Below are 53,295 nucleotides of genomic sequence, written 5' to 3'. Positions count from 1 at the left end.
CGCCGCCCCCCGCTCCCCCGGGGGGGGCGCCCCCCCCCCGGGGGGGGGGGGCCCGGTGGGCCCCCACGCCTTGCCCTGCATTCACAATTTGCTACACCGGCCCCGCTAGGCTGGATTTCCACCGAACGCGGCCGGGTGACAAACACGGCAACTTTCGGCACTGTCGTGGTGTCTGAACACCCTGCAGTCTCCCCCTTGGCAAGGCGCCTTCGAGCACGTTCATGAAATTCAAAGCCCCCGCATTCCTGATGGCCCTGGCGCTGGTCGCGCCGTTGGCGCTGGCGGCCAAGGCCGACTCGCCGGCGCTGCCGGCGGCCGCGACCGCCGACCAGGTCACCACCTCCAAGCTGGTCTACGGCCTGCTGTCCGACAGCCGCTACGCCTACCGGCCGCGCGCGCTTGACGAGGCCACCTCCAAGGACGTGTTCAAGCGTTACCTGGAAACCCTCGACGGCGGCAAGCAGTACTTCACCCAGGCCGACGTGACCCGTTTCGCGCCGTTCCAGGCCGGCATCGCCAACGCCATCCGCGGCGGCGAGCTGGAGCCTGCCTTTGAAGTGTTCGCCGTCTACAAGCAGCGCGTCGGCGAGCGCGTCGGTTATGCGCGCAAGCTGCTGAAGCAGGAACCGGACTTCACCACCGACGAGCGCTTCGAGTACGACCGCAAGGACGTGCCGTGGGCGGCCAGCAACGCCGAGCTCGATGAGCTGTGGCGCAAGTCGGTGAAGAACGACTGGCTGCGCCTGAAGCTGGCCGGCAAGAAGTCCGACGACATCCGCAAGACCCTGGACAAGCGTTACGCCACGCTGGAAAAGACCGTCAACGAGCTGAAGGGCGAGGACGTCTTCCAGTTCTTCATGAACGCCTACACCAGCGCCGTCGACCCGCACACCGACTACTTCACCCCGCGCACCGCCGAGAACTTCAACCAGGCGATGTCGCTGTCGCTGGAAGGCATCGGCGCGCAGCTGCAGCGCCAGGACGACATGGTGGTGATCCGCGAGATCATCGCCGGTGGTCCGGCCGCCGTGGACGGCACCCTGAAGCCGGGCGACCGCATCGTCGGCGTCGGCCAGGGCAAGTCCGGGCCGGTGGACGATGTGATCGGCTGGCGCATCGATGACGTGGTGGCCAAGATCCGTGGCGCCAAGGACACCCAGGTCCGCCTGGAGTTCATCTCCGCCGAGGACGGTGTGGACGGCAAGCACCACACCCTGCTGCTGACCCGTCAGAAGGTGCGCCTGGCCGAACAGGCCGCCAAGGGCGAGACCATGACCATCCCGGGCAAGGATGGCCAGCCTGAGCGCAAGGTGGGCGTGATCAAGCTGCCGACCTTCTACCAGGATTTCGAAGGCCGTCGCCGCAACGCCGCCGATTACGCCTCGGCCACCCGCGACGTCGCCAAGCTGCTGGCCGGCTTCAAGACCGACAAGCTGGACGGCGTGGTGCTGGACCTGCGCAACAACGGCGGTGGTTCGCTGGATGAAGCCATCGAACTGACCGGCCTGTTCATCGAACAGGGCCCGGTGGTGCAGGTGCGCGAATCCGGTGGCCGCGTCACCGTCAACAGCGACCGCAACCAGGGTGTTGCGTGGGACGGCCCGCTGGCCGTGCTGATCAACCGTGGCTCGGCCTCGGCGTCGGAGATCTTCGCCGGTGCCATCCAGGATTACGGCCGTGGCCTGGTCATCGGTGAAACCAGCTTCGGCAAGGGCACCGTGCAGAACATCGTCGACCTGGACCGCTGGCCGAGTGGCGAGACCCAGCGCTTCGGCCAGGTGAAGCTGACCATCGCCCAGTTCTTCCGCATCAGCGGCAGCAGCACCCAGCACAAGGGCGTGGTGCCGGACCTGGCCTTCCCGGCCAGCGTCGATGCGACCGAATTCGGCGAAAGCACCTACGACAACGCGCTGCCGTGGACCCGCATCGCCGCGGTGCCGCACACCCAGTACGGCAACTTCGCGCCGCTGCTGCCGAAGCTGGAAACGCGCCACGAAGCCCGTATCGCCACCGACAAGGAATTCCAGTGGTGGAACGAGGACGTGCAGCAGTTCCGCACCGAAGCGGCCAAGAAGTATGTCTCGCTCAATGAAGCCACCCGCCTGGCCGAGCGTGAGCGCCAGGACAAGCAGCGCAAGGACCGCCAGGTCATCCGCAAGGAACTGGGCCTGGCCCTGGACCCGCTGGCCGATGACAGCAGCGATGACGGCCTGACCGGCAACGAGCGCGACATCGTCAAGGATGCCGCCCGCGAGAAGGCCGCCGAGAAGCGTCCGGACCCGCTGCTGCGTGAATCGGCCTCGATCCTGTCGGATGCGGTGAACCTGCTGGAAACCGACCGCCCGCTGTCGGCCCAGGTGCTGCCGCAGTCCACCGGCGCCGGCCGCTGGGCGGACTGATCCGCACGTGACGTGAAGTACCCCACGGGGCCGGCACTGCCGGCCCCGTTTGTTTTTCCGGTAGCGCCGGGCCATGCCCGGTGGGCGTCGATGAACCGGGAGCAACGGGGTCGGGGGCTTCGACCCGGCGCACACGGCCCCGGGTCTACCCTTGGGGCTTCCGTTCTCGCAGGAGTACCCATGCGGGCCTCCCGTATTCCGCTGTCCCTGCTGGCCGTGGCCAGCACCCTGGTCCTGGCCGGTTGCGGTGGCCGTGCCGCCGACAACAGCCTGCTGCGCGAATCCTTCGACTCGGGCGACACCTTCTCGCGCACCGTCGATGGCCGCCCGGCCGAGGCCTGTGAAGCGGCGCGTCGCACCCTGCTCAGCCAGGGCTACGCGATCGCGCGTGCCGACGATGGGCAGGTGGAAGGCAACAAGAACTTCCAGGTGCGCGAGGACGACCATGAGCAGCTGGTGCTGCGCATTTCCTGCGCACCCCGCGGCAGCGAGCAGGCGCTGGTGTTCGTCAGCGCCGTACAGGACCGCTATGCGCTGAAGAAGAGTCCTACCTCGGCCAGCGTCGGCGTGGGTGCGCTGGGCTCGGTGTCGCTGCCGTTCGGCAGCAACGATGATTCGCTGGTGAAGGTCGCCAGCAGCACGATCACCGATTCCGATTTCTACCGCCGCTTCTTCGACCGCCTGCACCAGTACCTGCCAGCGGCCGCAGCGGCGACGCCGGCGCCGACGCCCGCCCCGCAACCGGCGGCGGTGCAGGAGCCGGCCCCAGCAGCTGTACCTGCGCCCGCGGCACCGGCCACCCCCAAGCCCGACGAGCCCGTCCCGCAACCTGCAGCCGAACAGGGCTGACGATGAAGGGCAGGGCGCTGGGGTTGGCCCTGCTGCTGGGCTGGCCCGTCGTTGGCAGCGCCGCCACCGGCGCGTGCGCGCAGGGCCTGCTGCAGCGGCTGGGCTGGCGCTTCGAAACTGCCACGATCGAGGCGCCGAGCATCCACGGCGGGCCGGTCTGCACGCGCGCGTCGCTGCAGGCCGCGCAGCAGGCCGGCGACCTGCAGGTGCGCTGGCCGGCGTCGATGACCGACGACGCGCGGCAGGCCCTGTTGCAGCGTCTGCTCGACGACCCTGCCACGGTCTGCGCCTACACCTTCGAGCTGGGCGCAGCGGCGCAACGCGCGGCGCAGGCGCTGCAGGACAACCCCGGATTCCGCTTCAGCGGCCTGCAGCTGGGCTGGATAGGCTTCGGCGCACGCGGCGCACCTGCGCAGGGCTGGCAGAACACCCGCAGCTTCGGACGTGGCTACACGCCGCTGGCCGGCAACAGCCGCGCGCTTGACGCGTTCTACACCGGCAGCGTGCGTGCCGAATGTGGCGTGGGCCGCCAGGTCGCGCAGCTGGCCACCCAGCGCGAGCTGTACGGCGATGCCGCCTTCGATGCCGAATTCGCGCCCGCCGAGCTGTCGATCGGCACTTTGCTGGGGCTGCACGACACCGACAGCATCCTGCTCGGCGCGCAAGCCGGTGAGTTCTTCGCTGATGGCAAGGCGGTGCGCACCGCGGCGATGGGCCGCACTGCCTTCCTCGGCGTGCCGGGTTTCATCGAACACGTGGGCGACGTCGCCACGCTGGACGACCTGAGCAACCAGGCCGAGAATTTCATCGTCGTCGACGTGGGTGCAGACGCGGCGCAGGCGCTGGCCACGCACGGCGGGTTGGGCTGGTACGACCAGCGCAACGCCGAGATCTGGACGCTGGCGCAGGGCATTCCGCGGCTTGGCCGCCGTTACTTCGAACGCCTGTTGTACGAACGCGACCCCGGCCTGCGCGCGCAGCTGCAGCCGCGTTTCCAGGCCACGCTGGCGCGCATGGACCAGCTGCTGGACGATCCGTTCTACCAGCAGTTCGTGATCTATGTGCACCCACGCGGTATACGTCCCATCGGTTACCACATCATCCGCCTGCTCGACCGCAACCCACGCACGTCGTTTTCCATCGACCTGGCGTTGCACAATCTGCATACCACGCTCTTTCGGCGTTGGCGCGAGGCGCAGCTGCGCCACTGCGCGGCGACCGGCCGGCCAGGCAGCCTGACCCTAGACCCCAACTGAAGGTGAAACAATGGATATTGCAATGATCGGCCTCGGCCGCATGGGCGCCAACATGGCCCAACGCCTGCACCGCGGTGGCCACCGCGTGGTTGGCTACGACCCGGGCGAAGCTGCCCGCCAGCGCGCCGCCGAAGCCGGCCTGGAGGTTGTCGATTCGCTGGCCGCAGCGGTTGCCGCGCTGCCGGTGCCGCGCGTGGTGTGGTTGATGGTGCCGGCCGGCGAGACCGTCGACCAGACTCTGGGCCAGCTGACCCCGCACCTGGCCGAAGGCGATATCGTCATCGACGGCGGCAACTCCAACTACCAGGACTCGATCCGCCGCGCCAAGGCGCTGGCCGAGGACGACCTGGGTTATGTCGACTGCGGCACCAGCGGTGGCGTCTGGGGCCTGCAGGAAGGCTACAGCCTGATGGTCGGTGGCGACGCCGCGGTGGTTGACCAGGTCGCGCCGCTGCTGCGCACCCTGGCCCCGGCCGAAGACCGCGGCTGGGGCCGTGTCGGGCCGTCCGGCGCCGGCCACTTCACGAAGATGGTCCACAACGGCATCGAGTACGGAATGATGCAGGCCTATGCCGAAGGCTTCGCGCTGATGGAGCGCAAGCAGGAAATGGAACTGGACCTGGCCCAGGTGGCCGAAGTCTGGCGCCACGGCAGCGTGGTGCGTTCGTGGCTGCTGGACCTGAGCACCGAAGCACTCAAGCGCAATCCGTCGCTGGATGGCATCGCCCCGTACGTCGAGGATTCCGGCGAAGGCCGCTGGACTGTTGCCGAAGCGATTGCCCTGGACGTGCCCGCACCGGTGATCACCCTGTCGCTGCTGGAACGCCTACGCTCGCGCGAATCCAATTCGTTCACCGACCGCCTGCTCTCGGCGATGCGCAACGAATTCGGCGGCCACGCCATCAAGAAGTCGTAAGCCTCAAAACGGGGTCGGATCCCTTTCCGCAGGAAAGGGCTCTGACCCCAGAAGCCGCAGAAGCCTGATCCGATCGTTTCCACGTCATCCACGCATGGCGTGGATCCAGCCGGTGCACGACCGGGTCAGAGCCCTTCGGCGTTGCCGAAGGGATCCGACCCCGTGCCGACCAACGGTCGGCACCCACCAACAGCACCCACCAACAGCACCTACCAACAGCACCCAACATCAGCATCCACCAACAGCAGCAGGTTCCAACAGCCGCAGGAAACTGTCGAAGGCGGGGTGGGTCCGGTTGAGGGGGTGTGAGCGGCATGGATGCCGCGACCAAGCCCCCATGGACGGGTTCACGGCGTCCCCCTCAACCGGACCCACCCCGCCATCCCACGGAAAGCCAGCTTTTGACGTTGACGTTGACGTTGACGTTGCTTCGGCAGGTGCAGGGCGCAGCCCTGCCAATCACCCCAACACCACCCGCCGTCCCTCGCGCGCACTCACCCTCCCCGCCTCCAGCAACCGCATCAGCTGCAGCGCCTGCTCCGCACTCACCGTCGGCTCGCCCTCGCCACGCATCGCCGCCGCGAACTGCGCATACAGCCGACGGTAGTCGCCCGGCTGGTTGTCCACCGTCGTGCGCTGCACGTTGTCCTCCGCATCACAGCGCAGCAGCTCGCCATGCCGCGGGTCGATGCCCCAGCCGGGCGCGCCCGGTGCCACGCCACGGCGCAGCTGCGCTTCCTGCACGTCCAGGCCGTGCTTGACCCAGCTGCCGTCGCGGCCATGCACCGCGAAATGCGGCGTCGGCGCCGCCACCAGCGAACCGGCATGCACGATCGCGCGATGCCGTGGGTAATGCAGCACCGCATGGAAATAGTCGACGCCGCTGCCGCCTTCGCGCTGCACCGCCAGATCGGCGTCGATCGCCTGCGGCCATCCGAACAGCATCAGCATCTGGTCCAGCAGGTGCGGGCCAAGGTCGTACCACAGTCCGCTGCCAGGTCCTTCCTGTTCGCGCCAGCGATCGCGCACCTGCGGCCGGTAGCGGTCGAAATGCGCATGGCATTCGGCCACCTCGCCCAGCGTGCCCTCGGCCAGCAGCGCCTGCAGGGTGAGGAAATCTGCATCGAAGCGCCGGTTCTGGAACACCGTGGCGATGCGCCCGGCATCGCGCGCGGCGGCCAGCACCGTTTCCGCTTCGGCCACGTCCAGCGCGAACGGCTTGTCGACCAGCACGTGCTTGCCGGCGGCCAATGCGGCAATTGCCAGCGGCGCGTGCTGCTCGTTCGGCGTGGCGATCACCACCGCGTCCACGGCGGGGTCATCAAACACCTCCTGCGCGGTGGCGCGCACGTGCACATCGCTGAAGCTGCGCAGCAGCGTGTCGCGCTGCGAACTGACGATGCTGTGCAGGGCCAGCCCGGGCGTGTGCTGGATGAGCGGGGCGTGGAAGACACGGCCGGCCAGGCCGTAGCCGATCAGGGCCAGTTGCAGGTCGGGGCGCATGGACGGCTCCGCAGGGTGGGGGAGACAAAGCGTAGAACGTGGTTACGGGCGAGGCAAAACTGAACGGTTACCGTTGCCTTTCGCGGATTCACGGCAGCGTGACCCCGGCCCGACGCGTGCAACACAGGCACCTGTCCAGACTGGCAGCACATCCAGAAGGAGCACCGCACGATGAGCAACCTGACCCGTACCCTGATTGCTTCGTCCCTCACCCTGGGCCTGGCCCTGTCTTCTTCGGCCGTCATGGCCAAGGACCCGCCGAAGACCGACCATGCTGCGATGACCCACGCCGATCGCCACGACTCCAACGAGCCGGTGACCGACAGCTGGATCACCACCAAGGTGAAGGCCGACCTGCTGGCCAGCAGCAATGTCCCGGGCACCGAAGTGAAGGTGGAAACGGTCAACGGTGTGGTCAGCCTCAGCGGCACCGTTGCCACCCAGGCCGAGAAGGACAAGGCCGTCGCCACCGCCAAGGGCATCAAGGGCGTGACCCGCGTCGATTCGGCCGCGCTGAAGGTCAACGCCGCCGCCAAGCGCTGATCCCGGCGCTCGCTTGAAGTGGACAGGGGCGTCCCGCGAGGGGCGCCCTTGTCGTGCTGCCTCTGCCCGATTCTCCCGGAGTGAACGGCTGCGCTATATTGGCGGCATCGCTTCGTTGACGATGGATCATGGCGCTGGTGTTCAGTGATGACATCTGGGACCGTTGGCGGCTGCCTGCCCTGGCACTCGCTGCTGCTGCGATCATCATCGTCCCCTGGCTGACCCTGCGTCAGCTGCAGCAGGACAACGAACAGGCGATGGCCTGGGTCAGCCACACGCAGGCGGTCGGCGTGGCGCTGCAGCAGCTGCAGGCCGACGTGCGCGACGTCGAGTCGGCGGCGCTGACCCTGTCCAAGGGCGTGGATGCCCCCGGCCTGCGCGAGCGCATGGCCAAGGCCAATGACATCCCCGGGCGGCTGACCGAGCTGGCCCGGATGACCCGCGACAACCCCGACCAGCTGATCCGCATCGGCCGCATCGAGTCGATGCTGGAAGGGCGCATGGCGCTGGCCCGCCAGCTGGCGCGCTCGGAACCCAACACCGACCAGCGCGAGCTGGTGCAGGACCTGAGCACGCGCTACCCGATCCGTGGCCTGGTGGAAGAACTGCAGGCCAGCGAACAGAAGCTGCTGGCGGCGCGTGCCGAACAGGCGGCGCGCCAGCGCAGGCAGACCGAGCTGGTGTCGTGGAGCTCGCTGGTGGTGCAGCTGTGCCTGCTGGGCCTGGTGCTGTGGCTGCTGCAGCGGCAGATCGGCCGCCGCCTGCAGGCCGAGCGGCAGTCGCTGCGCGCGGCCGCGCGTGCCGCCTCGGTGCTGCAGACCGTGCGCGAGCCCATCGTGCTGCTCGACCGCGACCTGCGCGTGCAGCTGCACAACCCGGCGTTCGCCGAACTGTACGGGCTGCAGGACGAACGTGCCGACGGCACGCTGCTGGCCGATGTCGGCGAAGGCGCGTGGCAGGATCCGGTGGTGCGCCAGCGCCTGTCCGACGTGCTGCTGCGTGGGCGCGAACTGTGGGACTTCGAACACGAACAGCGCACCGACGGCACGGTGCGCTACATGCTCATCAACGCGCGGCGCATGCCGCTGCCCGACACCGATGATGAGGTGGTGTTGATGACGGTGAGCGACGTGACCGTGCAGCGCGCCGTGCAGTGGCGCGTGGAAGAACTGAACCGCCAGCTGGAAGGCAAGGTGGCCCAGGTCTCGGAGGTCAACCGCGAGCTGGAGGCCTTCAGCTATTCGGTATCGCACGACCTGCGCGCGCCGCTGCGCCACGTCGCCGGTTTCTCCGACAAGCTGTCGCGGCACCTGGGCGAGGGCGCCGACGAGAAGAGCCATCACTACCTGGATGTGATCTCCGGTTCGGCGCGGCGCATGGCGGCGCTGATCGACGACCTGCTGGTCTATTCGCGGCTGGGCCGCGCGGCGATGCGCCAGCAGGCGGTGGACATGCAGACGCTGGTGGCCGACACGCGGGCGATGCTCGATGCCAACCTGAAGACCGATGCCGAAAGCAGCGGTGTGGCCCACCACGTGGAGTGGAACATCGCGCCGCTGCCGATCGTGGTGGCCGACGAGAACATGATGCGCCAGGTGTGGCTGAACCTGCTTGGCAACGCGGTGAAGTACTCGGGCAACCGTGAACCGGCGCAGATCCGCGTGGACTACCAGCAGCAGGCCGATGGCGGCCATCAGTTCACGGTCAGCGACAACGGTGCAGGCTTTGACATGGCCTACGCCGGCAAGCTGTTCGGCGTGTTCCAGCGCCTGCACAAGGCCAGTGACTACCCCGGCACCGGCATCGGTCTGGCCAGCGTCCGCCGCGTGCTGACCCGCCATGGCGGCCGCATCTGGGCCGAAGCCGCGCCCGACGCCGGCGCCACCTTCCATTTTTATCTGCCTCCGGCACTGGATGCAGTCAACCAAGGGTCTTCCGCATGACGACGCTGCGCACCATCCTCCTGGCCGAAGACAGCCCGGCCGACGCTGAAATGGCCATCGATGCGCTGCAGGAAGCCCGCCTGGCCAACCCCATCGTGCACGTCGAGGACGGCGTGGAAGTGATGGACTACCTGCTGCGCCGTGGTGCCTGGGCTGGCCGCGAAGAGGGCCTGCCGGCGGTGCTGCTGCTGGACATCAAGATGCCGCGCATGGATGGCCTGGAAGTGCTGCGGCAGATCCGCGAGCACGAGGAACTGAAGCGGCTGCCGGTGGTCATCCTGTCGTCCTCGCGCGAGGAAAGCGACCTGGCGCGCAGCTGGGACATGGGCGTGAACGCCTACGTGGTGAAGCCGGTGGACGTGGATCAGTTCTTCGGCGCGGTGCAGACCCTGGGCAAGTTCTGGGCGCTGATCAACCAGGCACCGGACGTCGAGTAAGGCCATGCCTTTGACCGGTCCGGCCCTCGGGGCGCTGCGCATCCTGCTGGTGGAAGATTCACCGGAAGATGCCGAGCTGATGTCCGAACAGATGCTCGACGCGGGCCTGGACGCCCGTTTCGAGCGCGTGGAGAGCGGTCCCGAGCTGCGCCAGGCGCTGGCCAGCTTCGCGCCGGACATCGTGCTCTCGGACCTGAGCATGCCGGGTTTCTCCGGTGACGAAGCGCTGCGCATCGTGCGCGAGGCCGCACCGGATGTGCCCTTCATCTTCGTCTCCGGCACGATGGGCGAGGAGAACGCGGTGGAGGCCCTGCAGAAGGGCGCCAACGACTACATCATCAAGCACCACCCGGCGCGCCTGCCGTCGGCGGTGGCGCGCGCGGTGCGTGATGCGCGCAGCGCGGTGGAGCGCCTGCGCGTGGAAACCGAGCTGATGCGCGCGCAGCGGCTGGAGAGCCTCTCGCTGCTTGCCGCCGGCCTCAGCCACGACCTGCGCAACATCCTGCAGCCGCTGCTGATCATGCCGGACCTGCTGAAGGCGCGTACCGAAGACCCGCAGCTGCATCACCTGGCCGATGTCATCGCCGAGTGCGGCCGCCGGGGCCACGAGATGGCCGAATCGATGCTGTCCTTCGTGCGTGGCTCGCGCAATCCCAGCGAGCGCATCTTCATCGATGATCTGTTCCAGGCCGTGGCGCTGCTGTTGCGCAGCAACGTGCCCGAGGCGGTGAACCTCGAACTGGAGGTGCAGGACGAAGGGCTGGTGGTCGACGCCAACTACACCGAACTGCAGCAGGTGCTGCTGAACCTGGCGCTCAACGCGATCCAGGCGATGCCGCAGGGCGGGCGCCTGAGCCTGACCGCCGAACATGCCGGCGAACGCGAGGGCGTGGACTGGCTGCGCATCGTGGTCGACGACGAAGGCATCGGCATGGATGCCGACACGCTGTCGCACCTGTTCAATCCGTTCTTCACCACCAAGGCCGACGGCACCGGGCTGGGCCTGATTTCCTGCAAGCGCATCGTCGAAGGTGCCGGTGGCAGCATCCATGTCAGCAGCCAGCTGGGGCAGGGCACGCGGTTCGAACTGCGGCTGCCGATGCATGAGCTGGCCGAGGGCGGTGAGCCGGTCGAACAGCTGGTGGCGCTGGGCAGTGGCCAGTCGATCCTGGTGGTCGATGGCGAAGCCACGCGCCTGTCGCTGCTGGGCAATGCGCTGTCGAGCCAGGGCTACCAGCTGCAGCTGGCTTCCGACGGCCCGGCCGCGCTCCGCTGGATGCAGCAGGAAGCCATGCCGGCGCTGGTCATTGCCGATGCCGGCTCGCGGCTGCTGCCGGCCAGCCAGCTGCTGGGCGAGATGGCCACGCTGGGCTACGCCGGCCCGGCGCTGGTACTGGAAGAGGCCGCGGTGGAGCTGGACACCAGCGCCTTCCCGGCGGGCATCGACGTGCATGTGCTGCGCAAGCCGCTGCAGATGCAGCAGGTGTTCCGCGCGGTGGCCGAAGCACTGAGTTGACACCGCGTCGCCGGGCATGGCCCGGCGCTACCGTCACCGTAATCCGGTAGCGCCGGGCCATGCCCGGCGTGGGTTATTGGTCGACGCCGGGCGCTTCCCACGGGAACCGCGGCAGGCTTGCCACTGCCTGCTCCAGCCGCCGTGACCAGTTGTTGTGGATGTCGGCATACAGCGGCGAATCGGCGGTGAAGCGCAGCTGCTGGCCCACCTGCAGTTCGCCCTTGCGCAGCATCACCATGTCGATCGGCAGGCCCACCGACAGGTTGGAACGGATGGTCGAGTCCAGCGACAGCAGCGCCGTGCGCGCGGCGTCTTCCAGCCGCGTGGCCGGGCCGAGGATGCGGTCGAGGATCGGCTTGCCGTACTTCGATTCACCGATCTGCAGGTACGGCGTCTCCGGTGAGGCGGCAATGGCATTCCCCAGCGGGTAGACCATGTACAGGCCCGGCTGCTCGCCGGCGATCTGCCCGCCGAAGATCAGCGTGGCCTGCGTGTTGACGCCGTCGTGGCCGTGTTCGGTGTGCTGGCACTTCACCTGGCTGTCCACCAGCAGCGCGCCCACGTAGGCGGCGGCCTCGAACAGGTGGGTCATCTGCCGCAGGTTGGGCGTGCGCGCTTCGGCGGCATCACGCTGCAGGCGCGAGACCAGCAGCTGGGTGGTGGCCAGGTTGCCGGCGGCCATCAGGACGAAGGTCGCCTCCCCGGGATACTCGAACACGTGCAGCTTGCGGTGCACGCGGACATCGTCCAGCGCGGCATTGGTCCGGGTGTCGGCGGCGAAGACCAGGCCTTCGTCCACCTCGATTCCAACGCAATAGGTCATGTGGGTGTCCTATCATGTGCGTCCCGGATTGTAGGCAGGCCGCCGTGACGATGGCATGCCCACCCCACCCCCTGAACGCCGTCACCGGAACCGCATGACCACCGTGCTCCTGAGCCTGGGCAGCAACGTCCAGCCGCGCCGCTACCTCCACGCCGCGGTGACGGCCCTGCGCGAGCGTTTCGGCGCGCTGCGGGTATCACCGGCCTACCGCACGGCCGCGGTCGGCTTCGATGGCCCGGCCTTCCTCAACAACGGTGTGGCGATCGAGACCGATCTGCCGCTGCAGGAACTGGACGACTGGCTGCATGCGCTGGAAGACGCGCATGGCCGCGACCGCAGCGGGCCGCGCTTTTCCGACCGTACGCTGGACATCGACGTGGTGTTCTACGGCGACCTGGTGGTGGAAGGGCCCGGCCACCTGCGCATCCCACGCCCGGAGCTGAAGCATGCCTTCGTGCTGAAGCCGCTGGCGGACATCGCCCCGGACTTCATCGATCCGGTAAGTGGCCAGGATCTGGCCACGCTGTGGCGTGCGCACAAGCAGCATGGCGAAGCGTTCGAGGTCGTGGACCTGGAATGATCGGGGGTGCGTTGGGGTCAGATCCCTTTTCCCGCAGGGAAAAGGGATCTGACCCCGTCGTACGTCGCGCCCGGCGTCAACTGACCGTACGCCCACCATCCACGCGCAGGGTGTGGCCGGTGACGAAGCTGGCCTCGGCCACCAGCCAGTACACCGCTTCGGCGATCTCCTCGACGGTGCCGATGCGGGCCAGCGGCGTGCGCGCCAGCAGCGCGTCGCGGGCGAAATCATCCTTGCCCTGTTCCGGCCACAGGATCGCGCCCGGCGCCACGGCATTCACCCGCACCTTCGGCGCCAGTTCCAGTGCCAGCGAACGGGTGGCCATTTCCAGCGCGGCCTTGGCCATGGTGTAGGCGACGTGGTCGCGCATCGGGTCGGTGCCGTGCAGGTCGGTCAGGTTGACGATGCAGCCCTGCTGGCGGCGCAGGTAGGGTGCGGCCGCCTGTGACAGCAGCAGCGGCGCGCGGGCGTTGACCGCATACAGCTCGTCCATGGCCGCGGCGGTGACCTGGCCGAACGGGGTGGGGAAGAAGTTGGAGGCGTTGTTGACCAGCGCGTCCAGGCGGCCGAAGTGGGCCACGGCCTGTTCGACCAGGTCGGGCAGAGCATCGGCGTCGCGCAGGTCGGCCTGCAGGGCCAGCACGCTGCCCGGGCGGACGTTCTCCAGGTCGAACGCGGCCTGCTGCAGCTCGGCGCTGGATGTATGGGCGTGCAGCACCACCGACCAGCCACAGGCGTGGAACTGGCGGGCGATGGCCGCACCGATCCGGCGCGCGCTGCCGGTGATCAGGGCCACGGGGGCGGTGTCGCTCATGAGGGTCCTCCAAGGCTCGGCTATCCTGTGCACCATTGTCACCGCATTCGAAGACACCATGCAGCCCACCTTCCCCCTGCCTGAAGCCGACGCCCTGGCCCACAGCGACCAGCTGGCGGCCGCCCTGCGTGCCGAAATCCTTGCGCAGGGCGGGGCGATCCCGTTCTCGCGCTTCATGGAGCTGTGCCTGTACGCTCCCGGCTGGGGCTATTACAGCGCCGGCGCCAGCAAGTTCGGCGGCAGCGGCGATTTCACCACCGCGCCCGAGCTCGGCAGCCTGTTCGCCGGCAGCGTGGCCAACGCGCTGGCCCCGGTGTTCGCCCAGCTGGACGCGCACGCACGCATGCTGGAGCTGGGCGGCGGCACCGGCGCCTTTGCCGAGGCCGTGCTGCTGCGTCTGGCCGAACTGGAGGCGCTGCCGGCGCGCTACGCCATCCTCGAGCCCAGCGCGGACCTGCGCCAGCGCCAGCAGCAGCGCCTGCAGCAGAACCTGCCGGCCGAGCTGGCCAGCCGCGTGGAATGGGTCGACCGCCCGTTCGATGACGACTGGGACGGCGTGGTATTCGCCAACGAGGTGATTGACGCGCTGCCGACCCCGCGCTTCCTGATCAAGGACGGCGAGGTCTACGAGGAAACGGTCGAGCTGGATGGCGAGGGCAACTTCATGCGCGGCGCGCAGCCGGCCGACGTGCTGCTCAACGGCGCGGTGCGCCACCTCGAGCGCTACCTGAAAAAACCCTTCGCCGATGGCTACCGCTCTGAAGTGCTGCCGCAGCTGCCGTACTGGCTGCAGGCGGTGGCCGGTGGCCTGCAGCGTGGCGCGATGCTGTTCGTCGATTACGGCTACAACCGTGGCGAGTTCTACCAGCACGACCGCGACGACGGCACCGTGCGCGCGTTCTACCGCCACCACGTGCACAACGAGGTGTACCGCTGGCCGGGCCTGCAGGACATCACCGCGTCGGTGGATTTCACCGCCATGGCCGAGGCCGGCCTGCACGGTGGCTTCGAGCTGGCGGGTTACTGCAGCCAGTCCAGCTTCCTGCTCGGCAACGGCCTGGACCAGGTGCTGGTGCTGGCCGAAGAGCGTACCGATGAAGTGGGCCGCATCCAGCTGCGCGACCAGGTGAAGAAGCTGACCCTGCCGACCGAGATGGGTGAACGCTTCCAGGTGATCGGCCTGCAGCGCGAGGTGGATTTCGAACCGGCCTTCGAGCTGGGTGACCTGAGCTGGCGCCTGTGAGTGCTGCGTTGCCGGTGATCAAGCCGCTGCGTCGGCCGCGGCTGTGGACTGCGCTGTGGCTGCTGGCGGTACTGGTGGTGATCGTGGTCTGCCTGATTCCGCCGCCGCCGATCGACCTGCCGGAGAACGGCGACAAGGTCGAGCACTTCCTGGCCTATTTCATCCTGTCCGGCAGCGCGGTGCAGCTGTTCCGCCGCGGCAGCCCGCTCCTGTGGGCGGGCGTGGGCCTGGTGCTGATGGGCGTGGGCATCGAGTTCGCGCAGGGCGCGCTGACCAGCAACCGCAGTGCCGATCCGATGGATGCGCTGGCCAATACGGTCGGCGTGCTGTCGGGCCTGGCGACCGCCTTGACCCCGCTGCGCGACATCCTGCTGCGCTGGCGCGGTTGAGTTAACCGCGCTCGGGGTCAGAGCCCTTTCCTGCGGAAAGGGATCCGACCCCGGGCCATGCCCCGCATCACTTCTGCAGCGTCACCTCATCCAGCACCCACATCGCCGGGCGCGTATCGCCGGTGAAGTTGATGCACAGATCGTCCGTGCCCGACACGCCCTTCGGCAGCGCCGCGCGCAGGGTGACGAAGCCATCGGCATCGGTGCTGGCCGGCAGCGGCACCTGGGCCACGACCTTGCCGGTGCAGTCGCCACGACGGATCAGCATTTCGCCGTTGCGGCCCTTGGCCTTCTCGAACTTGCGCGCCGGCTCGTCGTGGGCCAGCTGGAAGTAGTACGGAATGCGCCCGGCACGAACCTGCACGCTGCCGATGCCATCGAGCTGCGCGGCCGGCCAGCGCCAGCACGGCTGGAAGATGTCCACGGTGAACACCGTGCGCGCACCTTCGCGCGGGCCGTCATCTTCCAGGCGCAGCACCAGGCCCTTCTCGCCCACGCAGCTGCGCAGTTCCTCGCTGTGGCGGCTGAGCAGCGACTGTGCGGTGTAGGACGCCACGGTCGGTGCGGCCGCCAGCGGCTGGCCCTGGAAGAACGCAGCGGCCTGCACGGTGGCCGGCAGCGGCTGGGTCAGCGGCTGCTGGTACAGCGGCGAGCTGGTGGTCACCGGCGTGCCATCGGTGCTGTAGCGCACTTCATAGCCCAGCGGATTGGCCAGCGACACCGTCACCGTGTTGGCGGCGCGGTCGTCGGTATGGCCCACGCCCACTTCGAACGGGGTCTGCGCATAGGCAAGGCCCCAGGCGCGGTAGCGCTGCAGCTGGGCCGGCAGGCGGGCGAGGAAATCGCGGAAGTCGCGATGTTCCGGCGCGCTCCAGCCAGTCTCGGCCACCGCCGCCAGGCGCGGGAACAGGTTGTGCTGCAGGCGTGCGTAGGTGCGGGTGTGCTCGGTGAACATGTTCGCCTGCAGGCCGAGGATGTGCCCGCGCTTGTCGGCGGCCAGCTCGGCCGGCACCGGCTCGAAGTTGTACAGCTTGGCCAGGTTGACCTGGGCCGGGCGGCCCGGCGGCTCGTTCGGCGAGCCGGTCTGCAGGTAGTCCAGGTACAGGTGGCTGACCGGCGACATCACCACGTCATGGCCACTGCTGGCCGCGGCCAGGCCGCCTTCGGTGCCGCGCCACGACATCACCGTGGCCTGCGGCGGCAGGCCGCCTTCGAGGATCTCGTCCCAGCCGATCAGGCGGCGGTCGTGCTCTTCCAGGAAGGTTTCCAGGCGCTTGATGATGTGGCTCTGCATGGCCATCTCATCCTTGATGCCCAGCTCGCGCATGCGCTTCTGCACCTGCTTCGAGGCGATCCACTGGTCCTTGACCGCTTCGTCGCCCCCCACGTGCACGTACTTCGCCGGGAACAGCTGGATCACTTCCTCCAGCACGTTCTCCAGGAAGGTGACCGTGCCGTCCTCGACGTTGAACAGGTTGGGGAACACGCCCCATTCGCTGATCGGCTTCAGCGGCGTGCTGATCGAGCCCAGTTCCGGGTAGGCGGCGATCGCGGCCGTGGCGTGGCCGGGCACGTCGATTTCCGGGATCACCTGGATGTGCAGCTTGGCTGCATAGGCGATCACTTCGCGGATCTGGTCCTGCGTGTAGAAACCGCAGTACGGGTATTCCTGCTTCGTCACCGGATCGATGCCGCCATCGCCGGCCGGCAGGCGGCAGCTGCCGACCTCGGTCAGCTTCGGGTAGCGCTTGATCTCCATGCGCCAGCCCTGGTCATCGGTCAGGTGCCAATGGAAGGTGTTGAGCTTGTGCGCGGACATCGCATCGAGCACGCGCTTGATCTCGTCCAGGCTCTGGAAGTGGCGCGCCGAGTCGAGCATGAAGCCGCGCCAGCTGAAACGCGGTGCGTCCTGGATCTGCACGGCCGGCAGCGCGCCCTGGCTGCCGCCGGTGGCCAGCTGGACCAGCGTGGTGGCGCCGTAGAACAGGCCCGTCTCGTTGCCGGCCTGCACCAGCACGCCCTGCGCGGTGCTCTCCAGCGTGTAGCCCTCGCCGGTATCGCGGAAGGTGGGGATGATCTGGAAGCGGATGCCGCCGGCCTTGGCCGCGGCCTTGCCGGTGGCCAGCGCCAGGCGCGGGCCGCCACTGCGGGCGAGCAGATCGGCGAACTGGCCGGCCACGCGCTGCTCGGCTTCGCTGTCGGCGCGCAGCGTCGTGCCTGCGGCCACGGTGATGCCGGCGCCAGTGCCGCGCTGCACCTTGGCCGGTGCGGGGATCAGCATCAGGCTGCCGGCGCGCAGCTGCGGGCCGGGGCCGGTATCCAGTGCCGGGGCATCGGCGGCGCGGGCGGCGGCGGGAAGCATCGCCAGGCCCAGCAGCATGCTGGCAAGGGGGAAGGGTCGCATCGTCTCACTCCTGTGGTGGGCGGCTCGCTGTGCCGCGCGTGGCCGCCGCGCAGGCGGCGATTCCGGTCTCCCATCGTACGACGGGCCCGGAAATCCGGGCCCGTCGCGATGTGCAGCTGGGTGCAGTCTTAGAACTTGAAGTGCAGGGTGGCCATGTAGCGGCGGCCGCTCTTGTACTTGCCAGCCAGGTGTTCCTTGTCGCCCAGGTACTGGAAGTAGGTCTCGTCCAGCAGGTTCTGCGCGTCCACCGTCAACGACCAGTTGTCGTTGAAGGTGTAGCCGAAGCTGGCACCCAGTTCCGCGTAGTCGTCCACGCTGGACGGGGCGGCACCGGCCACGTAGCCGCCGGCCAGGTAGCTGTCACGCCAGTTGTAGGTCAGGCGCGCATTGATCGGGCCCTTCTCGTAGTACGGGCTGAAGGCGATGGCATTGCGCGACTGGTACGGCAGCGGATCGCCGGTGTTGTTCTCACCGTTGGCGTAGGTGTAGTTGGCGGTCAGGCCGAAGCCGCTTTCGCCGAAGGGCTGCTGGAAGCTGATGTTGAAGCCCTTGACGTGGCCGCTGCCGGCGTTGCGCGGGCGCTGGATGCTGTAATCGCAGTAGCCGTCGGCGGTGCAGCCGTTGGTACCGACGAGGTTCGCCCAGGTGGCCGGCGAGGTATCGCGGATCGAGTTGTACTGGCGCTCGATGGTGGCCGAGGTATCGATGTAGTTGTCGATCTTCTTGTAGAACACCGACCAGGCCACCACGGCCTGCGGCGCGTAGTAGTACTCGGCCGAGGCGTTGAAGTTCCACGACTCATACGGCGACAGATCGGCGTTGCCGCCCGAACCGGTCAGGGTGGTGTCGTTGAGGAAGGTGTTGTTGACCATCTGGTTGTACGGCGCCCAGGCGATCACCTTGGCCGCAGCAAAGCGGAACACCCAGTCGTTGTCGGTGTCCCATGCGACGTTCAACGACGGCAGCACGAAGTCTTCCTTCTTGGTGCGGGTCTGCCACTTGCTGTCCAGGTCGGTCAGGGTCGGCGTGCCGCCGTAGACGAAGCCGCTGCCTTCGGTCTTGGAATCGACGTAGCGCACACCCAGGTTGCCGCGCAGCGGGCCGTTGGAGAAGTTCAACTGCGCGTAGGCCGCGTTGTTGGTCTGGGTCAGCGCCCAGCTGTTGTTGAGGTAGCTGGCCGGATCGGGGTTGCTGTAGTCGATCGGGCTGTTGCGCACCCAGTTCAGCACGTTGTTGCGGCCGGCCTGCACGTGGCGGCCCTGGTCGTTGGTGAAGCCCTGGATGTCGGTCAGGCCGATGGTGCCGACGTCGGCCAGGGTGCCCGGGGTGACGCCGCCGTACACGTTGAGGGTGAAGGCTTCATCGTGCTTGCCGTGGCGCACGCCGAACTGCAGCTGGTTGAAGATGCTGTCGAACTGGACGTTGAAGTCGAGCTGGGCGTAGGTGTCCTTGCTCTCGGTGGAGAACACGCCGTTGTTGCCGAACCAGCCGCCGGCCGAACCCCAGTTGGCCGGGTCGCGGGCGCCTGCCGGGTCATCGAAGGTGATGCCCTTGTCCATGTTCCAGCTGTAGCCGCCGTTGTAGAACGGCTCGATGAAGTACTGGGCCAGGTTCTTGTTGTCGGACTTGCTCTGGCCGGCCTGGCCGGTCACGCCCCAGCTTTCGCCCTTCCAGGCGCCGCGCAGGTCCACGCCCTTGGTGACCACTTCGGACAGGCGCACGTTGTTGTCATAGATCAGCGTGCCGCTGTTGGCGATGGCGCTGGCATTGGAGTGGCCGCTGGTGGCCACGCCGTTGCGCACGTCGCCGAGCTGGTTGACGGCGTTGACGGTGCCCGGGTTCCAGGTCAGGAAGGAATAGAGCGACTGGTTGTAGTTGTCGAACTTTTCCTTGATGTACATGCCGCTCAGGTTGAACTCGAGCTCATCGGTCGGCTTGAACTGCAGGTTGACCACGGCGCTGTCGCGCTTGCGTTCCTGCTGGAACCAGGCCGCGTTGAACGAGTTCGGCACGTCCACGTCGGCAGCCACGCCGGTGGCATTGGGGAAGGTGCTGGCCTTGGTGTAGCCGAACACTTCCTTGCCCTGGCGGTCGACGGCTTCTTCGTAGTGCTGGGCCGAGACGGCCACGCCGAAGGTCTCGTCGTTGTTCTTCCAGCTGTACAGCACGGCCGCGTTCGGCTTGCCTTCGCTGGCCTGCTGGCTGTAGCTGTAGCCCACCGAGGCGGCCACTTCGTTCTGCTTCAGGTCCAGCGGCTGGCGGGTGTGCATCAGCACGGTGCCGCCGAGGCTGCCTTCGGTCAGTCGCGCTTCGGACGACTTGATGATCTCCGCGCGGCCCAGGATCTGCGGGGCCAGCAGCGTGTAGTCGAAGCCGCGGTTGGGCTGTTCGCCGTACAGCCAGATGGCCTGCGCCACCGGGTGGTTGTCCAGGAAGGACAGGTTGAGGCTGGGGTCGGTGCCGTCGATGCTGACGCGCTCGCCCTGGCCGAAGCGGCGGTCCAGGGTCACGCCCGGGATCTGCGACAGCGCTTCAGCAACGTTGGTGCTGGGGAACTTGCCGATGTCCTCGGCGGTGATCGCTTCGGACACACCGACGTTGTTGCGCTTGGTGTCGAGCGATTTTTCCAGGCTGGCGCGGATGCCCACCACCTGCACGGTGTCCAGGTCCTGCGGAGTGGCCTGCTGGGCGTGCGCCGAGAAGGCGAGGCAGCCGACGATGGCTGCCGAAAGCAGAGTCTTGCGGGTGTTCATGATGTCTCTCCTCATCACTGATGTGCGTTGTCGGCGGCGAACGAATGGCAGGTCATGCCTGGCGCCAGCAGGGGCTGCCGGGCGCGATGGTGCGATTCCAGTGCGTCGTGCGTACTGCGGTGCTGCGTACTGCTTGCTGCGTACTGCGGTTCAGGCGTTGGCGTGGAGCAGGAACCAGCTGGCGGCGCCGATGACGCCCAGCTGCCCGTGCTCGACCACCTTCACCGGGATGCGTGCCAGCGCTTCGCCCATCGGCCCCTTCTGCAGGTAGCGTTCGACGAAGGTGCTGGCATGCAGGTATTCGCGGATCTGCGGCAGGATGCCGCCGGCCAGGTAGACACCACCCTGCGCGCCGTAGAACAGCGCCATGTCGCCGATGGTGCTGCCGAGCAGGCCGCAGAACACATCCAGCGCCTGGCGGGCGAGGGCATCGGTACCGGCCATGGCTGCGGCGGTCACCGCATCCGGGCTGGCCAGCACCGGGGTCTGCCCCTGCAGGGCGCAGATGGCGTGGTACAGGTTCATCAGGCCGGGACCGGACAGCGCATGTTCGATCGACACGTGCGCGCGGTCGCGCTGCATGTGGCGGACGATGGCCATTTCCAGTTCGGTGCTTGCGGCCAGCGTCGGCTGGCCGGCTTCGGTGGGCAGGACCACCGGGCCGTGCGGAGTGGGGATCCACAGCGCGGCGCCCAGGCCGGTACCGGGGCCGACCACCAGGGTCGGGCCGCGCGGCGCGGTCTCGGGGCCGCACAGGTGCAGCACGCCGCTTGCGTCAACCTGCGCCGCGGCATAGGCCACCGCTTCGAAGTCGTTGACGATGTGCACGTGCTGCAGGCCGACCTCGGCTTCCACCTGGCGGGCCGACAGCGGCCACGGCAGGTTGGCGGTGATCACCGTGCCGTCCTCGCGGGCGAAGCCGGCGGTGGCGACCACGCACTGGCTGGGCCGCGCGCTGTCACCGAGGAAGTCGGTGAGGATCGCACTCAGGCCGGCATAGTCCGCATTGCGGTACTTGCGATATTCCAGCAGCTGCACCGGATGGGCCTCGTCGCCGCTGGCCTGTGCCCTTGCCACGCGCACATGGGTACCGCCGACGTCGGCGGCCAGGAACGAGGGCGCGACGCGGGACAGGACATGGGCCGGGGCGGGATGGCTGGCGGTCACGCGGGCTCCTGCTGCAGGTGGGAAGCGGACCCACGAAAGGCCCGTCGATGGGGCGGAGTCTGTAACTGCGTTGACAACGATGTCAACGAGTTCGTGACACTTTCGTTGCTGCGCCGCAACGAATGAGAGACACCGTAAACGTTTACATCGTCTTGACCCGGCATTAACCCGCAAGCCTTTGCGCCATGAGCCTCTAGGGGCAGAGCGCATTCAGCGCGGAGCGCGGTGGTGCTGTTGCGCAGTGCAGCACGGCCGCATCGGGCCTGTGCAATCAAGTTGACAAACGGCGGTGCTCCACCGAAAGAATGTGACAACGTTGTTCCCAGCCACTCTCCGACACCGCCTTCTGCGGTCGTCGCCGCAGGAGCCCACCTGATGTCCGCCGTCACTGCTGCAAGCGCGCGTCCAAACGTTGCCGCCTCCATCGCCATCGTCGGCGTGCTGTTCTTCCTGATCGGCTTCTTCACCTGGCTCAACGGGCCGTTGATCACCTTCGTCAAGCTGGCATTCGAGCTCAGCGAAGTCGGCGCCTTCCTGGTGCTGATGGTGTTCTACCTGTCCTACTTCTTCCTCGCCCTGCCGTCGTCGTGGATCCTGCGCCGCACCGGCATGAAGAAGGGCCTCAGCCTGAGCCTGCTGGTGATGGCCGGGGGCGCGGCACTGTTCGGCGAGTTCGCCACGCAGCGCTGGTATCCGGGCGCGCTCGGCGGCCTGTTCGTGATCGGCAGCGGCCTGGCCCTGCTGCAGACCGCGATCAACCCCTACATCTCCATCCTCGGCCCGATCGAAACGGCCGCGCGCCGCATCGCGCTGATGGGCATCTGCAACAAGATCGCCGGCATGCTGGCACCGGTGCTGATCGGCACGGTGGTGCTGCACGGCATCGGCGACCTGTCGGCCAGCGTGGCCGCTGCTGATGAAGCAACCAAGGCGCAGCTGCTCAACGAATTCGCCGCCAAGATCCACGCGCCGTACCTGGCCATGGCCGGTGTGCTGGTGGTGCTGGCGGTGGCGGTGCTGTTCTCGCCGCTGCCGGAAATCAAGCCGTCCGAAGCCAACGCCACGCCGACGGCAGCGGGTGCTGCCGAACGCCGCAGCATCTTCCAGTTCCCGCACCTGTGGCTGGGTGTGCTGTGCCTGTTCGTCTATGTGGGCGTGGAAGTGATGGCCGGTGATGCCATCGGCACCTACGGCCACGGCTTCGACCTGCCGCTGGACCAGACCAAGATGTTCACCTCGCTGACCCTGTTCGCCATGCTCATCGGCTACGTGGTCGGCCTGGCGTTGATTCCGAAGGTGGTTTCGCAGTCGCGCTACCTCACCGTCTCGGCGGTGCTGGGCGTGCTGTTCTGCCTGGGCGCGTGGGCCACCCACGGCTATGTCTCGGTGGCGTTCGTGGCGCTGCTGGGCTTCGCCAACGCGATGATGTGGCCGGCCATCTTCCCGCTGGCCATCCGCGGCCTGGGTCGGTTCACCGAAACCGGCTCGGCCCTGCTGGTGATGGGCATCGCCGGCGGCGCGATCATTCCGCAGCTGTTCGCCGTGCTCAAGCAGCACATCGACTTCCAGCTGGTGTTCGTCCTGCTGATGGTGCCGTGCTACCTCTACATCCTGTTCTACTCGGTGATCGGCCATCGCGCCGGCCTGCCGCAGGACAAGGCCTGATCGGCGATGATGGACGGCAGCCAACCCCAGGAAAAGCCGATGCGCAGAGCGACCATCAAGGACGTTGCCGAAAAGGCCAAGGTCTCGCTGAAGACGGTATCGCGGGTCATCAACAACGAGCCGTCGGTGATGCAGGCCACCCGTGCGCGGGTGCTGCGTGCCATCGCCGAGCTCGACTACGAACCCGATCCGTCGGCGCGCAACCTGCGCAGCGGCACCACGTTCGTGATCGGGCTGGTGTACGACAACCCCAACCCGTACCACATCATCGGCGTGCAGAACGGCGTGCTCGCCGCCTGCCGCGAAACCGGCTTCGGCCTGCAGATCCATCCCTGCGACTCGAGCTCGCCGATGCTGGCCGATGAACTGGCCGACTGGGTGCAGCGTTCGCGCCTGGCCGGGCTGGTGCTGACCGCGCCGATGTCCGAACGCCGCGACCTGATCCAGACGCTGACCGCGCGCGGCATCAAGCTGGTGCGCATCATTGCTGCCACCGAGGATCCGGCCGACGGTGCCTGCGTGTTCGTCGATGACCGCGAGGCCGCCTACGAAGTCACCGAGCACCTGATCCAGCTCGGCCACCAGCGCATCGGTTTCCTCTGGGGTGGTTCCTCGCACCGTTCCTCGGGCGAGCGCTACGCCGGTTACGAGGCCGCGCTGAAGGACTACGGCATGACCGTGGACAAGCATCTGGTGGTGCAGGGCGACTACACCTTCGACGATGGCTTCCGCGGCGCGCGTCGCCTGCTGGCACTGCGCGAACCGCCCACCGCCATCTTCGGCTCCAACGACGAAATCGCCGCCGGCGTGCTGGCGGCCGCGAAGTCGGCCGGCATGAACGTGCCCTACGACCTCTCCATCGCCGGCTTCGAGGACAGCCCGTTCTCGCGCCAGTCGTGGCCGCCGCTGACCACCGCCAAGCAGGCCACCGAGGACATCGCCCGCCACGCCGCGCGCCTGCTGATCGCGCAGCTGCGCAGCGATGCCTATGACGATGCACCAGCCGCCCTGCAGAACCAGGGCTTCGTGCCGCAGCTGGTGGTGCGCGGCTCCACCGCACCGATGCGCCCGGCCGGCGTGCGCCCCCTTCCTTCCGAACCCGCCTGAGTCCGCCATGTCGCCGTCCGACCCCACCGCCACCCTGATGTTCGCCGAGGCTGCTGAAGCGGCCGACGTGGTTGCCCGCCAGTTCGCCCGCAACCACGCCACCATGGAAACGCTGGCCGCCAGCCTGCGTGCGGCACCGCCGCCGTTCGTGGTGACCTGCGCACGCGGCAGCTCCGATCACGCCGCCACCTACGGCAAGTACCTGCTGGAAACCCAGCTGGGCCTGGTGGTCGCCTCGGCCTCGCCGTCGGTGGGCTCGGTATACGCCGCGCCGCTGCAGCTGCGTGGTGCGTTGTTCATCGTCATCTCGCAGTCGGGCAAGAGCCCGGACCTGCTGCGCAATGCCGAGGCCGCCAAGGCCGCCGGTGCGCGCGTGGTCGCCCTGGTCAACGTCGAGGATTCGCCGCTGGCGCAGCTGGCCGACACGGTCATCCCGCTGCATGCCGGTGCTGAAAAGAGCGTGGCCGCGACCAAGAGCTACCTGGCCTCGCTGGCCGCGCTGCTGCAGCTGGCCGCCTACTGGAAGCAGGACAGCAGCCTGCGCAATGCGCTGGACCTGCTGCCCGATGCGCTGCGTGCGGCGTGGCAGTGCGACTGGAGTGCGGTCTCCGACGGCCTGGTCGATGCCAGCAACCTGTTCGTGCTCGGCCGTGGCCTCGGTCTTGGCGCCGCGCAGGAGGCCGCGCTGAAGTTCAAGGAAACCTGCAGTCTGCATGCCGAAGCCTACAGCTCGGCCGAGGTCAAGCACGGCCCGATGGCGCTGGTCGGCCGCGGCTTCCCGGTGCTGGCCTTTGCCCAGCCCGATGAAACCGGCGCCGGCACCCGTGCGGTGGTCGAGGAATTCAGTGCGCGCGGCGCCCAGGTGTGGATGGCCGGCGCCGGTGGCAACCTGCCGGTGGCGGTCGCGCCGCACCCGCTGTGCGCACCGCTGCTGACCGTGCAGAGCTTCTACCGCGCGATCAACGCGTTGGCGATCCGCCGTGGCTTCAATCCCGACCTGCCGCCGCACCTGAACAAGGTCACGGAGACGGTCTGATGGCCACGGTCCTGCGCAACGCCCGCATCCTCACCGGCGATGATTTCCGCGACGACCTGGCGGTGGTGATCGAAGACGGCCGCATCATCGCGCTGCTGCCCGACGCCGCGCCGCAGCTGGGCCAGGCCGACGAACAGGTGGACCTGGGCGGCGGCTGGCTGCTGCCGGGCTTCATCGACGTGCAGGTCAACGGCGGTGGCGGTGCGCTGTTCAACAACACGCCGGATGTCGCCTCGCTGCGCACCATCGCGCAGGCCCACCGGCGCTTCGGCACCACTGCGATGTTGCCGACCCTGATCAGCGACGACGTGGACGTGATGCGCGAGGCGATCGGTGCGATGCGCGAGGCGATCGCGCAGCAGGTGCCAGGCATCATCGGCATCCACCTGGAAGGCCCGTACATCGCGCCGGCGCGCAAGGGCACCCACGATGCCAGCAAGTTCCGCGTGCCCGATGCCGAGGAAATCGCGCTGGCCGCGTCGCTGGACAACGGCGTGACCCTGCTGACCCTGGCGCCGGAGCGCGTGCCGCTGGAGACGATCCGCGCGCTGGTAGAGCGCGGCGTGATCGTGGCGGCCGGGCATACCGCCGGCACCTACGAAGAAATCCGCGACGGCCTGGATGCCGGCGTGCGCGGCTTCACCCATCTGTACAACGCGATGTCACCGCTGCAGGGGCGTGAGCCTGGTGCCGTGGGTGCAGCGCTGGAAGACCGCGACAGCTGGATCGGCATCATCGTCGATGGCGTGCACGTGCACCCGGCCAGCCTGCGCGTGGCGCTGGCCGCCAAGCCGCGCGGCCGCCTGCTGCTGGTGACCGATGCGATGCCACCGGTCGGTGCGGACGATCCCAGCTACGTGCTGTACGGCGAGACCATCACCGCCGTCGATGGCGTAGTGCGCAATGCGGCCGGTGCGTTGGCCGGTTCGGCGCTGGACATGGCCACGGCGGTGCGCAACACCGTGCAGCTGCTCGGCCAGCCGCTGGCCGAGGCGGCGCGCATGGCGTCCACCTATCCAGCGGAATTCCTCAATGTGGATGACCGCCTGGGCCACATCGCCGAGGGCTACCAGGCCGACCTGGTGCTGCTGGATGATGCCCTGCAGGTGCGTGGCACCTGGATTGCCGGACAGTACGAGGCGGCCTGATGGATGCAGCGCCGCCACGTCGGCTGGGCTCGATCGATGCCCTGCGCGGCCTCACCGTGGCGGCGATGCTGCTGGTCAACAACCCTGGTGACTGGAGCGCGGTGTTCGCGCCGCTGCGCCATGCGGACTGGCATGGCTGCACGCCCACCGACCTGGTGTTCCCGTTCTTCCTGTTCCTGGTCGGCGTGTCGATGGCCTTCAGCGTAGCGCCGCGCGCGCACGACGCCGCCGCGCGCCCGGCACTGGCCCGTGGCGTGCTGCAACGCGCGCTGCGCATCGCCCTCGCCGGCGTGCTGCTGCACCTGCTGGTGTGGTGGGCGCTGCACACGCACCACTTCCGAATCTGGGGTGTCCTGCAGCGCATCGCGCTGTGTGCGGCCGTGGTCGGCGTGGTGGCGGTGTACGTGCGGCCACGCACCCAGGTGGCGCTGCTGGTCGCGCTGCTGGTGGGCTACACGGTGCTGCTGCTGGGCATCGGCGATCTGGCGCCGTGGACCAATCCGGCCAGCCGCTTGGACACCCGCCTGTTCGCGCCCTTCATCTACCAGTGGCAGGCCGACACCGGCCTCGGCCACGATCCGGAAGGCCTGTTGAGCAGCCTCGGCGCGATCGCCAGCACCGTGCTCGGCCTGCTGGCCGGTGGCCTGCTGCGCTACGGGCGCGCGTCCGCACTGGCCGGTCTGGGCGTGGCGACCGCCGTGCTGGGTCTGCTGCTGGCCTCGGTGCTGCCGCTCAACAAGCAGCTGTGGACGCCAAGCTATGTGCTGTGGACCGGCGGCCTGGCGGCGCTCGCGCTGTGGCTCGGGCACCTGCTGATCGACCGCAGGGGCTGGCCCGCGCTGGGCCGCCGCTTCGGCGTCAATGCCATCACCGCCTACCTCGGCGCCTCGGTGATGTCGGTGGTGCTGCTGGCCACCGGCGTCTGGGGTTGGGTGTGGCAGCAGCTGGCCACGGCGATGCCGGGCGCACTGGAACTGGCCTCGATGCTGCAGGCGATCGCCTTTGTTGCGCTGTGGTGGGGCGTAGCGTGGTGGCTGGACCGGCGTCGCATCTACCTGAAGATCTGAGCCGGGCCGGGGCCCCTTTTGTGCCAACCAAGGTTGGCACCTGCCTGGGGTTGGCCTGAACGCTTTCATGCACATGCACGCCACGTGATGCATGCATTACTTCACACCCCAGGCGTGATGCATCCGGCATAACGGCAGGCCTGAAGCCTCCGGCGCCCCCGCGGCGCCAGCACTGTCCATATCCGCAGTTCCTGAATCCCCCGACCCAGGAGTGCCATATGTCCGTTGCCGCCATGCGCGCACCGCGCCATCAGCGCCTGACCCGCTGCCTGCTGCAGGCGCTCGCCATTCCCGCCGCACTGGCTGCCACCGTGCCCATCGCGTGGGCGGGCTGTGACAACGTCGCGCCGCTTGCCGGGCAGACCGTCACCTGCAGTGCGGCAGCCCCCAACCCGCAGACCGTACCCGTCAGCGCCAACGGTGAGGTCGGCATCACCCTCAACATCGCCAGTGGCGCACAGCTGCAGCAGAGCGGTGGCGGCAGCGCCATCAGCCTCGTCGGCGCCGGCGGCCACCAGCTCGGCAACCAGGGGGCGATCAGTTCGGTCGATGGCATTGCCGTGCAGCTGGGTGGCGGCAGCCGTGTCGACAACCTTGGCAGCATCAGCACCGGCAACAACACCGCACTGCAGTTCGCCGGTGCCGGCGACAGCGTGCTGGTCAACCGCGGCACCATCAGCGGCCGCACCGGCGTGCAGTTCGGTGCCGGCAATGATCGCCTGGAGATGCTGGACGGCAGCATCAGCGGCGGCGTGCTGCAGGGCGATGGCAACGACGTGCTGCTGATCAGTGGCGGCACGCTCGACAGCGTCGACCAGGGCAACGGCGATGACCAGATGACGGTCAGCGGCGGCACCATCACCGGCCTGGTGACGCAGGGCAGCGGCCCCGATGATTTCGTCATGACCGGCGGCACCATCGGCGCGCTGCAGCAGGGCGACAACATCGACACATTCCGCATGAGCGGCGGCCGCATCATCGGTGCCTTCGAGGATGGCGACCAGGCGTGGATGACCGGCGGCCGCATCGGCCGGGTCAACATGAAGCTGGACAAGAACCTGTGGGACCAGTCCGGCGGCACGGTCGACGGCAACGTGGTCACCGGCTTCGACACCGATACCATCATCATCTCCGGCACTGCCTACATCGGCGGCAACATCAGCGTCAGCGGCGGCAATGACAGCGTGACCATCACCGATGGCACCGTGCGCGGGCAGGTGCTGCTGAGCACCGGCAACGACACCTTCAACTGGAATGGCGGTGGCATCGTCTACGGCGCCATTGATGGAGGGCCGGACAATGACGTGGCCAACCTCAGCAACCTCAACCAGGCCAACCTGGGTGCAGTGCCGCTGTTTGACGGTGGCAGCGGCAATGACCGGCTCAACTTCAACAACGTCAAGACCACCGGCGTGGCCCGCTTCCAGAACTGGGAGGCGATCAGCCTGGGCAGCAGCACCGAGCTGACCTTCGACGGTGACCTCGTGCTCGGCGACAGCGGGACGGGCACCGGCACGCTTACCCTGGACGACACCAGCACGCTCTACGCCGGCAACGGCGCGCATGCGCTGCGGCCGTTCGCTGCGGGCGCACTGGTCGATGTGATCAACGCCGGGCGCATCGATCTCACCGGCACTGGCGCAGGCGATGTCTTCAGCATCCGCGGCAATTACCGTGGCGAGGGCGGCGGACTGTACCTGCGCGCAGTGCTGGCGGGGGATGGCTCGAGCAGCGACCGCCTGGTCATTGATGGCGGCACGGCCAGCGGCACGACCGGCATCGGCATCCTCAACGCCGGCGGCGGTGGCGCGGCGACGTTGGCCGACGGCATCCTGATAGTGCAGGCCTTGAATGGCGGTACCACCGCGGCGAATGCGTTCTCGCTGTTCGCACCGGTATCGGCCGGTGCCTATGAGTACTTCCTGTTCAAGGGCGGCGTCAGCGCCGGCACCGGCGAGAACTGGTACCTGCGTTCGACCCTGGTCGCGGGCCCGACGCCGGCACCGAATGGCAGCGTCAACGCCATGCCGCCGCCGCCCAGCCCCGACGTCGCACCGCCGCCGCCGATCACGCCGGCACCGCCACCGCCACCGGAGGATCCAATGGATCCCGATCTGACCGCTGGCGAGACCGCACCGCCACCGCCACCGCCGGAGCCCGCACCCGTGGCACCGCCCAGCGACCCGGCCGTACCCGATGTGCCGGTGGCCGGCAGCAGCCTGCCCGGTGCAGGCTCGACCCCGCCCAGCCCGGGTGCACGACCGGCGCAGGGCGACGTGGTGCCGCTGTATCGCCTGGAAACCGCTGCCTACGCGGTGGTGCCGCCGCTGCTGCGCGAGACGTCGCTGGCCAGCCTCGGTACCTTCCACGAGCGCCAGGGCGAGCAGCGCCTGCTCTACAGCAACGGCGCCTTCCGCACCGCCTGGGGGCGACTGGTGGGGCAGAGCAGCAAGATCCATTGGAAGGGAGATGCACAGCCTGGCTTCGATGGCGATGTGATGGGCGTGCAGGCCGGTCTGGATGTGTGGGCGGCCGCCGCTGATGACCATCGCAACCAGGTGGGCGTGTTCGTCGGCCGCACCCGCGCGCAGGGCAGGACCACCGGCCTGGCGCTGGGCTGGGAGAACGTGCAGGTCGGCCAGAGCCGCCTGGACGACAAACATGTGGGCCTGTACTGGACGTTGACCGGCAGCGAGGGCGGTTACCTCGACGCGGTGGCCATGCAGAGCCGCTACGACGGCCGGGTGCGTTCCTCGCGCGGGCTCGGCATCGACGTCAAGGGTGATGGCACCACGCTGTCGCTGGAAGCGGGCAAGCCGCTGCTGCAGTTCGGGCAGTCCTCATGGTGGCTGGAACCGCAGGTGCAGGTGATCTGGCAGCGCAGTTCGCTGGATGACCGGCGCGACGTGGTGTCTGCGGTGCGCTTTGACAGTGACAACGCCTGGACCGGCCGCGTCGGCCTGCGCCTGGCCGGTGATTACCAGTTGGCCGACAACGGCTGGCAGCCGTATTTCAAGGTGAACTACTGGCACGGCCGCGCGGGCGAGGACCGCATCCAGTTCGACAGTGACACGATCCTCAATGCGCAGCGCTCGCGCGCGCTGGAAGCGGGCGTAGGCGTGGTCGCGCGCTTCAACCGCAGCATCAGCGCGTACGCCGTGGCCGACTACACGCGTGAGCTGGGTGGTGACAGGAACGAGAAGCGCCGCATCATCGAAGGCAACATCGGCCTGCGCGCGGACTGGTAATGCCGGGCCATGCCCGGCGATGGTGGTCGGCGGGGGCGCAATGCCGGTCGGTTCCGATCCGAACCGTGGCGTGCGCCCTCCATCACTTCATCATGATTTCATGTACTCATAGACCAATACGTCTTTCTCGAACAGGACGTGCACATACGCATCGCACGGTGAACCGTTTCCGAGCAGATCACAGTCAACAGCAAGGTCTCCGTCACCGAAGTCGTAAACCGCTATCGACGGCCCTTGGAGAGCACAGTTGATCCTGGGTGGGACGGAGAGAATGGTGGCATGGTCAAAATAAAATTCGACGCGCTCATACACTTCGGCGATGACGACGTCGCTGAGATGGAAATGGGTTTGAAGCGTCTCACTGTCACGCTGGGACAGTGCTCGTACAAATTTTTCGAGCTGTGAGTATTGAGCGTCATTCAAAGCTGCATTCACATTGTTGTACATGTCAGTCTCCATCCGATCTTCGACGCGACGGATCCACCGGTGCCACCAGCGCGTCGGCATGATCGGCCAACACAATCACCGCGTGCAGCAATCCCTCCTCCACCTGTGGTGGACACTGAGCTTCAGCATCATCCAGTTCCCGCGCGGCCTGCGCCGCCAGCAGCACGCGCCCGCACGCCGACACCGCCGCCATGCAGCGCGTGGCTTCAGCCATTCCCCGCAGGTGTGCGTCACTGAGCTTCCGATTCTGCCAAGGCTGCCCATCGGCGCCATGTCCGTGCGCGAGGCCGTACAGCCGCGCGAAGAAGGCCGAGGGAGGGGCACTTTCTTCAGCCACGCTCAATGCATCTTCCAGCGCTTTCGCCGTGGCATCAGGCAGGGCCAGGGTGGACAGCGCATCGCCCAGCAGAGACTGCAGGCAGGGATAGGTGGGGTAGGGCGTATTCATGGCGACAACCTCACAAGGCAAGGCCACCTGCGGGGTGCGAGGTGGCGGGCGGTGCGGGTTGGCGTGCCGGTCAAAATCAAAGCGAAAAAAGCCGACGGATCACGAGGATCCCCACGCACCGCCCGCCATGGGCAAGCCGGTGCATTGTCGCGATTGCCGCTGAGGCGGCAACTCGATCACTTTGATGTTTGATTCAGGACGCCAATCCCGGCCGGCGCAGAGCACGCCAGCAACGCTACCTTCGCCCTTTCATCCCGGCGATGACATGAGCAAAGTTGTAAATCGTGGCCTCACGGAAAGGTTGATCCCGACACACAGCGCCAGACGCAGGCGCGTATGCTGCACCTGTCCCCCCGACGAAGGAACGTCGAATGTACGTCGATCTACGCATCACGGCTGCGGCACTGCTCTGCGCCATGGCCTTGGCGGCCCCCGCTGCTGCCATCGAACTGCCCACCGCACAGGCACGCATCGAACTGCTGGACACGCTGGAACGCGAGGCGCTGTACCGCGACCGCGTGGACTGGCCAGAGATGCGGGCGCGCTTGAGCGCCGCACAGGGCAACCCGGAAAAGATCCGCGATGTGCTGAAAGAAGCCATCGGCCGCAGCTCGGGAGGGCATGGCGCATGGCTCAGCCCGGAGCGGATGCGTTCGGACGCCAAGCGCATCGCCCGTGCCAATGCAGCGGCTGCGGCCGGTGCATCCGAAGGTGCTGCAGCCGCTGATGTACCGGCGCTGGACCCGCGCATTGGCCAGGTGGGCATCGGCGGCTTCGCCGTCGTTCCCGGCCCGGCTGCGAAACAGCAGATGCAGGAGCGCGCAGCACGCTGGCAGGCGATCATCCGCGACCAGGACACTGGCAAGCGCTGCGGTTGGATCGTGGACCTGCGCGGCAACACCGGTGGCAACATGTGGCCCATGCTGCTCGGGATTGCACCGCTGCTGCGGATCACGAAGGAGGGCGAGGAAATGGTCGGTTCCTTCGCCACCGCCGAGGGCCCATCGCCCTGGCAGTCGACCCCTTCCGGCGTGCGCCTGGGCGCGCGCGTGATCGTCGATCTCGGCGCGCCCGGCTACCGCCTGAAGCACGTGGCCGCGCCGGTGGCGGTGCTGACCGGTCCGCGCACTGCCAGCTCTGGCGAGGCGACGGTATTGGCCCTGCGGGGCCGGCCGCAGACACGCAGTTTCGGTGAGGCGACTGCGGGGGTGTCCACCGCCAACGTGGTGCGCCCATTGGTTGATGGCAGTTCACTCGTGCTGACCACCAGCGTGATGCAGGACCGCAATGGCCAGGGCGATGGGCTGAAGATCAGGCCGGACCAGCGCATCAGCGGTGATGCGGCCACTGTTGCCGCCGCCCAGGCCTGGCTGCTGGCCCAGCCAGCCTGCACGGGCGGCTGACCGGTGATGATGATCGGCCAGCAGGAGCGTGTCGTCGTGGTCGGCCCGACCGAGGCCCACCACTGCCTGCGCTGCCAGACCGAGACCGACTTCGCCCCGCAGCTGCGCTACCGCATGGCGCGTATCGACCTGCTGTTCGGCTTCGTCTACCAGCGCCGTTACGAGCTGGCCTGCACCGGCTGCGAGCATGGCTGGGTACTGGACACCGACACCATGGACCAGCAGCTGGGCGGGGTGCCGATCCCGTTCCGGCACCGCTTCGGCCTGCCGGTGATGCTGGTGGTCGTGGCCGGGCTGGCGGTGGCGGGTTGGATGTGGCGTTCAGGGGCTGGGGCAGGCTGATGGCGATGGATTTGCATATGTCCCAAATTGGGACTAGGATCCTGTCTTGAAGATATTCTCGCTTTCCACGCTGAGGCGCTACTGGGAGAAATTTCCGGAATGCGAGCAGTCTCTGAAGGCGTGGCATGACGAAGTGAGGCGCGCCGTCTGGGCGAGCCCACATGACATCCGCGACCGCTTCGCCAGCGCCAGTTTCGTGGGCAACACCCGTGTGGTTTTCAACATCAAGGGCAACAGCCATCGTCTGGTGGTGGATGTCTCTTATCAGCGACAGATGGTCTACATCAAATTCATTGGCCGTCATGCCGACTACGATCGAATAGACGTCTCGACTGTGGAGAGAAAATGAACATTCGCCCCATCCGTACCGAAAGCGACTACGAGATCGCGCTGCGCGAGCTTGAGTTCTATTTCGAGAACGAGCCTGCCATCGGCAGTGAGGAAGGGGATCGATTCGAGATCCTTGCCACGCTTGTCGAGGCCTACGAAGCGAAGCACTACCCGATCGAACTGCCGGATCCCATTGAAGCGATCCGTTTCCGCATGGAACAGGGTGGGTTGACGGTAAAGGACCTGGTGCCTTCCATCGGCCAGCTCAATCGGGTCTATGAGGTGTTGAACCGCAAGCGCGGGCTGACCCTGGAAATGATCCGCAATCTGCACCGCAACCTGGGCATTCCTGCCGAGAGCCTGATCGGTCGTTGACCGTTCCCCGGACGGCAGGTCCAGCACGTGGACCATGCTTCCGGCCTGCTAAAGTGACACCCTGCAATCACGTACCGGAACCGACCATGGATCACGACACGCCGTTCGAACCCCTCAACGACCTGGAGGTCCGCCTGCTGCAGGCACAGGACGGTACGCTGACTGCCTCGCAGTTCCTCGATGGCCTGCTGACCGCGCCGGTGTTCGTGCTGCTGGACAAGGCCATCGGCGAGGATGGCGCCTGGGACGAGAGCATTTCGCCGCTGGTGCTGACCAGCGAGGGCGGCGAGCCGATGTTCGCGGTGTTCACCGCGCCCGAGCGCGCCGGTCTCTGGCACGAGCAGCTGCCGCAGTTCGCCCATGCCATGCCGATTGCCGTGCACGCGCTGCTGGCGGGCATCGGCGAGGGCGTCGGCCTGGTGCTGAACCCGGGCCTGGACGTGGGCATGGAGATGATTCCCGACGCGGTTGCCCAGCTGAAGGATCGCGCCGCTGCGATCACCCGCGGCATGGCGCACTGATTCCAGCGGTTCTGGGGTTGCCGGCCAGCGGCCGGCACTACCTTCGACAGTCCGCGTGTGGCCGGTACGACGCTTGAGAATCAGCGTGCGGCCGCAATCGCCTTCACCCGCGCCCGTGCCAGCGCCTCGCCAACAGCGGCGCCCTTCAGATGGGTCAGGTCCAGATCCCGCGCCTGGACCGACAGGGCCGCCTGGTGCAGGCGCTTGAGCGTTTCCCCCTGCGGGTAATCGCCTTCTTCAAAGCCCAGCCGGCCGCGCTTGTCGGCTTCGCAGCACAGGGCAATGCGGGCCACGCGCTCGGGGCGGCGCAGGGCATCGCACCGGCCCAGCAGGTCCAGCACGGTGGCATCACGCAGCTCGTCGATGCGGTGCACGTTCAAGTGCTCGCGGCAGACCGCTTCGGCCAGCTGCTGGTGTTCGGTGGGAATCTTCAGGCGCGCACACAGCTCCTTGAGCGGCTTCAGGCCACGCTGCTCGTGCATGATGTGGCGCGGCCATTCGTCCGGCGGCGTCAAGCCCTTGCCAAGGTCGTGGGTGAGCGCGGCGAAGCCGACCAGGTCATCGCCCGGTGCCAGCCGGGCGGCCATGTCGCTGACCATCTCCTGGTGGATGCCGGTGTCGATCTCCGGGTGGAATTCGGCGCGCTGCGGCACGCCATACAACGCTTCCAGTTCCGGCAGGATCGGGCCGAGCGCATGCGCGTCGTGCAGGGTGCGCAGGAAGGCCGACGGCCGTTCGCAGGCCAGCGCCTTGCGCAGCTCCTGCCACACGCGTTCGGGCACCAGCGCGTCCAGCTCGCCACTGGCGGCGACCTCACGCATCAACGCCATGGTTTCCTCGGCGACGGTGAAGCCCAACGGCGCGAAGCGCGCCATGAAGCGCGCTGCACGCAGCACGCGCAGCGGGTCTTCAACGAAGGCGGGGCCGACGTGGCGCAGCACGCGCTGCTGGATATCGCGCGCGCCGCCGTAAGGATCGACCAGGGTGCCATCGGCCTCATCGCAGGCGATGGCATTGATGGTGAAATCGCGGCGCTGCAGGTCTTCTTCCAGGGTGACCCCCGGATCGGCATCGACCACGAAGCCGCGGTAGCCGCGGCCGGATTTGCGCTCGGTGCGCGCCAGCGCGTATTCCTCGCCGGTCTTCGGGTGCAGGAACACCGGGAAATCGCGGCCCACGGCGGTGTAGCCCTGCGCTTCCATCTGCGCGGGAGTGGCACCAACCACCACCCAGTCACGGTCGCCGGCGGGGCGCTGCAGCAGGCGGTCGCGTACGGCGCCGCCGACAAGATAGATCTTCATGGTGGTGATGATCGCATGGGCTTGCGTCGCCGCGCTGCGTGCTCGCCGGGCATGGCCCGGCGCTACCGGATCGGAAGGCACGCCCCCGCGTCGATCAATCCCCGCCCTGGTCGGCGTCCGCCGCACAGGTGAACGCCTTGCGCTTGTCCACCAGGCGGCCCATCAGGCGGTCGCTCAGCGGCAGCGCATTGCCGTTGAGGCGCCAGTCGTAGATCACGCTGAAGGCCAGCACGCGGGCGACATACTCGCGCGTTTCCTTGTAGCTGATCGTCTCGATCCACAGGTCCGGGTCGAAGCCCGGGCGCTGGCTCTGCCAGCGTGCGGTCGGGGTCGGTCCGGCGTTGTAGGCGGCGATGGTGACGTAGGGCAGGCCGTCGTACTTGTTCATCAGCTGGCGCAGGTAGGCGGTGCCGATGGCGATGTTGGTGTCCGGGTCGTACAGGCTGTCGGCGCCGCCGTAGGCCGTCAGGCCGATGTTCTTCGCCACGCCCGCGCCGGTCGCCGGCAGCACCTGCATCAGGCCCATGGCGTTGGCAGGCGAGCGCGCGCGCGGGGTGAAGGTGCTCTCGGCGCGGATCTCCGCGGCCACCCAGGCCGGGTCGATGGCGTTGCGCGAGGCTTCGCGGCGGATGGTGCTGTCGTGGTGCAGCGGGAAGCGCAGGTCGTACAGGCGCTGTTCCTGCGGCTGCTTGCCGAGTGCGAACACGGCGCGGTCGAACCAGCCGTTGTCCTGCGCTACGCGCACCGCCAGGCGGCGCTGGGTGTCATCGAAACGGGACAGCGCGCTGTTCCACTCGGCCACGGCCCAGCCGTTGCGATCGATCTGGTACAGCGCCATCGCGCGCTGGATGGCCGGATCGCGGGCGACGGCGGCCTGCGCCTGCGCACTGTCGTTGGGCTTCCACGGGCACAGCGTGTAGTTCTGCTGCAGTTTGTCGGCGGCCAGGAAGCCGTGGAAGGTCGGTGCGCGCGCGGCCGTGCGGAACAGCGGCTGGGCCTGCTGCGCCTGCCCGGTCTTTTCCAGCATGCGTCCTTCGAAATACGCCCAGCGCGAATCGTTGCGCTGCTTGCTGCCCATCTTGCGGATGGCGGTCAGCGCGGCCGCCCAGTCACCGCGCGACATCGCCTCGCGCACGCGCCATTCGTGCAGGCGCTCGTCGTAGGCCGATTCGGGTACGGCATTGAGCCGGCGCGCGGAGTCGGGCAGGTAGGATGCCACCGTCCACAGCGCGATCTGGTAGCGCACCTGGGCCTGCTGGTCGGCGCTCAGGCCCAGCGCCTGCGCGTACTGCGGCAGCTGCTGTTCGGTGGCACCGGGGTCGGCCTTGGCCAGCTTTTCCAGGCCGTCGGTGGCGATGCGGCGGCTGCGCTCGTTGCGCGGCCAGTTCAGTGCGCTGGCATTGGGCTTGTCGACGAAGGCGGCATAGGTGTTGGCCAGGGCCAGGTCGGCCGCGGGCAGGCCGCGCGCGGCGCTGCGCATCACCGCCGGCTGCTGTGCATCGGCGGCGGCGTCGACGCGTTCCCAGCGCAGGGCATCACTCATCCCACCCTGCGCCTGCAGCACGGCGAACACCGCGTCACAGGCATCGGGCAGCGACTTGCCGTTCTTGCGCCACAGGTCCTGTGCCTCGCTGATCCACTGCGGGTCGACCTTGCCGGTGGCCTGGCGCGCCGTCAGCTGGGCGCAGCGCAGGCCGAGGTTGTCGGTGGGTGCCCAGTTGGCCAGCAGGGTGGTCCAGTCCTGGCGGCGGGCCACCGAGGGCAGCCAGACGCTGCGGAAACTGTTGGCCACGGCCTGGCCGTCATAACGCTTGAGGAAGGCCTGGGCCTGGCCGGTATCGACCGTGTCGATGTTGCGGCGAAGCTGGGCGAACTCGACCCAGCCATAGGCCGGGTGGCGGCTTAGCGCGGCGGCCTGGCGCGGATCGAGCTGGCCGCGTTCGGCCGCATCGATGGCGGCCTGGAGCTGGCCGCTCTGGGCGTCGAGTGACTGGGCGCTGGCGCAGCCGATCAGCAGCGATGCGGACAGCGGGAGCAGGGACAGGGCGGTCGAAGAGCGTCGGGTCATGGGCCCAGCATAGCGGGCGCTGGCTGAATTCAGTTTCGCATCGCGTGCACGGATCGCACCGGGCAACGGCAGCTGAATGCTCCACACGCAGACACTGCCGCGCGCGGTCATCGGCGACGTACTGTCGGCTTGGGCGAACGGCCCGGGTGCAAGGAGTGGCACATGGCGTTCAGTAGCGCAGGAAGAAGCGGCCCCTTGGCGGAGATCAATGTCACGCCGCTGGTGGATGTGATGCTGGTGTTGTTGATCATCTTCATCGTGACCGCGCCGATGCTGTCGCGGCCCATCGCGGTGCAGCTGCCGCAGGCAACGGACCGGGTGGTCGACCGTCCGGATCCACCACCGCCGATCGAGCTGCGACTGGATGCGTCCAGCCAGCTGAGCTGGAACGGCCAGCCGATGGCCATCAATGATCTGCAGGCGCGCCTGCGCACCCAGGCCAGCGAGCACGCCGGCAACCTGCCGGAGCTGCGCATCGCCACCGATCCGTCTGCCGAATACGAAGGCATGGCGAAGATCCTGGCGGCCGCCGAGGCCACAGGGATGGAGCGGATCGCCTTCGTGCGATGACGCGATGTGGCGCTCTCAGGGCAGTACTCCCTGAGAGCGCGGACAGATCGGGTGAGGTCAGTATTGCTGGCAGTAGACCGTGTGGCCATCCCAATTGCAGCACATGCGGCTGCTAGATCCACGTTGGACGGGTACGCCGTACATCTGCGCAGAGCGGACCCATTTATCAAGGTCGCCTTCGCGGCCAAAGTAGTACTGGCCAGCGTAAGAAGGAGCTGTCGCAGGATCTGCGATAGTCTCATCGGGCACCTTGTTTCCGGTGCTGTCACGACTCTCTCCCTTCTGGTATTTGGCTTCTGACACGTTGTCAGGTGTGATTCTATAGAGGGTCTTCGAACCATCTCGCCAGGTAATAATCACATTGACCGCGCCGCCGCCCTTGATGCTGGCCCAGCTAAGCGCAAATTGTTGTATGGAAAGCGCGAAGCTGTTCCAAGCGGCGCTGCTGGTGTTGGCTCCTGCAATTTCCAAGGCCAGATACTGGCCCAGTCGCGTTCTCATGGTTGCGGAGTTGACGATCTCAAAGGCGTCTGAGGATTTGTAAGCATCGGGAAATCGCATCCCGTTTGAATTTCCTGGGTTGTCGGGATGCATGGGGACGACGGCGCCACCGCCTGCTTTAGGAAAGGCTTGGTCGGGTTGGCCATTGGTGCTTGACACACTCTCTACGATTCGTAGAAACGCCATTTGGATCTGACTGGGAACCGGTGTGGAGACGGCGCGCCATTTTCTCAGTTCACGATCGTACTCGACATTGAAGGCGGTGAGCTGCGCTTTTTCGAAGTCAATTATTACTGTGAGCCCGGACCCCGACTGCAGCGCAACGGATTTGGGAGATGCGCAGTTGTTACATTCTATGAGTCCACCTGCTTTTGCTCCGCCCGCGAACGAGAGGGTTGCCAGGGCGATGATTGCAGCCTGCAGTGCGGCAGTAATTGCTTTCACGATAGGACCTCACATGACGCTTCGGAGGTTTGAGTCTCTGCCCAGTTCCTGCTCAGATTCGCTTTGGACTCGAGAATTCAAATAAGTCCTAGATCTCCATCTGGGACAAGAATGATTCATTCATCAGAACGGCGTGAAAGGGTGTCGCAGGTCACGTCAATGTTCTTACAGCTTGTTTACAAAGGAGACGCTGCCGCCACGCAGGCGGGGAGCGCGGCAGCCCATGTCCCGACATTCCTTTGGAGAGAGAGCGAATGAATCACCTGCATTACCGCCCCTTGGCGGTCGCTGTCGCGCTGTGCGTGACGGCCCTGGCACCGCTGGGGGCAATGGCCCAGACGGCCACCACCCTGGATGCCGTCGAAGTGACCGGCACGCGCATCAAGCGTGCTGAAGTGGAAGGCCAGGTGCCGATCCAGACGCTGAGCAGGGGCGACATCGAACGCACCGGCCTGAGCTCGATCGGCGAAGTGCTGCAGCAGCTCACCGGTTCCGGTTCGGCGCTGAATGCCAAGTTCAATTCGTCCGGCAATTTCGGCTTCCCGCCGGATGGCAGTGGTGTGGGTGCCGGCTCGGCACAGGTCGACCTGCGCCACCTGGGCGCCAAGCGCGTGCTGGTGCTGGTCGATGGCATCCGCTGGGTCAATGAATCCTCGGCGTCGGGCGTGGGCGCGGCCACCGATCTCAACACCATTCCGCTGGCGATTGTCGAACGCATCGAAGTACTGGAAGACGGTGCCTCGTCGCTGTACGGCTCCGATGCGATCGCCGGCGTGGTCAACATCATCACCCGCCGCGATTTCGATGGCGGCCAGGTCACCCTGAACTACGGCGAATACAGCAAGGGCGACGGCACGCAGAAGGGCGTGGACCTGGCCTGGGGCACCAGCGGCGAGCGCTACAGCCTGTTCCTCGGCGCGAGCTGGACCAGGCAGGATGCGGTGTATGCGCGCGACCGCGAACAGTCACGCTTCCCGATTCCCGGCACCGGCCTGGCCTTCGGCAGCGGTGGCATTCCGCAGGGACGCTTCGCCTTCGTCGATCCCAACACCGGCGCCGAGCAGGACATCGTGCCCAATACCGGCGTGAGCAACCCGCGCTATGACGGCAGCGCCGGCTGCAACCGCAGCGACGACTACCACTGCTTCACCAGCGCCGACCGCTTCAACTTCGCCGAATACAACATGGTGCTGACCCCGTCCGAGCGCAAAGGCGTGTTCGGCCAGTTCCGCTTCGACATCACCGACGACGTCCAGTGGTACGTGAAGGCGCTGGGCAACCGCCGCGAATCGACCAACCAGGCCGGCCCGGAACCGCTGTTCTTCGGGCCTGACGGTGCCACCGGCAATCCGCTGGCCGACAACATCGTGGTGTCGGCGCTGAACCCGTACAACCCGTTCGGCTTCGACCTGGTGTCCGGCGACAACATGAGCCTGATCGGTCGCCGCCCGGTGGAAGGCGGCGCGCGCGTGTTCGAGCAGGAGGTCAACACCACGTACTTCGCCACCGGCCTGGTCGGCAGCTTCCAGGCGGCGAACCGCAGCTGGTACTGGGACGTCAACGGCATGTACAGCAAGAACAAGGCCGAACAGACCAACTACGGCAGCTACAACATCTACAACGTGAACCTGGCGCTGGGCGATCCGGCACTGTGCGCGGCCACGGCCGGCTGCGTGCCGCTGAACATTTTCGGTGGCGTCGGCTCGATCACCCCGGAGATGCTGCGCTGGATCCAGCCGGTGGTACGCGACCGCAGCCAGAACGAACTGAGCCTGGTCACCGCCAACCTGTCCAGCGATCTGTTCACCCTGCCGGCCGGCCCGGTGTCCTTCGCCACCGGCCTGGAACATCGCCGCTATGAAGGCTGGTACCAGCCCGATCCGCTGACGGTGATCGGCCACTACAACGGCGTGCCCTCGCAGCCGACGTCCGGTTCCTACGACGTCAACGAGGCCTACCTGGAGCTGAGCATTCCGATCTTCGCCGACTCGGCACTGGGCAAGAAACTGGACCTGAGCCTGGCCGGACGCTATTCGGACTACTCGACCTTCGGCGGCGAGTTCACCCCCAAGTACGGCCTGCGCTGGCAGGTGACCGATGACTTCGTGCTGCGCACCACCTATGCCGAGGGTTTCCGTGCACCGTCCATCGGCGAGCTGTACGGCTCGGCCGCGCGTGCCGACTTGCAGCTGTTCGATCCGTGCTCGGTGGGCCTGGGCGGCACCGCGCCGCGCGGCAATCCTGCCAACTGCGCCGCGCTGGGCGTGCCGACCGGCTTCCAGCAGGCGAACTCGCAGATCTCGGTGACCACCGGGGGCAACCGCGAGCTGGAGCCGGAGCGTTCGCGCAGCTTCAGTGCCGGCTTCGTGTGGAGCCCGTGGTTCGGCAACAACGCCACCTGGTCCGAACGCTTCGACGTGGAGGTGACCTTCTACCGCCACAACATCGACGGCGCGATCCAGGCGATCAATGCGCAGACCCAGCTGGACCTGTGCGTGGACACGCTGGACCCGGTCTACTGCGATGGCATCACCCGCGCCAGCACCGGCGCGGTCAACAGCTTCAACAACCGCCTGACCAACCTGGGTTCGATCAAGACCGATGGCTGGGACGTGGATCTGTTCTGGACACTGCCGCAGAGCGACATCGGCCAGTTCAAGCTGGGCTGGAAGAACACCTTCGTCGGCCGCTACGAAGCCACCGGTGCGGCCGGCCAGCGGCAGCCGCAGAAGCCGGGCGTGGAAGTGGCCGACAGCTCGATTCCGGAGTGGACCAGCAACGCCAGCATCGGCTGGACGCTGGACAACTGGAGCGCCAACTGGACGGTGCGCCACATCTCCGAGCTGACCGAGGACTGCGGTGATGCGGTGGCCTTCCCGGTGTGCGGCAACCAGGCCGCCGGCACCAACACGCTGGCCGCCACCACGTACCACGACCTGCAGGTGGGCTACAAAATCGACTGGATGAAGGGGCTGCAGCTGACCGCGGGCCTGAACAACGTGTTCGACAAGGATCCGCCGATCTGCCTGTCGTGCTCGTTGAACGGCTACGACGCCTCGACCTACGACATCCCGCGTGGCCGCTACTGGTACATGCGCGCGGACCTGCGGTTCTAGGTTGACCGGCAGGTGCCAGGGAACGGCACCTGCTTTTCACCGGTAGCGCCGGGCCATGCCCGGCGGCTTTTCGCGGTCATGTAGAGCCAAGCCATGCTCGGCTGCTTCATGCCTTTGTAGAGCCGAGCCCATGCTCGGCTGCTCTTTGCGAAAGCCAGTCGAGCATGGCTCGACTCTACAACGACCCACGGCGCCGGGGGCTGCCCGGCGCCGTCTGCATCAGAACGACCAGGTGAAGGTCAGCGAGCCATTGCGGCCGTCGCCGAACGCACCGTAGCCGTTGATCTGCGAGTAGTACTTCTTGTCCAGCAGGTTGTTGAGGTTGGCCTGCACGCTGAACTCCGGCGAGATGCGGTAGCGCACGAAGGCGCTGACCAGCGCGTAGCCGTCCTGTTCGATGCGGCCGTACGCCGGCACCGCGTAGTAGATGCGGTTCTGCCAGTTGGCACCACCGCCGACGGTTAGGTCCTGCAACGACTGCGGGGTGTAGCTGGTGAACAGCTTCAGCGTGGTCTGCGGCAGGTTGGTGTTGATGTCCGCATCGTTGATGTCCTTGGCCACGTAGCGCGAGGCGCCGAAGGTGGCATTCCAGCCCGGTGCCAGTTCGCCGTTCAGCTCGAACTCGAAGCCGCGGCTGACCGTGCCGCGTGCGGCGATGTAGGCGGTTTCGCCGCCGGTTCCGCCGATCACCGGTTCACCGGTCGACTGGCCGACGTTGTCCTGCTCGATGCGGAACACGGCCACCGAGGCATTCAGGCGGTTGTCGAACCACGCGCCCTTGACGCCCACTTCGTAGCTCTTGCCGTCGACCGGATCGAGGTAGCTGCCGTTGCGGTCCTTCAGCATCTGCGGCTGGAAGATCTCGGTGTACGAGGCGTAGGTCGAGTAGGTGTCATTGATGTCGAACACCAGGCCGGCATACGGCGTGGTCACCTTGTGCGAACGATCGGCGCCTTCGCCTTCACTCTTCCAGTCGGTGTAGCGCGCACCGATGATCAGCTTCAGCGGATCAGCCAGCGACAGGCGCGTGGCGGCATAGCCGGCCTTCTGGGTGATGGTGCCTTCGCTGGCCAGGCTCAGCGGGTTCCAGTTCGGTTCGCTGATGTTGCCGTTCCAGTTCAGGTAGCTGGAGAAGGGGTCCCACGCGAGGCCGGCACCACCGACCTGGTAGTCGCCGTAGTTGGCGTAGTCGCGCTTGTTGTAGCTCAGGCCTGCCATGAACTGGTGTTCGCGGCCGAACAGCTGGAACGGACCGTCGACGAAGCCATCGATCCCGTCGACCTTGCGCTCGGTGTTGTAGAAGCCGGCCGACGGCGAGATGCCGGCACCGGTGTTCTTGTCGAAGTACGAGGCGCCGGTGACCCAGTCGTTGTAGGCCGGGTAGAACAGCTTGTCGTCGGCCTTGGTCTCGTCATGCGTGGCGCCGATCTTGAACTTCCAGCCGTTGGCGAAGCCGTGCTCCAGGGTGGCGAAGGCGCGCTTGCTGGTGGTGTCCCAGTAGGTCCAGTTCGGGCTGGCGTTGAACGACTCGTCGTAGCCGGTGCTGGTGCCATCGGAGAACAGCATCGGGAAGCCGCCCCAGGTCGCGCCGTTGGCGCGCTTCTGCTGGTAGTCGTAGCCCACGCTCAGCTGCGTATCGGGGGTCAGGTCGGCATCGATGACCATGTAGCCCAGCGTCTTGTGCTGGTTGTAGCGGTCCATCTGCGCATCGGTGTCCAGGTAGCTGCCGATGACGCGACCACGCACGGTGCCGCTGGCATTCAGCGCGCTGCCCACGTCCACGGTGGTGCGGGTGCGGCCCCAGCTGCCGACGTTGACCGAGACGCTGCCGGCCAGTTCGGCGCTGTCGGCGTGCTTGCGGATCAGGTTCACCGAAGCGGACGGGTTGCCGGCGCCGCTGAGCAGGCCGGTGGCACCGCGCACCACTTCCACGCGGTCGTACAGGGCCAGGTCCAGGCCGGAGTCACCGTAGCTCCAGTTCTGCACCATCTGCGTCGGCAGGCCATCGAACTGGTAGCTGTCGATGTAGAAACCGCGCGCGTAGAACTCGGTGCGCTCGGTGTCGGACTGGGTGCTGCTCACGCCGGTGGTGTTGCCCAGCACGTCGATGATGTCGTCGAGGTTCTGGTCCTCGATGCGCTGGTGGCTGATGATGCTGATCGACTGCGGGATCTCGCGCGGGGCCAGGTCGAAGCGGGTACCGGCGGAGGTCTTGCGCACCGAGTAGCCCTCGGCGCGTTCACCCTTCACCACGACCTTGTCGAGGGTGGTCGGGTCGGCAGCGGTTTCGGCGAAGGCGGCCGGCGCGGCGGCCAGGCACAGGGCGGAGAGCACCGCCGCGGACAGGCGATGCGGCAGCAGAGCAGGGGTCGAGCGGATCATGTGGGTTCCTGGACGGGCACGTGCGTGCGTCCGACCGGCTTCCCGGATGGTCTGGCGCCGCGGCTGGTGGGGGGTCTCACGCCGCTGGCGGGGCCCTGCGCTGCAGGACGGTGGCTGGGCAATGCGAGGAGGGCGAACCGTCCTGGCTGCCCTGAAAACGCAAATATGGTAATGCGAATTGTTTCTATTTACAAATGAAGCGGGGGCGTGCCAGTCCCTTCGTCGCCTCAGTCGTCCAGCGGGGTGCGCTCGGCCTGGATCTTCATGTGCGGCAACTGGCCCTCGATGCCATCGGCGTACTCGACGGTGACCATCACGTCTTCATCGATCATGGGCGCGCCGTACACCTCCACCTTGCCGGTCATGTACACCGGGGTGCTGCGCAGACGCCCGGCATGGATGGCCGTTGGATCCAGACAGGCCAGCGTGTGGCGAATATTGGCCGAGGCGAATTCGGTCGAGGTGTTGGGGATCAACCAGCGGCAGAACTGCTTGCCTGCGTCGCTGCCATCATCCTCGCAGCGCTTGCTCCAGCGGCTCCAGTCGGTCACCAGTTCAATCGATCGCGGGGCATCGACCTGTGCGGTGTTCGCGTAGGCCGCCAGTTGCCTGCACCACGGGTCGCGCTGTGCCTGCAGGGTGCTGCAGCCGGTGGCCAGGATCACGGTGGCGATCAACATCGGGGTGGCGCGAAGCGGGGCCATCGGCGTGCTCTCCCTGTCACTGCGGCTGATGATGCGGCGGGCCCGTCGTGGTGTCGAGCCGCAGCGTCACGCGCTCAACGCAGCAGCGGCAACGGGTCGCGGGCGCCGTCCTTGCCGTAGATGCCCCAGTGCAGGTGCGGCGGCGTGCCCTTGGCGTTGCCGCTGTCGCCGACGTGGCCCAGCAGCTGCCCGGCCTGCACCACCTGGCCTCGCGCCAGGCCCTCGGCCCAGTCTTCCAGGTGCGCGTAGTAGTAGCGCTCGCGGCCGGGGCCGATCACCCAGACCTGGCGCCCGCCGAGCCCGCGTTCGCTCACATCGGCGATGACGCCTGCGGTGACGCTGCGCACGGGCGTGCCGCGCTTGCCGAAGATGTCGATGCCGGCATGCGTGCGGTCACTGCCGCGCGGTGCACCGAAGGTGTCGGCGATCTGCCGCGGGCGCACGCCGTCCACGGGCACGGGCAGCTCGGTGGCCGGGGGCATGCGTCCCAGCGCCCACAGCATCTTCGGTGCCGCCGCCCACGGGCTGTTCCACAGGGACAGCGCGGCGAGGCCGGCGGCCAGCAGCAGGGCGCCGGACAGCAGCCAGCGGCGCAGGCGTCGGGCAGGGGAGGGCGGCGAGGTCATGGCAGCGGCACCGAGAAGCTGCGCTTCAACGTGCCCAGCGCCACCGAGGTGCGGAAGCGCTCGATGTTGTCATCGCCCCCGAACAAGCGCTCGGTGATCGCTTCGTACTCTTCCATCGACGCCGCCGAGAGCAGCAGCAGGAAATCGCCATCGCCGGTGATCGAATAGCACTGCTGCACGGCCGGATCGTCCTGCACGCGGCGGCGGAACGGGGCGACCTTTTCGCGCTGCTCGCTGACCACCCGCACCTCGACGATGATGGTCAGCGGACGCCCGACCTTGGCCGCGTCGAGCACGGCCACGTTGGCAGCGATCACCCCGCTGTCCTGCAGGCGCTTGATGCGCCGCTGCACGGCGGGGGTGGACAGGTGCACGGCCTCGGCGATCTGTCGCTGCGGCAGGGCGTTGTCCTGCTGCAGCAGGTCGAGGATGGCGTGGTCGAAGCTGTCCAGCACGGGGGCGGTGGCCATGGCGAGCAGAAATTGCGCGGACGGGCCGTCAATTGAGCCAAGTGCTCGCCGCCAGCGCAATAGACTTTGCGCATGCAGACTTCCCGATTCGCGCCGATGTTGCCGGCGCTGGCGGTGCTCGGCTCGGTTACCGCGCTGGCCATCGGCACCTCCTACGCAAAACACCTGTTTCCGCTGGTCGGCGCGCAGGGCACCGGCGCCCTGCGCGTGGGCTTCTCGGCGCTGTTGCTGCTGCTGTTCTGGCGGCCGTGGCGCTGGAAGACCAGCCGCGTGGATGCGATGACCATCCTCCGCTACGGGCTGACCCTGGGCCTGATGAACCTGCTGTTCTACATGGCCATCCGCACCATTCCCTTCGGCATCGCCGTGGCCATCGAGTTCACCGGCCCGCTTACGGTGGCGATGCTGTCCTCGCGGCGGCCGATCGACTTCCTCTGGGTGGGCTGCGCGCTGGTCGGCCTGTTGCTGCTGCTGCCGCTGGGCGGCGGCCCGGCGCTGGACCCGGCCGGCGTGCTCCATGCGATGGGGGCGGCCGCGTGCTGGGGCCTGTACATCGTGTTCGGCAAGCGCGCCGGCCACCTGCATGCCGGCCACACGGTTTCGCTGGGGCTGCTGGCGGCGTCGCTGGTGGTGGTGCCGGTGGGCGTGGCCCATGCGGGCATGGCGCTGCTGGAGCCGAAGATCCTGCTGGCGGGCCTGCTGGTGGCGCTGGTGTCCAGTGCGATCCCGATGTCGCTGGAGATGATGGCGCTCAAGCGCCTGCCGAAAGAGACCTTCGGCATCCTGATCAGCATGGAACCGGCGGTGGCCGCGCTGTGGGCGATGCTGCTGCTGCACGAACACCTGGAGGGCGTGCAGTGGCTGGCGATCGGCTGCACGGTGGTGGCCTCGGTGGGCAGCACGATGACCGCACGGCGGCTGAGGACCCCGGTGGTGCAGGCCGGGTAGCGCCGGGCCATGCCCGGCGGAGAGCAGTGCGGACCAACGGTCCGCACCCACCAGAGCAGCAGGTCCGCACCTACCGGAACGGTGGGTCAGCGCAGGGCTTCGGCCGGGACGTCGATGGCCATGGCCAGGGCCAGGTGGTCGGAGAACGCGGCCGGTACGGCTTCCACGCTGCGGGTCTGCAGGCTGCTGCTGACCAGGATGTGGTCGATGGCCCGGTCCGGGCGCCAGCTGGGGAAGGTCGGCACCACGCAGCCTGGCGGCTGCAGCCGGGTTTTCTGGTACAGCACCTGCATTTCCGGGCGCTCGGCCAGGCAGTTGAAATCGCCCATCAGCACCGCGTTCGGGTGGTCGGACAGCAGCTCGGCGATGAAGCCGAGCTGCGACATCCGCGAACCCGCGCCCAGCGACAGGTGGGCCACGGCCACGGCCAGGCCGTCCTCGCCATCGCCGAACTTGGCCAGCAGCACGCCGCGCCCGCCGATGCGGCCGGGCAGGGCGTGGTCCTGTACTTCCACCGGTTCCAGCTTGCTCAGCAGCCCGTTGGCGCTGGACGCCACTCCGCCCATGCGCCGGTTCGGCTGGTGGCTCCAGTAATTGAAGCCGGCACGCTGGGCCAGGTAGTGGGTCTGGTTGGTGAAGCCCGACCGCAGGCTGCCCGGGTCGGCCTCCTGCAGGCCGACGATGTCATGGCCGCGCGCCAGGGTGGCGATCGCGTCCAGGCTGCTGCGCTTGCGTCCCGCCGGCAGCGCATGTGACCAGCTGCGGGTCACATAGTCGCTGTAGCGGCGGGTGCTTGAGCCGGCCTGGATGTTGGCCGTCAGCAAGCGCAGGGTCCGTGTGTGGGGGGAAGTCACGGCCGGTAATGCTTTCTCTTGGATCAGTGAGCCTGGGCCGCACCGCGTTCGCGGGCGATCAGGTGGTCGGCGATGCGCAGCATGTCCGGGAAGCTCTTGCCCTTCACCAGGTACTTGCCGTTGATGATGATCGACGGGGTGCCGCTGATCGCGCTGCGCTGGGCGAACTGCTTGGCCGAGTTGGTCTTGGCGTTCACCGCGAAGCTGCCCATGGTGGCGGCGAACTGCTTCGGATCCACGCCGTAGCCGGCGTAGAACTTGGCGATGTCGTCGACCGAGTCGGCGCCGCGCTCACCCTTCAGGGTCTGCTGCGAGTGGATGGCGGCGTACAGCGCTTCGTGGGTCTTCTCCTGCACGCCCAGGGTCTGCGCGGCGTAGAAGGCACGGGCGTAGTTGTCCCAGGTGCCGCCGAACATGGCCGGCACGTAGACGAAGTTCACGTCGCTCGGCAGGCCGGCCTTCCACGGGCCGACCAGCGGCTGGAAGGCGGCACAGGCCGGGCAGACGTAGCCGAAGATCTCGACCACTTCGACCTTGCCGGCGGCCGGCTGGAACGGCTGGCCATTGCTGATCACCTGGTAGTCGCTGCCTTCCACCGGGGCCGGGCCGGTCAGCGCGGTGGTGGTCGGGGCCGGTGCGGCGGCCGGAGCGGCTTCGGTGGCGGCCGGGGCAGCGCCTTCGGTGGCGGCAGCCGGCTCGGCGGCGGGGGCCGCGGCAGGCTCGGTGGCAGCCGGGGTGGCGGCCGCTTCAGCCGGGGCGGTGGTGTTGGTGGTGCCGTCGTCGGCCTTGCAGGCCGCCAGGATCGGCAGCAGGGCTGCAAGTGCGAAAGCAGCGATACGGGTCTTCATTGAAACGTCTCCAGCATCTGGAAAGGTGGGGCCAGCGGCGGGCGCCGGCCAGGGGGAAATGATGACATGCGGCGGCGACAGCGCCGTGTCGATGGTCGGGATTGGTTCAGCGGCCGCGGGCGCGGGCTTCGGAGATCAGCTTGGACGCGATGCGCAGCTGGTCGTCGAAGCTGTTGCCACGCACCAGATACTGGCCGTTGATGATGATGGCCGGAGTGCCCGGCACCTGGGTGCGCTGGGCGAAGGCACGGGCTTCGGCGACCTTCTTCTGCACCGCATCGCCACGCAGGGCCTGCTTGTAGCGGTCGGCGCTCACGCCATAGGCGGTATAGAAGGTGGCGAGCTCATCGGCCGAGATGTTCTGCATCGGCAGCGAGCCGTCCTCATGCAGGGCCTTGAACACGGCGGCGTGGCTGCGCTTGGCAACGCCCACTTCATCGGCCGCGTAATAGGCCAGGGCCCAGGCATCCCAGGCACCGCCGAAGGCGGCCGGGACCGGGGTGAAGCGCACGTCGGCCGGCAGCTTGGCGGCCCAGGCTTCCAGCTGCGGCTCGAAGTGAGCGCAGTGCGGGCAGGTGTAGCCGAACACTTCAACGACTTCGATCTTGCCGGCCAGCGGCTGGAACGGGCCGGACTTGGCGATGCGCTCGTAGTCTTTGCCTTCAACCAGCGGGGCATTGGCGGGGGTGGCGGCGCAGGCGGCCAGCGGCAGCATCACCAGCAGGGACAGCAGAAGGCGGGGAATCAACCTCATCGACACGCATCTCCATTGAAAATAACAACGCCGGCGCAGCCGCCGGCGTGAAGGAAACATACCGCAGCCGCGGGCCGCCGTGGCGACCCGGGCCGACCAGTGGTGGTCAGGGGGCGGCGGCCGGTTGCGTGGCGGTGGCCTCGGCGGCGATGTCATCGGCCTTGTTGTGCAGGCCCTGCAGGTAGCTGGAGAGCGCCTGGACTTCCTGCTCGCTCAGCTTCTGGGCGACGGCGGCCATGATCTGGAAGTGCGCCTTGTCGGTCTCGTTGGTCTGCCCGGCCTGGTATTCCTGCAGGCGGCGGGCGACGTAGCTGGCGTGCTGGCCGCCGATGTGCGGGTAGGCCGGGCCGGGGTTGCCGGCGCCGCTGGGGCCGTGGCAGGCCATGCAGGCGGGCAGGCCGCGCGTGGCGTCGCCACCGCGGTACAGCTGCTGGCCGATCTCGTAGAACTTCATGCCCTTGTAGGGGCCGTCGGCCACCGCGGTATCGTCGGCGATGCCGGCGGTGGCCTTCTGGGTGGCGAAGAACGCGCCGATATCGCGCATGTCCTGCGGGGTGAGGTTCTGCACGAAGGGCACCATCGCCACCGACGCGCCGGAACTGCGCTGGCCGTTGGCGATCAGGGCCATCTGCTGGGCCACGTAACGTTCGCTCTGGCCGGCGATGGACGGGTACATCTCCACCGTGGAATTGCCGTCGGCCCCATGGCAGGCCGCGCAGGCCGAGGCCTTGGTCTGGCCGGCCTTGGCGTCGCCCCAGGTGGTCTTGCTGAAATCCACTTCCAGCGAGGCGGTGCGGATCGGCCCGTTGTCGGGCAGCGGGGTCAGCGTGGTCTGCGCGAACGCAGCGGCGGCAACGACGACGGCAGTGGCAAGAGCGGATACGGCAAGAACGCGAGCGTGGCGCATGCTAAAGCTCCGTATGGACCGGGCCGGGGCGTGGCCGCCGGCATCGCCCGGATTATCAACGCCGTTTCCGCGCACGGTCAACGCAGCAGTGCAGCATTTTCCCGGCCTGCGGCCCCCGGAACGGGCGCGCGGCGCCGCAACATGCGATCCTAGGCGCATGTCATTGCTCATCGAACGCGCCCGTTACCACCTCTCGGCCCACAACGTGCGGCAGCTGCCGCCCGATGAAGGGGCCGAAGTGGCCTTCGCCGGCCGCTCCAACGCCGGCAAGTCCAGCGCCCTCAACGCGCTGACCCGGCAGAACTCCCTGGCCCGCGTGTCCAAGACCCCCGGCCGCACCCAGCAGCTGGTGTTCTTCCAGATCACCCCGGAAGCGCACCTGGTCGACCTGCCCGGTTACGGCTACGCCAAGGTGCCGCTGGACCTGCAGGCGCACTGGCAGGCCTTCATCGACCGGTACTTCCGCACCCGCGAAGCCCTCAAGGGCCTGGTGGTGGTGATGGACATCCGCCACCCGCTGAAGGACTACGACCGGCAGATGCTGTCCTATGCCGTGCAGCGTGGCATGCCCGCGCACGCGCTGCTGACCAAGGCCGACAAGCTCAGCCGCAGCCAGCAGATGCAGACCCTGCAGAAGGTCCGCAAGGAACTGCATTCGGCCTATGGCGACAGCGTCAGCGTGCAGGTGTTCTCCGGTGAGGACCGCACCGGCGTGGACGAAGCCCGCGGCGTGATCGGCGGCTGGCTGGGGCTGGCGTAAGGCGTCTCCGCTGCGCTCGCCGGGGGGGGGGCCCCCCGGGGCCCCCGGGGGGGGGGGCGGCGGGGGGGGGGCTGGCTTACGGCGGCCCCGCGGCGCGCGCCGGGCTTGGCCCGGCGCTACCCGATGTTGCCGCGACCGGGGACCGGTAGCGCGGGGCCATGCCCGGCGGCACCTCATTTCAACGGCGAATACTCCGCCGGCACCCACGCATAGGCCTCGCCCTCGCGGCGCACATGGCCCAGGCCGGGGAACGGCAGGTGCGCGCCGGCCACCCACCAGCCCTTGGCGGTGGCCTGCTCAAGCAGCCCGCGACGGCTGGCGATGGCCGCCTTGCGGTCCGCATCGGCCTCGAAGGCCGCTTCCGGGTGCGCGAACTGCACCGCGTGGAAGTGCAGCACATCGCCCCACACCAGCAACGACTGGCCCTGGCTGTCGAACCGGTAGGAGACATGGCCGGGGGTATGGCCGTGGGTGTCCATCGCCACCGCGCCGCCGGGCAGGGCATCACCGGGCTTGAACGTGCGCAGCCTGCCGTGGGCCTGGTACGGCGCCACCGCGTTGCGGGCCAACGGGAAGGCGAAACGCACGCCCTCCGGCGCACCGGCTTCGCTGGCCGGGTCCAGCCAGTAGTCCGCATCGGCCTTGGACAGCCACACCGTGGCATTGGGGTAGGCCGGCTGGCCCTGCGCGTGGAGCACGCCGCACATGTGGTCCGGGTGAGCGTGGGTGAGCAGGATGTCGTCCACCTCGGCCGGATCGACGCCGGCGGCGCGCAGGTTGCCCAGCACCTGGCCCAGGCCGGGTCCGAAGCACTGCGCGGTGCCGGTATCGACCAGGGTCAGGTGGTTGCCTTGGCGGACCAGGAAGGCGTTGACCGCAGTCTGCAGGCCCTTCTTGTCCTCGGGCACGTAGCGGCCGTCGAGCAGGCGGGTGACCAGGGTGGGCGAGACATCGACCACTTGCTGGCGGCCGAGCGCGACGACGCCATCGAAGAGGGCGGTGACCTGCAGGGCGCCGACGCGCTGGTGGTAGACGCCCGGCACCTGCTGGGTGGGGGCGGGCGAGGTGGCTTCGGCCAGGGCGGCCAGCGGCAGGGAGGACAGGGCGAGAAGCAGGGCGCCGCGCAGGGGCAGGTGACGCAGGGTCATGAGGTGGGGCTCGGTAAGGCGGGATATTCCGTCGCTGTGCAGCGTGCCGGGTGGCGTGCGCGCGATGCGCTCAAACCACTGCGTGGAATGCTCAGGGGGTTTTGTTCGGCAGGGCTTGCAGCCCTGCACCTGCTCAATGCAACGGCAACGGCCGAAGCAACGTCAAAGGCAGGTTTCCTGAGGGTAGGCGGGGTGGGTCCGGTTGAGGGGGACGCTGCAAGT

At 67.7% G+C, this 53,295-nt stretch carries 46 protein-coding genes; 26 read left to right on the top strand and 20 right to left on the bottom strand.

Going from position 1 to position 53,295, the window contains the following annotated elements; all coding sequences use genetic code 11:
- Positions 1–221 precede the first annotated feature (221 nt).
- The 4 genes from IAE56_RS06390 to gnd all read left to right on the top strand — a co-directional run bounded on the left by IAE56_RS06390 (position 222) and on the right by gnd (position 5,420).
- On the top strand, positions 222–2,399 hold the full coding sequence (locus IAE56_RS06390; protein WP_108770028.1) for a carboxy terminal-processing peptidase: 2,178 nt from the start codon (positions 222–224) through the stop codon (positions 2,397–2,399).
- 180 nt (positions 2,400–2,579) lie between these two features.
- Complete coding sequence (locus IAE56_RS06385) at positions 2,580–3,248, top strand: DUF2242 domain-containing protein (protein WP_200751909.1); 669 nt, start codon at positions 2,580–2,582, stop codon at positions 3,246–3,248.
- Between the two features lie 2 nt (positions 3,249–3,250).
- Positions 3,251–4,504, top strand: a complete 1,254-nt coding sequence (locus IAE56_RS06380) for a hypothetical protein (RefSeq protein WP_200751908.1) — start codon at positions 3,251–3,253, stop codon at positions 4,502–4,504.
- Positions 4,505–4,514: 10 nt separating this feature from the next.
- Positions 4,515–5,420, top strand: a complete 906-nt coding sequence (gnd, locus tag IAE56_RS06375; protein WP_200751907.1) for a phosphogluconate dehydrogenase (NAD(+)-dependent, decarboxylating) — start codon at positions 4,515–4,517, stop codon at positions 5,418–5,420.
- A gap of 459 nt (positions 5,421–5,879) precedes the next feature.
- On the opposite strand, the gene IAE56_RS06370 is transcribed toward gnd, so the two are convergent.
- Positions 5,880–6,923 (bottom strand): oxidoreductase, encoded by a 1,044-nt coding sequence (locus IAE56_RS06370; protein WP_200751906.1) that lies wholly within the window; start codon positions 6,921–6,923, stop codon positions 5,880–5,882.
- Positions 6,924–7,094: 171 nt separating this feature from the next.
- Between IAE56_RS06370 and IAE56_RS06365 the strand changes: the two genes are divergently transcribed.
- The 4 genes from IAE56_RS06365 to IAE56_RS06350 all read left to right on the top strand — a co-directional run bounded on the left by IAE56_RS06365 (position 7,095) and on the right by IAE56_RS06350 (position 11,362).
- Complete coding sequence (locus IAE56_RS06365) at positions 7,095–7,466, top strand: BON domain-containing protein (RefSeq protein WP_200751905.1); 372 nt, start codon at positions 7,095–7,097, stop codon at positions 7,464–7,466.
- A gap of 128 nt (positions 7,467–7,594) precedes the next feature.
- A complete protein-coding gene (locus tag IAE56_RS06360) occupies positions 7,595–9,409 on the top strand; it encodes an ATP-binding protein (RefSeq protein WP_200751904.1) in 1,815 nt (604 codons plus the stop codon).
- A complete protein-coding gene (locus tag IAE56_RS06355) occupies positions 9,406–9,846 on the top strand; it encodes a response regulator (protein WP_200751903.1) in 441 nt (146 codons plus the stop codon). Before IAE56_RS06360 ends, IAE56_RS06355 begins: the two co-directional genes overlap by 4 nt.
- Before the next feature lie 4 nt (positions 9,847–9,850).
- Positions 9,851–11,362 (top strand): ATP-binding protein, encoded by a 1,512-nt coding sequence (locus IAE56_RS06350; RefSeq protein ID WP_200751902.1) that lies wholly within the window; start codon positions 9,851–9,853, stop codon positions 11,360–11,362.
- 73 nt (positions 11,363–11,435) lie between these two features.
- Here the strand turns inward: IAE56_RS06350 and IAE56_RS06345 are convergent, their stop codons facing one another.
- A complete protein-coding gene (locus tag IAE56_RS06345; RefSeq protein WP_200751901.1) occupies positions 11,436–12,185 on the bottom strand; it encodes a 20S proteasome subunit A/B in 750 nt (249 codons plus the stop codon).
- Between the two features lie 94 nt (positions 12,186–12,279).
- Here IAE56_RS06345 and folK point away from each other — a divergent pair, with 94 nt between their 5' ends.
- On the top strand, positions 12,280–12,765 hold the full coding sequence (gene folK / locus IAE56_RS06340) for a 2-amino-4-hydroxy-6-hydroxymethyldihydropteridine diphosphokinase (RefSeq protein WP_108770017.1): 486 nt from the start codon (positions 12,280–12,282) through the stop codon (positions 12,763–12,765).
- A 76-nt stretch (positions 12,766–12,841) separates the two neighbouring features.
- Here folK and IAE56_RS06335 read toward each other — a convergent pair whose 3' ends face one another.
- Positions 12,842–13,579 (bottom strand): pteridine reductase, encoded by a 738-nt coding sequence (locus IAE56_RS06335; RefSeq protein ID WP_200751900.1) that lies wholly within the window; start codon positions 13,577–13,579, stop codon positions 12,842–12,844.
- 58 nt (positions 13,580–13,637) lie between these two features.
- Between IAE56_RS06335 and IAE56_RS06330 the strand changes: the two genes are divergently transcribed.
- Positions 13,638–14,822 carry an SAM-dependent methyltransferase gene (locus IAE56_RS06330; protein ID WP_200751910.1) on the top strand — a complete coding sequence of 395 codons (1,185 nt, stop codon included), beginning with the start codon at positions 13,638–13,640 and terminating at the stop codon, positions 14,820–14,822.
- Positions 14,819–15,211, top strand: a complete 393-nt coding sequence (locus tag IAE56_RS06325; protein ID WP_200751899.1) for a VanZ family protein — start codon at positions 14,819–14,821, stop codon at positions 15,209–15,211. The genes IAE56_RS06330 and IAE56_RS06325 overlap by 4 nt, the downstream gene beginning before the upstream one ends.
- Positions 15,212–15,278: 67 nt before the next feature.
- On the opposite strand, the gene IAE56_RS06320 is transcribed toward IAE56_RS06325, so the two are convergent.
- The 3 genes from IAE56_RS06320 to IAE56_RS06310 form a co-directional block, all read right to left on the bottom strand.
- A complete protein-coding gene (locus IAE56_RS06320; protein WP_200751898.1) occupies positions 15,279–17,615 on the bottom strand; it encodes a family 20 glycosylhydrolase in 2,337 nt (778 codons plus the stop codon).
- A 128-nt stretch (positions 17,616–17,743) separates the two neighbouring features.
- Positions 17,744–20,368: a TonB-dependent receptor gene (locus IAE56_RS06315; protein WP_200751897.1), complete on the bottom strand. Its 2,625-nt coding sequence runs from the start codon at positions 20,366–20,368 to the stop codon at positions 17,744–17,746.
- Positions 20,369–20,518: 150 nt separating this feature from the next.
- On the bottom strand, positions 20,519–21,535 hold the full coding sequence (locus tag IAE56_RS06310; RefSeq protein WP_108770011.1) for a glucokinase family protein: 1,017 nt from the start codon (positions 21,533–21,535) through the stop codon (positions 20,519–20,521).
- A 375-nt stretch (positions 21,536–21,910) separates the two neighbouring features.
- Here IAE56_RS06310 and IAE56_RS06305 point away from each other — a divergent pair, with 375 nt between their 5' ends.
- From IAE56_RS06305 to IAE56_RS06280, 6 genes are all read left to right on the top strand, one after another.
- Positions 21,911–23,200, top strand: a complete 1,290-nt coding sequence (locus IAE56_RS06305; protein WP_200751896.1) for a sugar MFS transporter — start codon at positions 21,911–21,913, stop codon at positions 23,198–23,200.
- 39 nt (positions 23,201–23,239) lie between these two features.
- Positions 23,240–24,307 (top strand): LacI family DNA-binding transcriptional regulator, encoded by a 1,068-nt coding sequence (locus IAE56_RS06300; RefSeq protein ID WP_108770754.1) that lies wholly within the window; start codon positions 23,240–23,242, stop codon positions 24,305–24,307.
- Positions 24,308–24,314: 7 nt separating this feature from the next.
- On the top strand, positions 24,315–25,343 hold the full coding sequence (locus IAE56_RS06295; protein WP_200751895.1) for an SIS domain-containing protein: 1,029 nt from the start codon (positions 24,315–24,317) through the stop codon (positions 25,341–25,343).
- Positions 25,343–26,491: an N-acetylglucosamine-6-phosphate deacetylase gene (gene nagA / locus IAE56_RS06290; RefSeq protein ID WP_108770008.1), complete on the top strand. Its 1,149-nt coding sequence runs from the start codon at positions 25,343–25,345 to the stop codon at positions 26,489–26,491. Before IAE56_RS06295 ends, nagA begins: the two co-directional genes overlap by 1 nt.
- The gene (locus IAE56_RS06285) at positions 26,491–27,558 is read left to right on the top strand and encodes a DUF5009 domain-containing protein (protein WP_200751894.1); all 1,068 of its coding nucleotides are present in this window, start codon (positions 26,491–26,493) and stop codon (positions 27,556–27,558) included. The genes nagA and IAE56_RS06285 overlap by 1 nt, the downstream gene beginning before the upstream one ends.
- A gap of 218 nt (positions 27,559–27,776) precedes the next feature.
- Positions 27,777–30,806: an autotransporter outer membrane beta-barrel domain-containing protein gene (locus IAE56_RS06280; RefSeq protein WP_200751893.1), complete on the top strand. Its 3,030-nt coding sequence runs from the start codon at positions 27,777–27,779 to the stop codon at positions 30,804–30,806.
- 90 nt (positions 30,807–30,896) lie between these two features.
- On the opposite strand, the gene IAE56_RS06275 is transcribed toward IAE56_RS06280, so the two are convergent.
- Positions 30,897–31,253 (bottom strand): hypothetical protein, encoded by a 357-nt coding sequence (locus IAE56_RS06275; RefSeq protein ID WP_200751892.1) that lies wholly within the window; start codon positions 31,251–31,253, stop codon positions 30,897–30,899.
- A 1-nt stretch (position 31,254) separates the two neighbouring features.
- Complete coding sequence (locus tag IAE56_RS06270; protein WP_200751891.1) at positions 31,255–31,701, bottom strand: hypothetical protein; 447 nt, start codon at positions 31,699–31,701, stop codon at positions 31,255–31,257.
- 371 nt (positions 31,702–32,072) lie between these two features.
- Between IAE56_RS06270 and IAE56_RS06265 the strand changes: the two genes are divergently transcribed.
- From IAE56_RS06265 to IAE56_RS06245, 5 genes are all read left to right on the top strand, one after another.
- Positions 32,073–33,104, top strand: coding sequence for a S41 family peptidase (locus IAE56_RS06265; protein WP_200751890.1), 1,032 nt, complete (start codon positions 32,073–32,075; stop codon positions 33,102–33,104).
- Positions 33,105–33,107: 3 nt separating this feature from the next.
- Positions 33,108–33,446 (top strand): hypothetical protein, encoded by a 339-nt coding sequence (locus tag IAE56_RS06260; protein WP_200751889.1) that lies wholly within the window; start codon positions 33,108–33,110, stop codon positions 33,444–33,446.
- A gap of 46 nt (positions 33,447–33,492) precedes the next feature.
- Positions 33,493–33,795: a type II toxin-antitoxin system HigB family toxin gene (locus IAE56_RS06255; protein ID WP_200751888.1), complete on the top strand. Its 303-nt coding sequence runs from the start codon at positions 33,493–33,495 to the stop codon at positions 33,793–33,795.
- A complete protein-coding gene (locus tag IAE56_RS06250) occupies positions 33,792–34,151 on the top strand; it encodes a transcriptional regulator (protein WP_200751887.1) in 360 nt (119 codons plus the stop codon). Before IAE56_RS06255 ends, IAE56_RS06250 begins: the two co-directional genes overlap by 4 nt.
- Before the next feature lie 86 nt (positions 34,152–34,237).
- Positions 34,238–34,672 (top strand): SseB family protein, encoded by a 435-nt coding sequence (locus IAE56_RS06245; RefSeq protein ID WP_108770003.1) that lies wholly within the window; start codon positions 34,238–34,240, stop codon positions 34,670–34,672.
- Positions 34,673–34,752: 80 nt separating this feature from the next.
- Here IAE56_RS06245 and IAE56_RS06240 read toward each other — a convergent pair whose 3' ends face one another.
- Together IAE56_RS06240 and IAE56_RS06235 are read right to left on the bottom strand one after the other, a co-directional pair.
- Positions 34,753–35,973, bottom strand: a complete 1,221-nt coding sequence (locus IAE56_RS06240) for a multifunctional CCA addition/repair protein (protein ID WP_200751886.1) — start codon at positions 35,971–35,973, stop codon at positions 34,753–34,755.
- Between the two features lie 94 nt (positions 35,974–36,067).
- A complete protein-coding gene (locus tag IAE56_RS06235; RefSeq protein ID WP_200751885.1) occupies positions 36,068–38,041 on the bottom strand; it encodes a transglycosylase SLT domain-containing protein in 1,974 nt (657 codons plus the stop codon).
- Positions 38,042–38,203: 162 nt separating this feature from the next.
- On the opposite strand from IAE56_RS06235, the gene IAE56_RS06230 reads away from it, so the two are divergent.
- Complete coding sequence (locus IAE56_RS06230; RefSeq protein ID WP_108770000.1) at positions 38,204–38,611, top strand: biopolymer transporter ExbD; 408 nt, start codon at positions 38,204–38,206, stop codon at positions 38,609–38,611.
- A gap of 57 nt (positions 38,612–38,668) precedes the next feature.
- On the opposite strand, the gene IAE56_RS06225 is transcribed toward IAE56_RS06230, so the two are convergent.
- Positions 38,669–39,556: a hypothetical protein gene (locus IAE56_RS06225; RefSeq protein ID WP_200751884.1), complete on the bottom strand. Its 888-nt coding sequence runs from the start codon at positions 39,554–39,556 to the stop codon at positions 38,669–38,671.
- Between the two features lie 329 nt (positions 39,557–39,885).
- On the opposite strand from IAE56_RS06225, the gene IAE56_RS06220 reads away from it, so the two are divergent.
- Entirely contained in the window at positions 39,886–42,672 is a 2,787-nt protein-coding gene (locus tag IAE56_RS06220) for a TonB-dependent receptor (RefSeq protein WP_234455926.1), read from the top strand.
- A gap of 219 nt (positions 42,673–42,891) precedes the next feature.
- Here the strand turns inward: IAE56_RS06220 and fhuE are convergent, their stop codons facing one another.
- The 4 genes from fhuE to IAE56_RS06200 all read right to left on the bottom strand — a co-directional run bounded on the left by fhuE (position 42,892) and on the right by IAE56_RS06200 (position 46,854).
- Positions 42,892–45,054, bottom strand: coding sequence for a ferric-rhodotorulic acid/ferric-coprogen receptor FhuE (fhuE, locus tag IAE56_RS06215; protein WP_200751882.1), 2,163 nt, complete (start codon positions 45,052–45,054; stop codon positions 42,892–42,894).
- Between the two features lie 227 nt (positions 45,055–45,281).
- A complete protein-coding gene (locus IAE56_RS06210; RefSeq protein ID WP_200751881.1) occupies positions 45,282–45,758 on the bottom strand; it encodes a hypothetical protein in 477 nt (158 codons plus the stop codon).
- Between the two features lie 74 nt (positions 45,759–45,832).
- Positions 45,833–46,384 carry a M23 family metallopeptidase gene (locus IAE56_RS06205; RefSeq protein ID WP_200751880.1) on the bottom strand — a complete coding sequence of 184 codons (552 nt, stop codon included), beginning with the start codon at positions 46,382–46,384 and terminating at the stop codon, positions 45,833–45,835.
- Positions 46,381–46,854 carry an Lrp/AsnC family transcriptional regulator gene (locus tag IAE56_RS06200; RefSeq protein ID WP_200751879.1) on the bottom strand — a complete coding sequence of 158 codons (474 nt, stop codon included), beginning with the start codon at positions 46,852–46,854 and terminating at the stop codon, positions 46,381–46,383. Before IAE56_RS06200 ends, IAE56_RS06205 begins: the two co-directional genes overlap by 4 nt.
- A gap of 72 nt (positions 46,855–46,926) precedes the next feature.
- Here IAE56_RS06200 and IAE56_RS06195 point away from each other — a divergent pair, with 72 nt between their 5' ends.
- Positions 46,927–47,802 (top strand): EamA family transporter, encoded by an 876-nt coding sequence (locus tag IAE56_RS06195; RefSeq protein ID WP_200751878.1) that lies wholly within the window; start codon positions 46,927–46,929, stop codon positions 47,800–47,802.
- A gap of 86 nt (positions 47,803–47,888) precedes the next feature.
- On the opposite strand, the gene IAE56_RS06190 is transcribed toward IAE56_RS06195, so the two are convergent.
- From IAE56_RS06190 to IAE56_RS06175, 4 genes are all read right to left on the bottom strand, one after another.
- Entirely contained in the window at positions 47,889–48,626 is a 738-nt protein-coding gene (locus IAE56_RS06190) for an endonuclease/exonuclease/phosphatase family protein (RefSeq protein ID WP_174213557.1), read from the bottom strand.
- A gap of 53 nt (positions 48,627–48,679) precedes the next feature.
- Complete coding sequence (locus IAE56_RS06185; RefSeq protein ID WP_108769992.1) at positions 48,680–49,504, bottom strand: thiol:disulfide interchange protein DsbA/DsbL; 825 nt, start codon at positions 49,502–49,504, stop codon at positions 48,680–48,682.
- 106 nt (positions 49,505–49,610) lie between these two features.
- Complete coding sequence (locus IAE56_RS06180) at positions 49,611–50,258, bottom strand: thiol:disulfide interchange protein DsbA/DsbL (protein ID WP_200751877.1); 648 nt, start codon at positions 50,256–50,258, stop codon at positions 49,611–49,613.
- A 106-nt stretch (positions 50,259–50,364) separates the two neighbouring features.
- Entirely contained in the window at positions 50,365–51,165 is an 801-nt protein-coding gene (locus IAE56_RS06175; protein ID WP_108769990.1) for a c-type cytochrome, read from the bottom strand.
- Positions 51,166–51,322: 157 nt separating this feature from the next.
- Here IAE56_RS06175 and yihA point away from each other — a divergent pair, with 157 nt between their 5' ends.
- Positions 51,323–51,925: a ribosome biogenesis GTP-binding protein YihA/YsxC gene (gene yihA / locus IAE56_RS06170; protein ID WP_079223317.1), complete on the top strand. Its 603-nt coding sequence runs from the start codon at positions 51,323–51,325 to the stop codon at positions 51,923–51,925.
- Positions 51,926–52,098: 173 nt separating this feature from the next.
- Here the strand turns inward: yihA and IAE56_RS06165 are convergent, their stop codons facing one another.
- Positions 52,099–53,073: an MBL fold metallo-hydrolase gene (locus IAE56_RS06165; RefSeq protein ID WP_200751876.1), complete on the bottom strand. Its 975-nt coding sequence runs from the start codon at positions 53,071–53,073 to the stop codon at positions 52,099–52,101.
- Positions 53,074–53,295 lie beyond the last annotated feature (222 nt).

Source organism: Stenotrophomonas sp. S41, from assembly GCF_016624625.1.
Classification (GTDB): Bacteria; Pseudomonadota; Gammaproteobacteria; order Xanthomonadales; family Xanthomonadaceae; genus Stenotrophomonas.
This window is presented reverse-complemented; position numbering and strand designations above follow the sequence as displayed.

Coding starts and splice junctions, on each gene's coding strand:
- IAE56_RS06250 (WP_200751887.1), top strand. CDS start 33,792: ATGAACATTCGCCCCATCCGTACCGAAAGCGACTACGAGATCGCGCTG.
- IAE56_RS06350 (WP_200751902.1), top strand. CDS start 9,851: ATGCCTTTGACCGGTCCGGCCCTCGGGGCGCTGCGCATCCTGCTGGTG.
- IAE56_RS06265 (WP_200751890.1), top strand. CDS start 32,073: ATGTACGTCGATCTACGCATCACGGCTGCGGCACTGCTCTGCGCCATG.
- IAE56_RS06370 (WP_200751906.1), bottom strand. CDS start 6,923: ATGCGCCCCGACCTGCAACTGGCCCTGATCGGCTACGGCCTGGCCGGC.
- IAE56_RS06165 (WP_200751876.1), bottom strand. CDS start 53,073: ATGACCCTGCGTCACCTGCCCCTGCGCGGCGCCCTGCTTCTCGCCCTG.
- IAE56_RS06305 (WP_200751896.1), top strand. CDS start 21,911: ATGTCCGCCGTCACTGCTGCAAGCGCGCGTCCAAACGTTGCCGCCTCC.
- IAE56_RS06385 (WP_200751909.1), top strand. CDS start 2,580: ATGCGGGCCTCCCGTATTCCGCTGTCCCTGCTGGCCGTGGCCAGCACC.
- IAE56_RS06210 (WP_200751881.1), bottom strand. CDS start 45,758: ATGGCCCCGCTTCGCGCCACCCCGATGTTGATCGCCACCGTGATCCTG.
- IAE56_RS06220 (WP_234455926.1), top strand. CDS start 39,886: ATGGCCCAGACGGCCACCACCCTGGATGCCGTCGAAGTGACCGGCACG.
- IAE56_RS06345 (WP_200751901.1), bottom strand. CDS start 12,185: ATGACCTATTGCGTTGGAATCGAGGTGGACGAAGGCCTGGTCTTCGCC.
- IAE56_RS06180 (WP_200751877.1), bottom strand. CDS start 50,258: ATGAGGTTGATTCCCCGCCTTCTGCTGTCCCTGCTGGTGATGCTGCCG.
- yihA (WP_079223317.1), top strand. CDS start 51,323: ATGTCATTGCTCATCGAACGCGCCCGTTACCACCTCTCGGCCCACAAC.
- IAE56_RS06355 (WP_200751903.1), top strand. CDS start 9,406: ATGACGACGCTGCGCACCATCCTCCTGGCCGAAGACAGCCCGGCCGAC.
- folK (WP_108770017.1), top strand. CDS start 12,280: ATGACCACCGTGCTCCTGAGCCTGGGCAGCAACGTCCAGCCGCGCCGC.
- IAE56_RS06280 (WP_200751893.1), top strand. CDS start 27,777: ATGTCCGTTGCCGCCATGCGCGCACCGCGCCATCAGCGCCTGACCCGC.
- IAE56_RS06390 (WP_108770028.1), top strand. CDS start 222: ATGAAATTCAAAGCCCCCGCATTCCTGATGGCCCTGGCGCTGGTCGCG.
- IAE56_RS06205 (WP_200751880.1), bottom strand. CDS start 46,384: ATGACCTCGCCGCCCTCCCCTGCCCGACGCCTGCGCCGCTGGCTGCTG.
- IAE56_RS06240 (WP_200751886.1), bottom strand. CDS start 35,973: ATGAAGATCTATCTTGTCGGCGGCGCCGTACGCGACCGCCTGCTGCAG.
- IAE56_RS06185 (WP_108769992.1), bottom strand. CDS start 49,504: ATGAAGACCCGTATCGCTGCTTTCGCACTTGCAGCCCTGCTGCCGATC.
- IAE56_RS06330 (WP_200751910.1), top strand. CDS start 13,638: ATGCAGCCCACCTTCCCCCTGCCTGAAGCCGACGCCCTGGCCCACAGC.
- IAE56_RS06230 (WP_108770000.1), top strand. CDS start 38,204: ATGGCGTTCAGTAGCGCAGGAAGAAGCGGCCCCTTGGCGGAGATCAAT.
- IAE56_RS06380 (WP_200751908.1), top strand. CDS start 3,251: ATGAAGGGCAGGGCGCTGGGGTTGGCCCTGCTGCTGGGCTGGCCCGTC.
- IAE56_RS06360 (WP_200751904.1), top strand. CDS start 7,595: ATGGCGCTGGTGTTCAGTGATGACATCTGGGACCGTTGGCGGCTGCCT.
- IAE56_RS06235 (WP_200751885.1), bottom strand. CDS start 38,041: ATGACCCGACGCTCTTCGACCGCCCTGTCCCTGCTCCCGCTGTCCGCA.
- IAE56_RS06295 (WP_200751895.1), top strand. CDS start 24,315: ATGTCGCCGTCCGACCCCACCGCCACCCTGATGTTCGCCGAGGCTGCT.
- IAE56_RS06315 (WP_200751897.1), bottom strand. CDS start 20,368: ATGAACACCCGCAAGACTCTGCTTTCGGCAGCCATCGTCGGCTGCCTC.
- IAE56_RS06300 (WP_108770754.1), top strand. CDS start 23,240: ATGCGCAGAGCGACCATCAAGGACGTTGCCGAAAAGGCCAAGGTCTCG.
- IAE56_RS06200 (WP_200751879.1), bottom strand. CDS start 46,854: ATGGCCACCGCCCCCGTGCTGGACAGCTTCGACCACGCCATCCTCGAC.
- IAE56_RS06195 (WP_200751878.1), top strand. CDS start 46,927: ATGCAGACTTCCCGATTCGCGCCGATGTTGCCGGCGCTGGCGGTGCTC.
- IAE56_RS06270 (WP_200751891.1), bottom strand. CDS start 31,701: ATGAATACGCCCTACCCCACCTATCCCTGCCTGCAGTCTCTGCTGGGC.
- nagA (WP_108770008.1), top strand. CDS start 25,343: ATGGCCACGGTCCTGCGCAACGCCCGCATCCTCACCGGCGATGATTTC.
- IAE56_RS06320 (WP_200751898.1), bottom strand. CDS start 17,615: ATGCGACCCTTCCCCCTTGCCAGCATGCTGCTGGGCCTGGCGATGCTT.
- fhuE (WP_200751882.1), bottom strand. CDS start 45,054: ATGATCCGCTCGACCCCTGCTCTGCTGCCGCATCGCCTGTCCGCGGCG.
- IAE56_RS06275 (WP_200751892.1), bottom strand. CDS start 31,253: ATGTACAACAATGTGAATGCAGCTTTGAATGACGCTCAATACTCACAG.
- IAE56_RS06245 (WP_108770003.1), top strand. CDS start 34,238: ATGGATCACGACACGCCGTTCGAACCCCTCAACGACCTGGAGGTCCGC.
- IAE56_RS06365 (WP_200751905.1), top strand. CDS start 7,095: ATGAGCAACCTGACCCGTACCCTGATTGCTTCGTCCCTCACCCTGGGC.
- gnd (WP_200751907.1), top strand. CDS start 4,515: ATGGATATTGCAATGATCGGCCTCGGCCGCATGGGCGCCAACATGGCC.
- IAE56_RS06335 (WP_200751900.1), bottom strand. CDS start 13,579: ATGAGCGACACCGCCCCCGTGGCCCTGATCACCGGCAGCGCGCGCCGG.
- IAE56_RS06285 (WP_200751894.1), top strand. CDS start 26,491: ATGGATGCAGCGCCGCCACGTCGGCTGGGCTCGATCGATGCCCTGCGC.
- IAE56_RS06175 (WP_108769990.1), bottom strand. CDS start 51,165: ATGCGCCACGCTCGCGTTCTTGCCGTATCCGCTCTTGCCACTGCCGTC.